Source organism: Microcoleus sp. B13-B6 (assembly GCF_036705405.1).
Lineage (GTDB): Bacteria > Cyanobacteriota > Cyanobacteriia > Cyanobacteriales > Microcoleaceae > Microcoleus.
Window position 1 is genome coordinate 1 of the sequence record NZ_JAUBUJ010000003.1, and the last position, 57,671, is coordinate 57,671.

Below are 57,671 nucleotides of genomic sequence, written 5' to 3' on the forward strand. Positions count from 1 at the left end.
TCCTTTTTGGACGGGCGGGACGCCCATCCCACAATAACAATTAAAATTGTAAGTTATTTAATTCGCGATCCTAACTGACTGCTCGATCGCAATTTCCATGCAAAACTCAGTACGTCGATCGCCAAACCGATCGAACTTGGTTTCTCTACCACATATATTAGCTTTTTGTCAAGAGAGAGAGATCACTTTTGGGATGCTTAACTGAGTGATAGGAAATTTGATAAAGATTTACAAAAGAAACGTGTCAGAATGGAAACAATAAGGTAATGGGTAAAAGACAAGGAGGCACTGATGGTAGCGCTGACTGAACGAGTCCAACGCAGATTGACGGTGGAAAAAGTCGAAATTGCCCCTGATACAACGGCAATTCGATGCCTGGACTGGGAGAGAGACCGCTTTGACATCGAATTCGGACTCAAAAACGGTACAACTTACAACTCATTCATTATTCGCGGTGAAAAAACAGCCCTCGTCGATACGTCGCACGAGAAGTTTCGCCAGCAATACATGGAAACTCTGACGGGCGAAATTGACCCCAAAGAGATTGACTATCTAATTATCAGCCACACGGAACCAGACCACAGCGGTTTAGTCAAAGACGTGCTGGCGCTGGCACCCCAAGCAATTGTCGTGGGGGCGAAAGTAGCAATTCAATTTTTAGAAAACCTTGTACACCAACCATTTGAGCGATTGGTAGTAAAAAACGGGGACAAACTAGATTTAGGAAACGACCACATTATCGAATTCGTATCGGCGCCGAACTTGCACTGGCCCGATACTATTTTCAGCTACGACAGCAAAACTCAAGTGCTGTTTACCTGCGATGCTTTCGGGATGCACTACTGTTCCGACAGTACATTCGATGACGATTTAGCAGCAGTTGAGGAAGATTACCACTTTTATTATGAGTGTTTGATGGCTCCCAATGCTCGATCGGTACTCGCTGCGATGAAGCGGATGGCAGAGTTGGGAGAAATTGGTACAGTAGCAACCGGTCACGGGCCGCTGCTGCGGCACAATGTGGTGGAACTTACCGGACGCTACAAAAAGTGGAGCCAAGCGCAAGCTAAGGCAGAAACCACTGTAGCGGTATTTTACACTTCCGACTACGGATGGAGCGATCGACTCAGCCAAGCGATCGCCCACGGTATCACCAAAACCGGTGTTGCTGTGGAAATGATGGATTTGAGAATCGCCGACTTGCAAGAAGTCCGCGAACTTGTCGGTACCGCCGCCGGTATCGTGATTTGTTCGCCGCCGAGTAGTGGTACTGCTGCTGTGAATGCCGAAGCTGCTATCAACACAATTTTAGTTGCTGCTAACAACAAACAATCTTTCGGTTTGTGCGAATCCGGCGGTGGCGATGACGCATCGATTTACCCGCTGCGAAACAAGTTCAAAGAGTTGGGTTTAAAAGAAGCATTTCCCAACATTTTGATTAAAGAATCACCGACAGAAGCGAGTTATCAACTTTGCGACGAAGCCGGCACCGACTTGGGACAGTGGCTGACGCGGGACAAGGCTGTCAAACAGATGAAGGCCCTCGACAGCGACCTCGATAAAGCTTTGGGACGGATCAGCGGCGGACTGTACATCATCACCGCTCAAAAAGGCGAGGTTAGCGGTGCGATGTTGGCTTCTTGGGTAACGCAAGCCAGCTTTAAACCGCTGGGTTTAACAATAGCAGTTGCCAAGGATCGGGCGATCGAATCGATGATGCACGCGGGAGATAAATTTGTTCTCAACGTGCTCGAAGAAGGCAATTATCAAACCTTGATGAGACACTTTTTAAAGCGTTTTGCTCCTGGTGCCGATCGATTTGCCGGAGTTAAAACTCAACCAGCAACCAACGGTTCTCCGATTTTGACAGATTCCTTGGCTTACATGGAATGCGAAGTAGTGAGCCGGATGGAACTTTCGGATCATCATATCGTATATGCGATCGTCGATAACGGTCGCGTATCCAATCCCGATGCACTGCCTGCTGTTCACCACCGCAAAGTGGGAAATCACTATTAGGATGTCAGTTGACGGTTGACAGTTGACTGTTGTCAGTTGACTGTTGGCTGTTGGCTGTTGTCAGGTGCAAAGGGGAAATTCAACGATATATTGATTGACTGTCTGAATCAACACACCCCAAACGTATTAGTAAGGTGCGTCAGCCGATGTTTTATTCGACTTCATCATCGATTATCTACTGACGCACCCTACAATTACAGTCCAAGACGCAACTGGCTACGCAAAAACTCTCACCTTTGGGTGCTGGTGGCGCACCTTACGGGGTTTCTGGGTGTTGGGTGCGCCACCAGCAGCAAACCGGGCAAACCGTTGTCATTTAGACTCCATTTTAATAGGGGAATTGCCAATGCCTGCCAATCTTTTAGAAGACCGAGATTACACAATTATTATTGCCAGAAGCGATGCCAGCAGAGACCCTCAACATCCTTGGTATCAGGAGTGGGTAGAAGCACAGGCATCTCTGATTGACTTAGCAAAAAAATGTCAGCAATTTGACAGCGACGGCATCACCCTTTATGAAGCTTCTACTCCGATGTGGGAGTATAAAAATTCAAATGTTGCCCGGTTAGCTGAAATTTTGCAGCGACAAAATACGCAACCGGATTCAGCAAACCCCACTGAAATTAATTTGGAAGAAGCTCTGAAAGCAACTTTTAACGATTATTTCGCCAGCCAACCAAATGCCAAAGGCAAGAACGGAGCAATAATTGTTGTAGTCCTAGATCAAAAACCCGAAAATACCGCTGCTGTTGCCGAAATTATTGTAAGTGCAGCAAATAAAATAGATAAAGACGAAGAAATTGGAGTGAGCTTTATCCAAATTGGGGATGATTTGAAAACCAGGGAATTTCTGATTGACCTGGATACCAATTTACAGGGTAGAGGCGCAAGGTTTGATATTGTAGATACCAAGTTTTGGCACGAAATCAAAAGAAGTTCTGTAGTTCAGTTTCTCATAGGTGCAATTAATGACTAACACTTTGACTCCTAGACTCGCATCTGATGCCAAACCCCGCGACGTACAGTTTATCCCGATCGCACTCGATACTTTTATTCTGCGATCGCGCACTTGGGATCGACTCAAATTTGAAGTCGAGTATTCGCTGCAAAAGGGTACGACAGCCAATAGCTACATTATTCAAGCTGACAAAACTGCTTTGTTCGACCCGCCTGGGGAATCTTTTACTCAAAATTACCTGGAATTTTTGCAGCAACGGGTGGACTTGACCAAGCTGGATTACATAATTTTGGGGCATTTCAATGCTAACAGGTCAGTAACAATTAAAGGTCTGTTAGATTTAGCTCCTGAAGTAGCTTTGGTTTGCACGAATCCCGCCGCAATTAGTTTGCGCGCCGCTTTTCCCGAACAAGAGTTAAACATTATGATCGTTCGGGGAGAAGAAACTCTCAACTTAGGAAAAGGTCACGCCTTAAAATTCATTGCGACTCCGACTCCTCGCTGGCCCGATCAACTTTGCACCTACGATCCGCAAACTCGAATCGTGTTCACTGACAAACTGTTTGGAGCTCACGTTTGCGGCGACCAAGTATTCGATGAAGGGTGGAGCGTTTACAGCGAAGATCGGCGCTATTATTACGATTCCCTGCACGCATCTCAGGCCAAACAAGTGCTGACTGCAATGGATAAATTCGCCGATTTACCAGCAGCATTTTATGCTCCCGGTCACGGCCCGATCGTCCGTTACGGCCTTAATGAACTGAGCAATTTGTATCGGGAATGGAGCCAGCAACAAAATTCAAAAGACTTGACAGTTGCTTTGATTTATGCTTCTGCTTACGGAAATACGGCTACTTTAGCCCAGGCGATCGCCAAAGGAATTACGAAAGCGGGCGTTGCGGTGGAAAGTATCAACTGCGAATTTGCCGAACCGGGAGAAATTCAAGAGGCGATCGAAAAATGCGCGGGATTTATCATCGGAACCCCGACGCTAGCAGGACACGCTCCGACGCAAATTCAAACTGCTTTGGGAATTGTTTTATCTACCGCAACTAAGAGCAAATTAGCAGGGGTTTTCGGTTCTTTTGGCTGGAGTGGAGAGGCGATCGACTTAGTGGAAAACAAGCTGAAAGATGCTGGCTATCGAATTGGATTTGAGCCGATTCGAGCCAAATTTACGCCGACGGCGGCGACGATTCACGAGTGCAAAGAAGCGGGAACGGATTTTGCTCAAGCTTTGATTCGATCGCAAAAATTGCGGGCACCGAAACCGCAGTTAGCAGCCGGTAGCGATCGTACTGAACAAGCAGTAGGGAGATTGGTTGGTTCGCTGTGCGTACTCTCGGCGAAGCGGGGGGAAGTCGCCAGTGCGATGCTGGCTTCCTGGGTGTCGCAAGCAACGTTTAATCCGCCCGGTGTGACGATTGCGGTGGCGAAAGATCGATCGATCGAAGCTTTGATGTATGCCGGAGATAAATTTGTGCTGAATATCTTAGCCGAAGGGCGACAGTTGCGGAAGTATTTCATGAAAAACTTTGCTCCGGGAGAAGACAGATTTGCCGGAGTCGAAACAATGGAAGCTAGCAACGGCTGTCCGGTTTTGACTGAGGCTCTAGCTTATCTGGAATGCGAAGTGATAAGTCGGATGGAATGCGGCGATCACTGGGTAGTTTATGCAGCGGTTGAAAACGGTCATTTGCTGAAAAATGACGGCGTGACAGCGGTGCACTATCGGAAATCTGGGAGCCATTATTAAAGTGAAGTAATCTTGATAAATCCTCGCTTTTCCACAAGTCCGCCGGGGGTTTAAACCCCCGGCTAATAGCTAAAGTCCTCTAAAGAGGACTGATGATTTTAACAGTCCTCTTTAGAGGACTTTCGCTTTGAGGCAGGGGTTTCAACCCCTGCCGGACTGGGGGAAAGCGCGTGTTTAATGATATAAAACTCCCTTACTTTTCTTTTATTTCCTGTTCCGGCCACAGATAAATAGCGCCAGAAATCAAAGTTAAAGCCACAGAAACCCAAAAAGCAATTAATGCGGGAAAATTCCACGCTTCAGACAAAGGAGCAATTAAAAGTGCGATCGCCACAATCTGACTCACCGTCTTCAATTTGCCCCAAATATTAGCTCCCGAAATCGTAGTTTTATTAACACGCCACCCCGCAATGGTCAACTCCCGACCAAAAATCAAAAACACTCCCCAAGCCGGGATTTTCCCCAACTCAATCAATACCAAAAGCGGCGCGAGCACCAACAATTTATCCACCAAAGGATCGAGAAACTTACCCAAATCGGTAATTTGATTCAGCTTCCTAGCCAAATAGCCGTCCAGCCAATCAGTAGCCGCAGCTACCACAAAAATTGCGGTGCAAATCCAGCGGCTTTGCGCGCTTGGGTCGTACAAACCGTAGAGCAGAAAAGGCACTCCCAGTAAGCGAGAAAAAGTAATCAAATTAGGCAAATTCATAAATCAAAAATTAAGGGCTACTCTACGAAGGCTTTCCTTAATTTAACATTTACACGACTTATAATCAGGTGGATTTACTTAATTAAAAAACCTTCTGACTATAGTTGTCACAAGATTGGATAATTTATCGGCTCAATTTGTTGTGTCGCCTCGCGCGATCGAATTCGATTTTACTGCCGATTGGCGATCGTAACTGGCTAGAAACATTCGGAAACAGAGTTCACTAGCTCAGGGTAATCTTTGGCGATCGTGGCTACCGAGAAGGCCAAACTGGGCAGGGAAATTAGCATGAAGAAAAAGAATCTGCGGATTCCTGCTCAAAGACTAAAATCCTGTTGCCTTTAAAGAGACAGCAGGAGATAAAAACTGTCAAGGGACAGAATATAGATTTGCGCGGTGGTGGCAAGAAAACATGAACTTACTTACCGCGTCTAAAGCCAGTTTGCGCTGGGTTTGGGCTTAAAATTTGTTTAAGTCCCGTTAATTAAATGAGTGGTTCCTCAACGAAATGCGAGGCGTTAAATTGACGCACTCCTTGAACCACAGCTAGGGTTTCCGCTTGAGAAATCGGAATTCCGGCTTGAGGCGTGACGTAGATCCGGGTACTCGGAGTAGCAACCCCGTTAACTGTCAGCGAGATGTTTTGGAACGATAGCTGCTCAAAGGTAATCCCCTCCAGTAAGAAGTAGTCAGTCCCTTTCAAGAAGTCAACGATGTAGTCACCAGCAGGAGGAGTAATAACTGGCTCACCGGGATCGATGGGTTCGGGCACAAAATCGGTGAACAGCAACTGGAAGTAGTCGGTGTCAGCCCCGCCGGTTAGAGTGTCGCGGGCGGTTTGAGTTTCCGCATCTTCGCCGCCAAAAAGCAGGTCAATGCCAGCACCACCGATGACACGATCGACTCCTGCACCAGCATCCAAGAAGTCATCGCCTGCAGCACCATTGAGGATGTCATCGCCAGCCAGTGTTTCAGCAACTCCGTAGTCGCCATAGATAGTGTCATTGCCACCCAGACCATTGAGGTTGTCATTCCCCTCTCCGCCATCAATGAAGTCGCCTTCAGCGCCACCCCTGATGGTTTCTAAGCCAGCGCCACCGATCAGAGTGCTGGTGCCAGCACCACCGTCGAGAATGTCATTGCCATCGCCACCATCGAGGAAGTCAATACCATCGCCACCAAACAGGGAGTCACTTCCGGCATAGCCGTAGAGGGCGTCGTCGCCTATGCCACCATCGAGGGTATCGTTGCCGCCGCCTGCTAAGCTGTCGCCTTCTCCGTAGAGGGTGTCGTTGCCGCTGCCGCCAACCAGGGAATCTGCTCCCCCAAAAATTTCGCCTTTTTCATCATCGCCGTAGATTTTGTCATCGGTAAAGCCACCAATAACGGTGTCATCGCCAGCACCACCAAACCCCGTATCCTCGAAACCTACAAAGAGTTGGTCTCTTCCAGCCCCACCATCGAGGAAATCTTTACCATCGTTGGCATCGTTGGCATTTGAGCCTCCGTACAGGATGTCATTGCCATCTTCGCCATACAATGAGTCTTCGCCGGAATCGCCAAAAAGTCGATCGGCTCCGATTCCACCATGCAGGTTGTCCTTCTCCAGCCCACCGTAGAGGAAGTCGTTACCATCATCACCATATAGATCGTCTTCGCCGTTTTCCCCAAATAGTCGATCGGCTCCAGCAGCACCATATAGAGTGTCTTTATCCTCTCCACCGTAGATGCTATCGTTACCGCCTAAGCCATACAACAGATCTTCCTTGCCAAAGCCGCGAATCACATCGGCGTTATTGGTTCCGGTCAGAGTATCGGGCAGTTCTGTTCCATTTCTGATAGCCATAATTTTCTCCTGTTGTTATGTCAGTGTTTCGTAGTGTTATGTGAACTTGCGACAACGCACAAAAGTGATTCATGCGCCTTAGAATTCGGTGCTTCGTTACCGTTGACAATCCTTACCATTCCCCCCTTTCCAACATCGAAAGGGGGGATGCCGAGGCATGGAAAGGAAAAATAAAATGCGAGAAGTCATCACACAAACTCCGGTTGATATTATGTCCGGTCGATCGCCTGAATAAAAATATCGAAAAGCCTTCCTGTCAAAGCATTGTCATGATGACAATTGCTCCGACTAGATAGATCGTGAGTCCCCTCAGATCGGCCGTTGAACTCCCGTTGCTCTGACGTTACGAGAACTGGAAGAGCGGACGATTGGTCGAACTGACATTAGTGCTGATATGAGCTGCCGTAAATGAAGTGTTAGCTAGCGTGATCAACAGCGCGCCTGTGCCAAAACCGGCATCGCCAGCAATGCCATTGCCCGATCGCAATTGAGTGTTCGCGCCAGATGGCACCACATCGATCGCTGCAATGCCACTGAAGGATAGGATGTCTCCGCTGGCTCCGAGGGTGAAACCATTCACGCGATCGGAACCATGACCACTGCGGTAGTGAATGGTATCTCTGCCACCACCGCCTGTGAGGGTGTCATTTCCCGCAGCACCAAACAACGCATCATTGCCCGGGCCACCCGTCAGGATATCAACACCGCTACCGCCATCGAGGTAATCATCCCCATCACCGCCGTTGAGGGCGTCATTGCCGTCGAGCCCGAAGAGATTATCGTCGCCTCCGGTTCCAGTGACGGTATCGGTGCCGCTAGTCCCCATCGTCAGACCCACAACATCGACTGCATTGACCCCGGTCATGTTCGCCCCGACCATAACAGCACCGGTGAAGTTGGCTTTGACCAGGTTGGCATTAGTTAAGTTGGCATTGGTGAAGTCGGCACCGATAAAACTCCCCACTTCCAGGCTGGCACCTGACAGATTGACGTTTCTAAACTTGGTCAGGTTATCTCCAACCGCCTCCTTCAGGTTTGCGCCTGCCAGGTTTGCCCCTGTAAAGTTGGCTCCAGCCACATTGCTCTTCTCAATAAAAGCGTTGTCTAACTGGACTCCACCCGTCAAGTTAGCGCCAACGAGAATTGCTCCACTCAGGTTGGCATTGCTGAGATCGGCACCAACCAGGATTGCATTGCTCAAATCAGCACCGTCCAGGAATATGCCTTCTGCAATCACCTGACTCAGGTTCGCGTTGTTCAACTCAGAATCTGCGAAACTAGCACCACCCATTTGAGTGCGCGTACCATTTGCATGGGCGCTGAAGTTAGCACCAGCCAGATTGACATCTTCGGCACTAAGTTCCCTCAAATTGGCTCCGCGAAAGCTAGAACTTGTCAGTGTCAATCCATCCGGTGCGTTGGTATCGGTCATATTAACCCCACTCAGGTTGGCAAGGTCAAAGATGGCGTTGCTGAGGATAATGTCTGTGAGATTAGTCGATACGTCGAATTGAGCGCCAGTAAAATTCGCATTGATCAACATGGTTCCTTCCATGTCAGCACCCTGGAATTTGGCATTCGTCAAATTGGCACCCGTAAAGTCAGCCGCTTTCAGCTTCGCCTTAAAGAAATCAGCACCCGTAAAGTTTGCTCCCCTTAGGTTCGGTCGCTCCGACTGTTCGCCGCTGAGATTGGCCTCATGGAGAATGGCATTGGTCAGGTTGGCGTTGGACAGGTTGATGAATTTTGTGCTGATCAGCGACAGATTTACTCCAGTTAGGTTTGCCCGACTGAAATTGACGTTTTCTAAGGTCGCTTTATAAAAAGTCGCCGGTTGAAAGTTGGTATTGGCAGCAAAGATGGCATTCGTTGCATCTACATTCAGCAGAAATGCCTCTTCAAAGTTGGTACCTCTGAGTTGAGTGGAAATACCTTGAGCGTTGCGCCTGAACAAGACGTTTTCGAGTCGGGCTTTGAAGAATGTGGAACCATTGAGGTTTTGCCCACTAAAGTTATTGCCGACCAAACTTTGATTACTAAAGTTTTGCGCTACCATTTGTAGTTACCCAAAAGTGAAAACTTAGGTTGTGAAGAGCATGAAAAAATTGGTCTTGACTTTAGACTTTAGACTCAAATATTTTTAATGGCTGAATCTGGTTTACATCCTATGAGAGTCCCAAATTTCCCACAAGTGGCAAATACTCTTCTTTACACAATCTTTAAAAAAAAACACACTTTTATAAAGATGGTGTGTATTTATTCTAAAAAAGCATAACTTTTAGAATAAAATTAAGTATTGTTACGGAAAAAAGCACAAACTAATTCTGGCTCTTCGCTGTTATGGCCTTCGTCAGGGCAACGCTCTTGACTCCTGAATTATGCTGTAAGTGCTGCGGGTTCTGGGTATGCTTTTTTTTTATTCAAAACTTACGCAACTGGCACAATTGGTAGGGTTGCCCTAAACCTTAAATCTTTGATAATCTCCCGATAACCACGAGGTCTGACGCACCATACAAGTTGACATAAGTGTGACAGTTGCGTAAGTCCTACGATCTTTATCTAAGGGCGATGATAAATCTATATACTTACCGATAACTATCGGTGCGAACATCCCAAGTAATTGTGAGTGGCTCTAACAATTTTTGGCATTGCTGCTAGAGGATAGAGAGCCAAACTCCCCAACCTGCAGGCAACTAGACTATTTTTTTTTCTGATAATTTTGTAATTTGAGATACAGAATTTAATGGAGAATTGTGGATTTAAAAAATATCTCGATCGACCTGCAATTCCTGGTCTTGAACCACGATCGCATTCGGCAGCTTCGGCAGCAACCAGCGGCGCAGACCAAGCACCCATAACCCCCGCACAAATCGCCTGATTAATCCCCACCGGCGACATTCCCGCACGGCTGACCAAAGTATTCAATTCGCGGTTAAACTACTGCACCAAAGGCACTCCCAGCCAGCGAGAAAAAGTAATTTAATTAGGCAAATTCATAATAGATAGGACTAAGACCAACTGGAAAATTAAACAAAGGTATGTAGTTGCGCTTTAGCGCTCTTAGCTTAGGAAAGAGCGCCCAAACGCAACTACATACATAAAAATTAACCCTATTTGTGACAGTTGGGCTTAATCCTAATAGAAAGAAGTTCGGCAACGCGCAGTGAATGGGGATTTAACGGATGTCACAGATATCAGGAAGAAGTCAGAAGTCGCTCCTGCAATTCATCAACTGTCGATCCAGTTCTATGATATAATCTCGGCCGTAAAATTTATTTTCTAATCCTTGTACCAGATTTTCTGGCAGGTCTTGGGCAATTTCACTGCTACAGGAACCAGCAGCTAAAGCAATAGTTGCCACTGTATCGACATCTCCCGAAAAGGCAATGCAATCTTGGAGCAGTTGGCTCATACTATCATTTCGGATGACCGCAGTAATAGCTGCTCTAACACAGACCAAACCTTTAACGCTGACTTGTCCTTGCCAAGGTATCGACCACTCACCAGCTACGTGCTTTTCTAGAAAATTTCCCAAATTCTTCTTTAAACCTAGCTGATAAATAAAGTAATGGGACATCAAAGCGGCCGCTATAGCTGCTTTAATACCATCGGGAGTATTGTGAGTAATTGCAGCTTGAACGGTAGCATTTTCGATTACTTTTTCAATAGTAGGAAAAATGCCAATGGGGCCTGCTCGCATCGCAGAGCCACTTTTATCGCTAGCGGAGCGAATTTTTTCTAAAAATTCTTTTCCGTCTTGAACTTGTAGCAAAAAATTGTAAAATTTGCCAGCATAACCCAATCGCCGATCGCGGTGAAAAGCTGCAACAAATTTGCTGGCTAAAAGTTCCGGCGTCCAAGGTTCTCGGCTGACGATAGCTTCTGCGACGGCTAAACTCATCTGCGTATCGTCTGTTTGACACTCCCCGACCTGAAGGCGCGGGGATTCTTGGATCAATCAGTCGATTTGCTCGTTGATGCTGCCACCATTGAGTAGAGATCGGTCTGTCCCCAAGCTTTGATTTCGGTGTGCCCCACCGTATTTAAATTAAAGCCAACTCCTGCCTGCTTCAACCCTTTCGCCAAAATGTTTTTCGCGGCGTTGTGATCGCGATCCAATATCGTACCGCAACCACAAATGTGGGTTCGAGTTGACAGCGTTTTCTTAACAAGATTTCCACAATTTGAACAGGTTTGAGAAGTATACTGAGGAGCCACAGCAATTATTGTTTTGCTGTACACTCTTCCAAAATACTCCAACCACTGAGCCAATTGTGACCACGCTGCATCGCTAATAGATTTAGCAAGCTTGTGATTTTTGACCATATTCCGCACCTGAAGGTCTTCGTAGGCTACAAAATCGTTAGATTTTACCGCGCACAACGCCGTCTTTATGGCGAAGTCTTTACGCTGCCGACTGACCTTCAGATGTTTTCTTCCTAACTTGTTGATCGCTTTCTTCCGATTACCTGAGCCTTTCTTTTTTCGAGAAACTCGCTTCTGCAATCTCTTCAAAGCTTTTTCACTTTTACGGAGATATCGAGGGTTGGCAACTGTTTCGCCATCGCTATCAGTATAGAAATGGTTTAGTCCAACGTCTATTCCAATAATTTCACCAGTAGAAACGAATTCCTCTTTTCTTTCCGCATTGATACAAAATTGTGCGTAGTAGCCATCGGCACGACGCACAATTCTGATTCGCTTTATCTCACTGGGTGCATAAAAATGCAAGTCCCGACTACCGATTAACTTAAACCTTCCAGCAGCAAAACCATCCTTAAGTGTCAAGCATCTTTTGTCGGTAGAAATTTCCCAACCCGAAGTTTTATACTCAACGGATCGAGTATGTTTCTTGAACTGCGGGTATCCCTTTTTCCCTGGTTTCTTGGCTTTGCAATTAGCAAAGAAACGTTGGATAGCAAAAATGGCACGTTCTGCCGAAGCCTGACGTGCCATCGAATTAAGCTTGCCTGCCCATTCAAACTCTTTTGCCATGATGGCGCATTGTTTGTACAGGTCTACTAACTTAACTCCTTGATTTTCTATCCAATACCTAAGAGTTTTGTTTCGGACAAATTGAGCCGTCCGAATCATGTCGTCGATGATCCGATACTGCTCCGTTTTGCCCTTTAACTTAAACTCTAAAACTATCATTGGAATAGCCTACCACTTCTACAAAGACTTTTACTTGCAAATCTGTATGTTTAACAATTATTCACACCTTGTGGGAATTAAAGCCGTCCTAGAAGGACGGGGCTTTAGACCCGATTTTTTGGTAAGCGTTGAGATTGTTATACAATTCGATCGTCTGCTGGTCAACAAATTCAAAACCCGCACCGTAAGCGTCACCAATCGCTAATTCTACTAACATATATTTAATCAGTTCCCAACTATTTCATCCCCTGTTTTTTCCTAAAATTTAAAATCCAAAAACAACCCAAAACAGCAAGTCTATTAACACGCACCGTTTTTACTCAAGACCACCCCAATTGTTTTGCAAATCAGAGTGATGTCGTAGACAACAGACCACTTGCCCTGATAGTCGAGATCCATCTGCACAATATCGTTAAAGTCTTTAACTCCAGACCGTCCGTGGACTTGCCACTCCCCAGTCAGCCCGGGTTTGACATTTAAACGTTGCCAGTGAAAATCGTCATAGGCAGCAACTTCATCAGGAGTGGGCGGTCGAGTTCCCACCAAACTCATGTCGCCGACTAACACATTCCAGAATTGAGGCAACTCGTCCAAACTCGTGCACCGCAAGAAGCGGCCGACGCGGGTAATTCGCGGGTCATTTTCATTCTTAAAAATGTGACCCTTGGCTTGGTTGCTAACTAAATGTTTGAGCTTTTCTGCATCGACAACCATCGATCGAAATTTCCACATTCTGAAATGTCGCCCTTTGAAGCTGCAGCGGACTTGACTGTACAGTAGCGGGCCCCGATCGTCCAACAGCATCGCCACTGCCACCGGCACCGCCACCACTGCAGCAATTGCCAGTCCCAGCAAGGAACCCAAAATATCGATCGACCGTTTTACCTTGCTCGTTACGGATCGGTGATGTTGTTGTTGTGATACACAGACTCTGTAAGTAAATTCTTGAAAAAATAAGGACAGCATTTCTGATAATGAGGATTTCGACGAGGCACCCATCGGAAATTTCATATGATTTGTCTCAACTTTAACGATCTCTTACGTCCATCTTATTAGCCATCCCAAATCTGCAGAACCTGAAATACTCAGCTTTGCACAATCTTTAAAAACCCATAACACTTTTATAAAGTTTCTATGTGTTTTTTCTAAAAACGTATAAAGTTTATGTAAAGTTACGTAAATTTACTGAAAAAAGTTAGTCCTGGATGCAAAAAAACCTGGTTTCGACTAGGACTCTTCCCGGAAGACAGGGAGGGTGCTACTGAGAAACCGGGTTTTTTGCCGTTTAGCGATAAATATCGGTGCGAACATCCCAAGCAAGTGTTAGCGGCTCTAACAATTTTTGCTGGCTGCTAGAGGCGAGTTTGCCTAAATATTCGCGAACAACAGAGGCGTGTTCGAGATTCAAACGATAACCCCGCGAGACATCTTCCAAGAAAAGCGGCTCAGCCAAAATTGCTTCCCAATCAGGATTTTGCCTCGACTCCTCGGCCAGCAGCATGAAATCTTCCTCCGCAGGCACAAGCCCCGCCGGCAAATTTCCTTCCAAAATCCGCAAAATTCGGGGTTCGCAGGTGCGGGTATTCACGCCTTGGCGTTCCAACAACTGCAAAATTTCCTGAAAGCTCAGAGTTTCCTCACCCAAAACCTGCATTAATTCCCACAGCAGAAAAAAGTCGCTGTACTGCTGCTGCGACACATCCAAAATTTGAGGATAGAGAGCCAAACTCGCTAACCCGCAGGCAACTCGACCAATTTTTTGGGGGAAATTTGTACTTTGAGATACAGAATTTAATGCAGAATTGTCAATCTCAAAAATATCTCGATCGCCCTGCAATTCCTGGTCTTGAACCACGATCGCATTCGGCAGCTTCTGCCGCAACCAGCGGGCGATCGCAGGCCAAGCACCCATACCCCCCGCACAAATCGCCTGATTAATCCCCGCCGGCGACATTCCGGCGCGGCTGAGCAAAGCATTCAATTCACGATTCAACTGCTGCACAAAAGGCACTAAAACCAGACTTTCCAAATCTTTGCGCTTCACATCCCAATGCTGCTGGCCAATATCCAAAGCAAAACTTTTTTGATGTTGCAAAATAACTTTTATTTGCCTTGCCGCCTCTAACAATTGCAAACCAAAAGCAGAACCTTGTAACTGCTGCTGCAATTGATAACGACTCGGCAAATCTGGATGACCAGGACGTGGCAAATCGATCGACATTCCCCAAGTTTCATTTTTAGCCAACAACTGACAGATAATATCCTGATCGAAAGCATCGCCAGCCGCATCAAAACTGTGGCAAGTAAAATCAGCACGAGTTAAATCTTGAAGATTGGACGGCAACTCAACTAAAGCTAATTCCACCGTCGCCGCCCCCGCATTCAAAATCAAAGTTCCCCCGCTAAAAGACGAAGCATTCACAGCCAGCGGTGCAGCTTCTTCACCGCCCTTAGCAGAATCCACGGCTGACGACTCGACTTCCATGTTATTTTTCACAGGAGTTACAGCAGCAAGCAAAGTGGCGATCGCATCTTCCACCACAAAAATTTGCGAACATGAAGCCACCAGAGACGCGCCCAAAACAGCCTCCCGCAGATTAAACATATAAACATCCGACCAGCCGGCCGGAGTCCCCAAAATTACACCCTGCAAGTCTAAAAGCGCCGCATCGAGAGTTTCTGGCGTCAATCCCGAAGCCCTACAAATTAAATTAGAAACTGGCAATCCTACAAAATTCGCCCTTGGTGTAGAATCCAAAATTTCCCCCGATTCGGCAAATTTTTGTCCCCGCAAACTCGGATTCAAAGTAGCCAGCAGTGCCCGCACACCTTGCAGCGGCAAGGCGATCGAAAAAGTCTCCAAGGGCGACCACTGCAACAGCGGTTCGTACATCCCAGCAGCCTCCCGCTGATAAGGAATGCCCACCTTTAAAGGCCATTTAAAATTTTCCAGTAAAAATTCTCCAGCAGGCAAAGCCTGGGGTCGGAATCCCACCGACTTGACTGTCACCTCTGACCCTGGGCTCCCTGGGGCTGTTTCCGTCAGCACCGCAGCCGAGGGAATCCGAAAGCTCGCGTCTGCTGCCCAAGCCTCAGCCTGCGATGCTTCCCAGTAAATCGGGTGCAACTGGCCGCTGGTGCGATCGAGCAAAGCCGCAGACAGGCCAGTGGAACCAAAATCAATGCCCAAATACCAGCTAGAATTCCGGTGTTCTCTGGATGGGGCGATCGCACCTGCGGCAGAATGGCCAGTCGAGTCTTGCTGCTGTGTTTCGGCAAACTCGCTAAAATCGGTTTTCCCCTCAACAACTCCTGCTTTACTCTCTGTCGAAATTAGGTTTTTTTTTTACTTTCTGGAGGACTCGATCGCAGTTCGCTAGTTTCGGCAGTTTCTGGAGGGGGAAAATCAGTCAAAGGTCGATCGGTCTCGGTCAAACTAGCCAAAATTTCGTCTAGCGTCAAATTCGAGTCGTCTTCCTCAACAAACAAATCATCCTCAAGTTCGTTTTCCAAAACAAAGGGTTCATCCTCAGAGGAGAGTTCCAACACATCGGAGAACAAATCCTCCAGCGTGCCGAGTTCTTCCTCTGCCGCCTCCGCAAAGGGATTGTTTGCAATGCCTTCGGAGGAACTCGCCGATAAATCCAAGCTGTTAGCGACTGAGAAATTCGATCGCCCGAAGCTAGTATTTTCCAATCCCTCCAGATTGTAGAGGTCTGCCTCCAAAAGTTCCAGAGTATTGTTGTCCAAATTTAGAGCTCGATCGAGGTCATCTTCTAATTCCTCGACTGGCAGCAAATCCTCGTCCGGCGAAGCTTGGATGTACCCATCATCGAGCCCCTGCGAGGATGAGTCGAACTCGCCAGTTTGAACGTCACCGGCACTCGGCACACGGGGCCCGGCACTGGGGCCGTTTGGGCTAATTTCTGCAGGCGTTCTCGACGGCAAAGCTGCTGATTGAGGGACTGTAGCGCCGAACTGCTCGCCTTGGTTTTGAGCCGTTTCTAGATTTTCTCGATCGTCCGCGTCAAGTTGCACCTCGGCGGTTGAGGCTGGTGCTTCTGAAACTTGAGGTACTGTTGCCCCTTGCGGTTCAAATAAATCTGCAGTATCTAAAGTTAGGGCGTCTACAGAATTACCCATTACCAAGTCTGAATCTTCATCTACTAAAATCTCTTCCAGAGATTCGCCTTCATCCAGCAGATTTACAAACAAATCTTCGGTCATTTTGAGCGATTCGGCAGTTTCCTCGTCCGCCGACGCTCGATCTTGTAAACCTTCACTTTGGGGCTCAATTACAGTAGTTTCTACGGGGGTACTTTCGATTTGTAATTCTACTTCAGGAACCGCTTCTCCCGCGAACAAACTTGCATACAAATCCTCAATATTTTCGCCGGTTTCTGTTAAGCTATTCTCCGATTCACCGCCAGAAAACTCAGTTGCATTTCCCGATGTTTCGGGTGCAGAATCGAACAAATTATCTTGCAACTCCGGGAGCAAAATTGGGGCTTGAATGCGATCGCGGTCGCGCCTCAACTGTCTGAATTGCGGAGAAATTTCTGTACCGGCGTAGGGAAATCTGTCTTGTTCTCCGAATTCGCCGGTGCGAATTTCCTGCACCGAGTCTCCAGTCTGAGTCTCTGCGGCTGAGTGCTCCATCGCAGTATTTGAAATGGCGGGAGCGACAGAAGATCGATCGGCTGCGGTTGGGGTGACGGTTTCGAGATTATTTGCTAAATCGATCGGCTGTTGAACGTAGGAAGACGCTTCTCGCCCCAACTGTGAGGCCAAGTGGTTGACCAAAGCCGCGAACATCGCCTCGCTCTGCTGGCTCAAACCGTACATATTTTCGAGTTCTTGTCTCAAGGAAGCTTGATAGCTTTGCAGATTTGCTTGCAAAGCCTCGAACACGATAGCCATCCTAGAATCGAGACTCATCAGCAGACTGTCAGCATGAGATTGGAACAGTTGCATTTGCTCCAACCTCTGAGCCGGCGTCAGCAGCGGGTGTTCTTCTGAGGTTTGTGGGTTAACTGTTACGTCAATAGCCGATTGTTCATCAGGCGCACTGCCCAAAGAGTAAGGTGCTGCGCTGCTTTGCAATAACTGATTTTCTAGGGAACTTAGAATTTGGGAGAAATCGCTAGTCAAGGTTTCTTCCAAGCGGGCAGTCAGTACCTGCAAGAATTCACCAATGATTTGCTGTTGGTTGGCTTGTTGCTGAGCTAGGGATTGTTGCTGCTGCCGTTTTGCTTCTAGCAGTTTGATTTCTTGAATTAGAGCTTGCTGCTCTTGCCGCAGAGCTTCTATGTCTTCTTGGAGTGGCCCTGTCAGGCTGGAACGCAGGTGGCTGATTTCTCCGGTTACGGCAAGCATGATTTGCTCTGCGGCTGAGGGGCCAGGGGCGGGCAGAGGCACTTTGGGTACTGGAACTGGTTGCGGGCGGACATTTGGGCGGGCGGGGGCCTTTGGGGCCGTTAGCTTTGAGTCTGAGGAAACCAGATAAGCGCGAACTCGCTCTAAAAGTTGGCGCTGGTGGACAGTATCAAGAGAACCCGTCCAAGGCAAGCGGGGTGCGGGCTTGCTGAGTACCTCGTCTATCTCAGCAATCAGTGCTTGAATTTTGTACTTCTGAGAATTCAAGGGCGGAACCTCTGGGAATGCGGCTTGGGAGAAACTTTACCGAAAAAAGACTGAAGTCAATCGATTTTAGATTTTAGATTTTAGATTTTAGATTGAAGCATTGACTTGCGCGAGATCAATTCGGGGGCTCCTTTATCGGATACAGGTTTTTTATTTCTGGACGGATGAATCCGGGGGCTTGTATCCTGGATGCTTGATTGTCAGGCGGCAGCGATGCCAATAGATAGAATAATCTGAATGCGAGTCAGTCAATAATTCACTAATATTTTATGACAACAGTTAATTAACCTTTTGTCTTCGGATAGCTTCTATTGCCTATCATAGGTTAACCGGTACTTTCGCACCAAATGCCCGCTTCTATCAATGGCAAGTGCCGTCAAATTCTGGGACTGAGAGGCGAGTTTCCCTACCCGGAGGCTGATTCCTGCTCGGAATAGCTGCGAACCCCACAAACTTTTGCCTTCACACGCTTGAACGGCGGGCCGCACACTGTCACCGCGTGTTTCGTTAGGATGGCGGCGCGCCACTGTCTCTCCATCTTTCACCGACTTGGAAAAAACCTCAAACAATTTGCGATTTGGGATACCGAGATTCGGGATTGTCCCCGTGTACTGGGTTTGAGTAACCTTTGATTATAGCCTTTTATCTGTATTCATGGCTAGATACTAATGGTACAATAATCTTGGGGTAGCAGAAAAGTTTGCTGGGAAGTGGGTGGGTTTCGCTCGCCAAGAGCGCCAGTCTTTAGGCTCGCAAGGGCTGTGGATTTTGCCGATCGTGCTGACATTTACCAGGTTCTAGGCAGTTGCTCGGATTTGGGAGCTGTCTGCCGTGCTTGCACCCCTTGTGCTCGTGGATTTGGCCTTCTCGACTGCTGGGCTGACTGACAACAAATCTCTCAGCAGTGTTAAACTTGTCTTCGCGAAGTGCTTGTCTTCGGTAATTCGATCGGCTCAGTCGTTTGCCACATTGCTAAAATTTTGTTAATAAAATTTGCTCAGTGGTATATATCTAAAAAATTATGGTATATTCTTTAGTTTCTAGCTCGCAATCAGAGCTTGAGGCCATTAATTCCCATATTGGGCCTTTGACCGCAAAACTTTAGAGGTAAAATTGCCGATTTTAGATCCTTGTTTCTCAAATCTTGAATCTCAAATCGAATGACTCGGCTGCAAGCTATTTCTAACTGCCCAGCGCAGATCAAGCGCGTAAATTAAAATGATGGCCTCATGGAAGACCGCTTTAACACCCGAGATCCGAATTCTAATATAAATCAATTGATAGTTTCTACTCCGTTTTTTGCAGGATTACCCGATCCTGTAATCGAGAGAGCAACTCTCCACATCGTTACCCGCAGTCATCCGTCGAATCAAGTGATTTTACTCGAAAATGACTGGGGAACATCAGTGTATTTTATATTGGATGGTTGGGTGAAAATTCGCACCTACAACCTAGACGGAAAAGAAGTAACACTGAATATTTTAGGGAAAGGAGAATTATTCGGGGAAATGGCCGCGATCGAAGAAGCACCGCGATCGACAGATGTCATCACCCTAGCCCCGACACTGATCGGCAATATGCCATCTCAGGATTTTGTGCAGCTTATTCATACCGAGCCGCTAGCAGGCATTCGCCTAGCTCAACTGATGGCGCGTCGCCTGCGACAAGTCAACCGCCGCCTGCGTTTGCGAGAGTCTGACAGTACCTCGCGAGTAGCAGATATTCTATTATTTTTGGCAGAGGGGCAAGGCAAAAAAATCATGGAAACAGGAGGTACAGAAATACCGAACCTGCCACACAGAGAATTGAGCAGCCTCAGCGGGCTGGCTCGCGAAACAGTAACGCGAGTGCTGAGCAAGCTGGAAAAAAAAGGAACTATTCAGCGCGAACGTGACGTTTTGTGCATTCCCGACCTGCACGCCTTAGAGCGTCTGTTAGTCTAGAAGTATCAGAGTTTGCTTTTATTGAATCTAATTCAAAAGCACTCTCTGTTAACTAACTGATATTAATGATTTCCCGCAGGAGGTAAAGCTGTGAGTTTTAAGAAAATTTTCGCTGCCTTAGATGATTCAGAACTGAGCCACCGCGTCTTCAGTCAAGCTTTAGAATTAGCTCTGAGCGATCGGGCCCAAGTGATGCTATTTAACTGCGTTACTGTCAACACGTTGGGCGAGACGGCAGTGCCAATTCCGGTAGATTTGGGCATGAATGTCGAGTTAATGAATCAAGCTTATCAAGCTCAACGTTTGCGGCTGGAAAGCGAGGAAAAACAGGCTTCGGGCTTGCTCAAAAATTACTGCGACGCCGCAGCAAAACAAGGATTGCAGGTAGAATTTGACTGCAAAAAGGAGGGCGATCCGGGGCATTGTATCTGTGAAGCAGCCGAAAATTGGGGCGCAGATTTAATAGTGTTGGGAAGGCGTGGCCGCACGGGCTTCACAGAAGCTTTCCTCGGCAGCGTCAGCAATTATGTCGTTCACCACGCATCTTGTTCGGTTTTTGTAATCCAGGAAGTCAAAATCGAAAAATAATGCTGCTGAAAATTTAGGCTGAGAAAACCCATCTCAAATAAGACTTGCGTTCGTACCTAAACCCGGTTTCTGCGAGCAATATTAAATTTGGCGGCGGGGCATCCAAACAGTGAAACCGGGAATCAGCCGTATGGGGCGCAAGTCCCCTAAAATCTAAAATCTAAACTCTAAAATCGGAAAATCGGGAATCAGCCGTATCGGGTGCCAGCCCCGTAAAATCTAAAATCTAAAATCTAAAATCTAAAATCGGATGAGTGATTTTTTGTCAGCAGATGCTGCGCCTAATTCGGGTAGTTCACCCAGTACAAATAACGAGCCGGAAACCGCCGATATTTCAGCAATGGCTGGCGATCGTACAAATCCAGATCCTGGGAAGCGCCCCTCTGGGGAAGCGCCTTTAAGGCTGGTAGAAACGGCTTTTTTGGCAAGTACCGCTAGCTTAATTTGGCTGGTAAATTATTACTTTCCGCTGGGGCCTTTGCTGCGGGTTTTTTTCCCGATACCCATCGCCCTGGTTTACTTGCGCTGGGGCAACCGAGCAGCTTGGATGGCAGCTTTGGTATCGGGTTTGCTGCTGTCGGTACTGATGGGCCCGACGCGGAGCATTTTATACGTGATGCCTTTTGGAATTATGGGAGTTGCGCTGGGAGGACTTTGGAGGCGCAAAGCGAGTTGGTCACTCTCTATTAGTGTGGGCGCTCTCATTGGTACTGTCGGCTTCTTTTTTCGGTTTTGGCTGCTGTCAGCGTTGGTGGGTCAAGATCTATGGGTTTACGTAACGGCCCAGGTAACAGAGATGGTGGAATGGGTGTTTGTGAAGCTGGGCTGGCTTAATGTACCGAGTTTGGACACAATTGGGGCGATCGCCGCCGGGATGATTTTAGTTAACAATATTGTCTATTTATTTGTAGTGCATTTAGTAGCTTTGCTGCTATTAGATCGTTTGGGAAATCCAATTCCGCGACCGCCAAGCTGGGTGCAAGTTTTGATCGATTATGAAGAGTAGTTATTAGTCCTTATACCAATTAAATGGGTATAACTAATTATTTTAAAAGGAGTCGCCCTCGCACTTAAAATTTTGAAGAACACGTCCTGGGTGATCGTCTTCCACTTTATAAGCGCGCTCCCTATTAACTTACGCGATTTTACTTATACGGTTCTAATTGAATCCTGACCAACTTGTGAGCCAATATCGAGTTGATTAGTAGCAAGCCATTGTATTTGTGCAGGCACACTAAATATAGCGGGTCTGCGTAAGTCCTGGATTTAACGTATAGCCTTTCTCAGAAAGATGAGGTACTCATGGCCTCCGTGGCCTCCGTGGCCTCCGTGGGCATACCTCACCACGCTTGAGAACCGCTATATCATCATTCCAGCGCTGCTTCCTCCTAGATTTTTCGTTTTTACCGTACTTTTTAAGACGGCTTCAATTTTAGCTTTTGTGCATAGATCCCGCGCTCGCCCCTCTCTTCCCGAAAACCCCTTTTTCCCCGAAGCCCTTATTATTACCAAAAGTGCGATCGCACTTCCCTCAATCATAAATTGGGAGCATCTCATATTTGTAAAAATACTTCTTCTGGCTCCTTCCTTCTTCTGGCTCCTTCCTTCTTCTTCTTTCCTTCTGCCTCTTTCCTTCTGCCTCCTGCCTCCTGCCTCCTGCCTCAAAACTCCAATTTCTAGCGGAGGGCTGCAAAGGTGAGATGCTCCCCATAAATTTCTGTCCGGTATCCAATCCGATCAATAGTAATCACCTTTAAATCATCCTTCAGCAACGAACACAAAAAACAGTATATTGACAAAATTCACACAGTCTTCTAAGATGAAAGACGATTCCTAACACACCGCCAAAACTTAACAAATCATCCCTCCACAAGTTAACAATTTAATATAATAGGCTTTGACAGCAATGGTTCCATACCTAATATCATTCTTCTACGGTATTTGCCTGCTTTTATCCCTCATCGGTTGGGGGAAATTCCTCAACCACATTCTGTTTCCCAACCAGCGAACGGACTGGGGACAAAGAGCAGGTTGGGGTCTAGCCTTGAGCCTTATCATTGGCGGTGTATTAAACGCAACTTGGAATATCTCGCCACCCACAATTTTATTTTTTTTAGGTTTGGGACTCATTTATTGTCTAGTAGATTTGATAAATCACAGACAATCAATCGCCAGTAATCTCTCACAGCTATTTCAAGAAAGTCGCAAAGATAAAATAGTCTTAGCAGGCATTGCGACTGTCAGCCTACTGATTTTTATCCAATACGCGGGATGGGTGTATACAGGCAGACTCAACTTTGCCAACATGGTGTATGCTGACGGGTTTAATACCAGCGATGACTACCACGCTTACTTAGTATTTCCCCACAAAATGCTGCAACTCGGTTCTATGGGCCTAGAGCCTTTTAGCGAAAGAAGAATAGTATCTTTGGGGGGACAGTCATTTCTCCATACTTTCATTGTCAGCGTACTTTCTGACACTAATTTAAACATCATAGACCCGGGTTTAGCGCTGATAATTACGATCGGACTAATTATCGGATTTTTCAAAGAACATCCAGCCTCCACTAGACGAGTAATATTTACAATTTTATTTGTCCTATTGATTGCTGTACCCAAGGCAAACACTACAAGTAGTATGCTGCCTGTAGCTTTATTTTTAAGTTTGTTTAGAACCATTGACACCAAAGAAATAGACTGCAACTCTTGGGTTTCCAATGCTTGTATTATTGCTTTAATCTCCGCCGCAATTTGTACGTTAAAATCTTCTCTAATTCCAGCCTCGGCTATTGTATTGGCAGTTAGCTACCTTTGCTATTTTATTAGCTCAAAGACCCAACAAAAAGTTGTTTGGGAATTCGCGCTGGCGACAGTATTAGTAGGAATATTTCTCCTACCTTGGATGATTTCTTTGTATCAATCTTCAGGTACTTTATTGTATCCTCTTTTGGGAAAAGGCTATCACGCCTCCGCCTACGGCATTACTTTCAAATCAGGTTCGACACTCTTGGGAACTGTTAAAACAGCCATCGCAGCATTCAGAGGTATTTACGTTTTTATACTGATATTGCTCGGCTGCTTGAGCTTAAGTATCCGACCTCTGAAATTGGCTAATTTACCAGCAGAATCCTCGTTCTCGAACCGCCAAGCACCTTTATCTATGACAGTTGCAGCGCTAGTGGCAACTGTTGTTGTAGGGGTGCTTACCGAAAATGCCGACCCTTTTCGCTATTCATTCTCTCACCTGTTTCCGGCAATTATCATATTAATTATGATTGCCATGACGGATACAGGAGTGTTAAATACAAACGGGATTCCTAACTTTTTTATTGCCGCTGTATTTTGTGCAGGTCTTACAATCAGCTACGATTGGGAGATCACTAAAAATACTTATTCAGCTTATGTGAAAAATATTAAATTCGGACTAACGAATCCATCTTTAGTTTCAGCTAAGCAAAAGTTGCAGTATGCAGCGCTGCAACAGTCTATTCCCCAGGGAGAAACAGTTTTAACCAGGCTAGATACACCTTTTATCCTCGATTTTAAACGCAATCAAATTCTCCTAGCTGACTGGCCCGGAGGAGCAAGTTTGCCTCCCGGAATGCCTGTCTTCAAAGGCGATGAAGCTTTAGCGAACTATTTAGTTTCAAAATCTATTCGATACATAGCTTATTCGTCTTGGAGTCTCAATCATCCGCCAAATGTAGATACTTCAGCGCCTGGATTGTCATCTTGGTTTAGACTGCAATCACAACTTGCTCACGACTTTCGGGATAACGTGCAACAACTAGCAAAAACGAGAAAGAAGCTTTATGCAGACGGAGAAAATTTTGTGCTGGATTTGGGAGTTCAGCGTAAGTAGCAAATATTTAGATGACATAAAAGAGCAGATTAGATATCAAACCGAAAAGCCGGAAATGTTTGGTAGAAATTCGAGCATCTGCTGGCAGTATCTTTAACACATCTTTCTCAGATAAAAGGTTGAGATTTTCCTCTTGGGCGAAAAAGTGTTGACCGAGCAATTTCAGCAACGCTCGAAACCAAGAGGGGGGCAGCCAATGTATGAGGGGAACAGCAGTGTGGAATTCTACGGGATACCACCGGTTGGGAGTTGTGATGCAGCAAGTTTTGCCGACGCGGCAAAGTTCCCGAACAAAAGCTTGTTGCTGAGTCCGACTCCCGACGTGTTCGATTACGGCAAAACTCACGACTCAATTAAAACTTTTGTCGGGAAATGGCAAGCTTAATCCATCAGAACGGACGTATTTTAAACCTGGATATTCTTCTTCTAAAAACACAGCATCTTCCATACCGACTGCGGTGATTTTGTCCTTATGCGGATAAAGTTTCTCAAAGAAATTGCAGTCTTCGCGGCGGTCGGAAGTTACTCCTACATCCAACACCGTTGTGTCGGCGCTGGGATGGGCTAATCCCATGAGCAAATCGAACATTTTTTGGCGGGCGTACAAAGATAGTTTAGTTGCGAAACCGCCTAGCTTGGGGCCAACATACTCGCTGGAGTTGTTTTCAGTTAGTGTCATATAATTTTAGCTTTGAGATGAACTGACAACCTGGTTGAAGCCCGATTGTTCGCGCTCGATTTAACACAGCATTTGGGCAATTTAAATCATCTTTCGTGAAATTTATAACAAAACTGTACTTTTAAGTGTTTTACCTGCGCTTCAACCCCAGCACGCTGAGAAAAAAGCTCGACAAAACCATCTGCAAACCGACAGTCAGGCAAGTGAGCGAGGGAATAACCAAACGCAGAGTTTTAGAAGGGTCGAGAGAACCAAAAGCAGTTTCACTCCAGATAGTTAATGACAAGAACGAGCCAACTATTCCGATTAATATCAGTGTGACTCCGAAAATCAATCCTGTCTCTAGGGTGACATAGCGAAATATTTTGTTGAGTTTGGGGTCTTCGGGCAGCAGTTTTTCACTGATGGCGAAAACTTTGGTGAAGAAAGCGAAAGTTACTGCTTGAAAACCGATGATAATTGCGATCGCAGCATACAGCAGTGTATGCACGTCAAAGCTGATACTCCCGATATTTTGAGTACCGGGCAACAGCCAAATGCCAACTATTATACCCACAATCATCAGGAAAGCACCCGGATACAAGAACAGCCATCGGGGACTGTAAAGCAACAGAAATCGCAAGTGCCGCCAGCCATCTCGCCAAGTTCGCAGGTGCGGCGGACGGCTGCGGCCATCGGGAGAGAGTACGGTGGGGACTTCTGTGATTCGCAACTTGTACAGAGAGGCTTTGACGACCATTTCGCTGGCAAATTCCATCCCCGTTGTTTGCAAGTCGAGTTTCAAAATTGAGTCTCTCCTGAAACCCCGCAATCCGCAGTGAAAGTCCCCGGCGGGACTGGAGAAGAATAGCTGCCCCACCCAAGTAAGTACCGGATTTCCTAAGTATTTGTGCAGTGGTGGCATTGCCCCCGGTTTGATGCCGCCTTGAAAGCGGTTTCCCATCACTAAATCGCACCCTCCCCGCAATTTTTCGACAAAAGCGCCGAGACTAGAAAAGTCGTAGCTGTCGTCAGCGTCGCCCATGATAATATAGAGTCCGCGCGCTGCGATTATGCCTCCCATCAGGGCGCTGCCGTAGCCTTTGGCTGCTACGGGTACGACTCGCGCCCCCATTCTGGTAGCGATATCTTGAGAACCGTCAGTGCTGCCGTTGTCTGCTATGATGACCTCGCCGGCAATATCAAGTTCGCGCAGGGACTTCTGCGCTTTCTGGATACAGATTTCTAAAGTTTCTGCCTCGTTCAGGCAAGGCATGAGTATCGATAATTCGAGAGTGTATTCCCCGCTGGCGTTGGTCTGTTCTGCCATATGTTTGTTCTACTGTTGCTGGCGATCGACAATACTTGCATTTCCAGTATGTATGTTTAAAATATGGGTAGCGAACAAAACTCAATAAAACTTAATCAAAGCTGTTTAGGAGAGTTTGTTCCGGGCCATTCTCGATCTGTAGTATTATCTTGGTGAACTCATGAATAGAGGCGTTTTTCTGGTTTTGCTTGCTGCCATTTTGTGCAGCGTCCTGGGTCAATTTACTCTGAAGGCTGGAGCAAAAGTTTTAGGGCCCATCGGCGCTGCTAATTTAGTTGAAAAAGTTATAGCAATGGCTACTCAGCCTTTGATAATAGCAGGTCTTTCTCTGTACGCAATTTCTTCGATCGGTTTTATCGTAGTTTTGTCCCGCGCTAACATTAGCATAGTCTCGCCTTTACTGTCAATCAGTTACCTGTTTACTGTTTTGGGCGGCAAAATTGTATTTAACGAGCCGTTGCCACCGCTGCGGTTAGTAGGCGTGGCGCTAATTATGACGGGAGTAATTTTTGTACTCAGAGGTCAAGCAGGGGGTGCGCCAGGGGGCAGTTAGCGAGCCCTTTTAAGATTGACGCTTGAGTGCTGAATTGATAACTTAACTAAAAGGGTGCGTCTGAATGTTCTGTTATTAGATAGAGCCCAGGACTTACAACTTGTGGGCGAATCTTTTGAAAAATATAGAAAATGCAACTCTAGACAGGATTTGTGCAGGTACACTATATTTCTGCCTGCACAAATACGAAGGCTACTAATTGACACAATATGGCCTCACAAGTTGGTGAGGATTTAATTAAAACCGTATAAGTACGATCGCGGAAGTTTACAGAGATCGCGAGCGGCGAGTGAAAGACGATCGCGCCTGCGTCACCCTTAAAAATTTTAAGTACGACGGCGAGGAGAACTAAAATAATTAGTTAACTATCGCGTAAAATATGTAAATATCTCCTTTAACCATGATTATTGCCAATATTTACGCTCCCAGTCAAACCAACTACGGATTAACCGATTTCTACCATTTTTACATGAAGTTGCATACAAGAAAGATTCTGTTGAGAGGGCATCCCGATGGCAGCCAACTTCATAGGGCGATCGCCGTAAGTGCACAGGAGCAACAACTAAAAACCAGTCGAACCTAAGCTTTAAGGATCGGTTGCAAATGTTGTGGGGGCTCATAAACAGGACACATCATATCACGTCCGCTAGTACCGGGCTTGATATAAGGGGTAAGGGGTCAGGGATAATGGGCAAACGAATAACTAAAAACCAACAACTAAGAACTAACAAATAACTAATAATTAATTCCCAATTCCCATGACTAATGACTAATTTATGATTCATATTTATACCGAAATAGAACAGGGGCAGCGGTGGCTCGATCGCTATCGGGGACAAAAACCGATATTTGCCTGCGTGTTAGGATTTACCGCGACAGGCTTAATTCCGGGGATTTCAGCAGCAGGAGCAACCCCGCACGATCGACAATTTACTTGTTTAGCCGATGCAGAATTTTTGTATAACGGCCCCCAACCGTCGCCCCAATATCCTTTGCCGCCCCTAGAAGCGGGTGCCTCGCCGGTACTGATATCTCGCGCTGTAGTCGAAGCTTTGGAACTTCCCCTTTACCTATTTAATGCTGGTTTGCCCCTCCCACCTACCGTACCTGCAATTGATTTGGGCGGCACTCCGGCAAAGTGTCTGATTTCTGGGAATGCTTTAGAACTCGAAACAGTCAAACATTTGCTCGAACAAGGATTAATTTGGGGAGCTAAATTGGCTGCTCAAACTAATGGCAGCTATTTAATTTTAGGGGAGTGCGTAGTTGGGGGAACGACTACTGCTTTGGGCGTGTTAATGGGTTTGGGTATTGCAGCGGCGGGCAAAGTGAATAGTTCTCATCCTCGCTGCAATCACGCTCAAAAATTGGCTGCGGTGACAGCGGGACTCAATAATGCTGAGTGGGAAATTAACGGACAAAACAGCACTCCCCTGGAATTGGTAGCGGCGGTGGGCGATCCGATGCAAATAGCGGTGGCGGCAATGGCGATCGCCGCGAGTCGGACTTGCGGGGTGCTTCTGGCCGGGGGTACGCAAATGCTGGCAGTGTACGCTTTGATGCAAGCCTTAGCCCGTGAATATGCTCTACTATGGCGTCCCGAACAAGTCGCGGTGGGGACTACGCGCTGGGTGGCCGAAGACCCTACAGGAGACACTGTAGGACTTGCTAATGATATCGGCGGTGTGCCTCTGTTGGCCGCGCAGCTAAGTTTTGCTGGATCTCGCTACGGGCAACTGCAAGCTTACGATCGCGGCTATGTTAAAGAAGGGGTCGGTGCGGGAGCCTGTGCGATCGCCAGTGGCTTGGCTGCAAATTGGACTCCCACTCAACTCCTCCACGCTGTTGAAGCTTTAGCCTCGCGCTGTGACATTAAACATTAAGTAGATAGTTATAAGAATCGATGCCAGATTTGTGAACTTCTCTCTTTCTTCTCTTTCTTCTCTCTCTCTGCGTCCTCTGCGCCCTCTGCGGTTTGTAAAAAAATCTTGTCCACCAAAGAAATAGCCTTCCTATTTCTACACAATATCTCCCTTTCATGCAGTATTCCCCTTGCTAATTGGGGGAGATAAAAAACTCTATGCAATGAATCTATAAGTAGACGAGCATAAATCAACGCAATTTGTATTTTTTTTGAATTACTACCCGATCCCCGCTAGCAATATTTAATTAGGCCCGCCTAGATGTTGCGAGTGCATTCTTTTGGAGAGCAACTGTTCTTCCAAGGCGGCAATTCGATTGTAAGCTGCTGTTAGCTGAGCAGTTAAGCGCTGGATTTGAATCTCAGCGCTCAGCTCTTTTTCCAGGCTTTGAGAGTTCTTGTCGAAGTAGCTGTCATCTAACAGTATGTCTTTGTGTTCGAGGAGGCCATCGAGACTGCTGTAGCTTTGATAGGGCGAGGTTTGGTCATTTCCTAGCGTTCCAGAGCGATCGTTTCTCTGTTGCTGGGTCAGCTTCGTCTCCTTGGCCGACTCCAAGAGCTTTTCATTGAGGTTTTCTATGAGTTTGTAGAGGGCCTCGACTTGTTGGCTCAATACTGTAACTTGCTGGCGGAGCGCTTCCATACAATCATCCTTTGGCTCGTAACTTAATATCTTTACATTTTAGGTAAATCTTTACATAACTTGGATTTATCACTAAATTATTTAATTTTTGACTTAATTGTTGTGTTCCCAATCCTGACGGTAGATTTAGGGAGCCAGCTTGAAGATAATCGATCGGCATTCGTGGGTCGATTGTAGATTTTAGATTTTAGGTTTTAGATAGTCTTGGACACAGGAACCGGGTTGGTTAACCCCCATACTTCGTTCAAACCTTCAATCAGGGTTAAAAAATCTGGTTTATGAGAGTCGGATCGCAGAGCGTCCTATTAGATTGACTTCGCTCTCGTCAGTGCTTTCAGGATTCAGATCAACTCACATCTTGCACCATTCTCAAGAACGGGCTCTGGGGCCCGTTCCACAAAACATAAATTTTCTTGTGGAACAGGCCGAAAAGCCTGTTGCTAAAAGGCTAATTGAGAATGGTGCAACATATGAGATGAATGGATTTTGAGTTTTTTTAGTTATTAAGCTGTCGCCGATTTAAAAAGAATTTTTCACTTCGGTTGTGTAAAAAGCGTCATCCAACGGCAGATGGCAGCGCTCTCGTTGTTTCGTTATATTAAAAAATGTAACACAGATGCAGTCGATCGACCCGGCTGGCGAGCACAACTGGCTCAAAGTAACTTTTCGCAGAGAAATTAGGCGTTAAGTTGAGGGAGTTTTCCGCATCGGAAAGCTCGATCGACAAAGTAGAAGGTAAAATCAGGGAAGAGCCAATCAATTTTAGATTTTAGATTTTAGAATTGAAGAATTGAAGCATTGAAGCATTGAGCCCACGGATAAATTCGGGGGCTTGTATCCTGGATGCTTTGGGTCAAACAGACTCACAGCGCAGCAGAACCGAGTACAATGGCTCTGTGTTTGAAAAAGAAATAAGACAAATCGGCGCCAACTACCGGACTCGACAAACAATTATTTCCCCGGCTGTAGAACACACAACGATCGGTCAATATTTAGAAAAGCGGATTGACAGGTGAAACGAAGGTCTTTGCTATTGGGGGCCGCCACCCTAACTTTAAGTCAATTGGCGGCAGGGTGCGACTCGAAGCCCATTCTCAAAATTCGATCGCTCAAAAACGGTATTCCGGCCCAACTGGTAAGCAAATTTAGCCGCGATGTACAACCGTCTCCGCTTTTGCAGGTAACGCAAGAAGGACAATTAAAAGAATTATTCGCCCTGTTGCAGGAGTGGAAACGGGTTCCCGAATCAAAAAATCAAGCTAACTTGGTGATGTTGGGAGATTACTGGCTGACTTTGGCAATTAGGCAAAAATTGATTAAGCCGATCGATCCTGGTAAGTTTGCTAATTGGTCACAATTGCCCGAAAGATGGCAAAAACTCGTCAGGCGCAACGACGAGGGTAAATTAGATCCTCAAGGTAAAGTGTGGGCTGCACCTTACCGCTGGGGAAGTACGGTAATTGCCTATCGAACCGACAAATTTAAGGCTTTGGGGTGGACTCCGACAGATTGGAAAGACTTGTGGCGAGTCGAATTGCGCGATCGAATTTCTCTGCCGGACAGTGCCAGAGAAGTTATCGGTTTAACATTAAAAAAACTAGGGAAATCTTACAATACGCAGCAATTAGATAAAATCCCAAATCTTAAAAAAGAACTCGCAAATCTGCACCAACAAGTTAAATTTTATAGTTCGGACGCTTACCTGCAACCATTAATTTTAGGCGATACTTGGTTGGCAGTAGGTTCCTCTGGGGACTTGCTGCCGCTGCTGCAAACTCAAAAGGATATTGCTTTAGTAGTTCCGGTTTCGGGAACTGCACTTTGGACAGATTTGTGGGTACAACCAGCATCAGGGAATCCAGTTTCTTTAGTGGAAAAATGGATTGATTTTTGCTTACAACCTCGGGTTGCTCCTCAATTATCTTTGCTGGCTAAGGCTAGTTCGCCGATAATTGTCGGCATGAAACCCGAAGATTTGCCGGAAGCTGTTCGCACTAATTCTGTGTTGTTGCCGGATGCTAAGATTCTTGCTGCTAGCGACTTTCTGCTGCCTTTTGGGGATGCGGGGATTGCCCAATATCGATCGCTGTGGCAAGAAATTCGGCAAGTAGTGAAAAGTTAAATTACAGTCATCCCGCGAGCCCGCCAGGGGTTGAAACCCCTGTCTAATAGCTAAAGTCCTCTCAAAGAGGACTGAAGAACTCATCTCATTTCCGGTTACACTCATACATGATGTTGACTGTTGAGAGTTGACTGTTGACGCCGTGAACAGTCAACCGTCAACGCCGTGAACACTGAACTGGAATTTACTATTCCGATGCTAACGGATTTGATATCATTAGTCGTCTTCAGACGACTTTAGCTTTGAGGCAGGGGTTTCAACCCTTGCCGGACTATGGGTTTGACCTGGTTGTTGACACTCCCAAAGGCACGGCGCCGTGTCCTAACTCTTGTAGGGACACTAATCTAAAATCCTTTCACCCTTCCTCGAATACCCGGATTTGAGAGAGATTCTAAATCAATCCGACAGTTAAGCCGATCGCCCTTGCACGAATAAACTGCCAAAGCAGTGCCTTGACGGTTGCAAACTCGCACATTGTAACCATAATCGTTGGCGACAGTGCCAAAGCGGTTGACAAATTGATAGCGTTCCATATAATCGAGCAAACTCCAAAGTTGGCGGTTGACGATGAGAATTACCCAAGTATTGCCGGGATCGACAAACCAGCGATCGAGCAATTTTCCGCCAAACTGTTTTTGAGCTAACCACAGACTCGGCACGCTTTTTTCGGTTTGCGAAAGCGGGGGCGACGGCAAATTAGCAGCGTTGCCAGTCGGGCAAGCCGGCTGCTGGGAAAAAGCCGCAGATTGTCCCCACAGCAAGGCTCCGAGGCACGCAGAACAGGCGATCGGGAACAAAAATAAACTTTTTGTCAAAATGCCATGCCTGCGGGGAGAAACTTGATTTTCGTGGCGCATTTTGGGGTAATTCATCATATTCATCATATTATTAGACAAGATTGCATAAATCATTCATTGATACAGAAACCGCAGATGTAAGGCAGATAAACACGGATAAACGCAGATAATTTTAAATTACTCGTTACTAGGCTCCAGCCTAGTAATGCAGATCCGGAGGCTCTGCCTCCATGTTTCCAACCGAGGCAGAGCCTCTAGATTTATGTTCCCAGGCTGGAGCCTGGAAGTTAATTTTATTATTCTTCAGTCCGCGGCGGCGGACATTGTTTGTATAGTAGCGGTTTCAACCGCCGACTCTTCTCTTATTTCTGCAAAATTATTAAAATTCCGATCGCTTAAACAATGAAGCAGGCAGACACACAGCAAAAGTAGAGCCGCAATCTAACTCGCTAGTAACTTCAATATCGCCGCCCATCATCTGACAAAAACGCTGGCTGATAGCCAGTCCCAAACCCGTACCGCCGTACTTGCGAGTAGTTGAATCGTCAGCTTGAGTAAAAGGTTGGAACAGTCGCTCTTGCTGTTCTTGTGTCATGCCGATGCCCGTGTCCGTCACTCGGAAAATTAAAAAGTCTGAATCCAAAATTAACATTTGAGCAACTTTCGGTTGATATTTATTTTTTAATTCTTGACTGGTAATTCTTTCTAGAGTAAGCACGATCGCCCCATTAGCAGAAAATTTAGCAGCATTGCTGAGCAAATTCAGCATTACCTGCCGCACTTTCATCAAATCGCCGTGCATCGCGCCGATATTGTCAGAACTCAATACTTGCAAAGTATTGCCGTTTTTATCCATTAGCGGTTTGATAGTTGTTACCACCTCCTCGATTAAACCTCCAACATCGAAGCTTTCGAGGTAAATCTCCATCTTGTCAGCTTCAATTTTGGAAATGTCGAGAATGTCCTCTATCAGCCGCAGCAAGTGTTTGCCAGCAGTGCGAATTTTGTCTAAATCCGAGACTAGCTCTAAGTGGCCTAACTCTTCGGCATCTTCCACCAGTATATCGCTGTAGCCGATAATCGCATTCAGGGGAGTGCGTAACTCGTGGCTCATGTTTGCCAGAAAAGCACTCTTGGCGCGGTTGGCGAGTTCTGCGGCTTCTTTGGCCAACTGCCACGCTTCCTCCGCGTCTTTGCGTTCGGTGATATCCCGCAGTGTCGCCACTACGGCTTCGACGCTGCCGTCTGTCGCACAAACCGGGCTGAGAATGTACTCGTAGTCGCGGGTTCCCCAGTTGGCCGTGGGGACAATTACTTCGCCTTTCACGGGCTCGGCTGTGGCAAATATGCCGTGGCATTCTTGGTGAACCCGCTGCATAATTGTTGGCGACCAGCCTAATTCCTGCCAGGTTTTGCCAATCATTTGTCTGGGGTTCATGCCGGCAGCTTGAGCGGCGGTGCGGCTGACATAGGTGTATTTTCCCGATCGATCTACTAGAAAAATTAGGTCAAGAGAAGCGCCGAGAATGCCGTCAACAGTTCTGGCGTGTCGGGCTACTTGAGCCGTCATTTGTCTGACAGTGATGGCGCCGCGGACTCTGGCGGCCAGTTCAAACCGCAAGAGTTCGTTGGCTTGTTTGAGGAATAGGGTGCGCTGTTCGACTTCTATTTCTAGTTCTGCTTTGGCTTTTTCTAGGGTGACTTCGGCAAGTTTGCGATCGCTCACATCTGTAGAAATTGTACCGACTGCATAAGCTTTACCTTCGGAGTTGCAGAGGGGAAATTTCAGAGAAATATAAGTGTGCGGGCCGTCGTCTTGAGGGATGATTTCTTCGAGGGTTAGGGGCGAGGAGGATTCGAGAACTTTCAGGTCATTTTCTCGCAGGGCTGCTGAAGAGTCTTGGGGAAAAATATCGCCGTCGGTTTTCCCTGTTATTTGCTCTTTTGCGATGTCAAACAAATTGTCAAAATGGCGGTTTGTGAGCAGGTATTTTCCGTCAACATCTTTGATGTAAATCACTGCTGTTGAGTTGTCTAAAATCGCTTGCAGCAGTGCTTCGCTCTTTCGCAGGGCTTTTTGAGTGTTTTGGCGATCGAGTATTTCTGGCTGCAATTCCCAGTTGAGGCGATTTAAGTCTTGCCAAGCTTCCTGGACTAGATTTAAGGCGATCGCGCTTTTTTCTAGTTCTGTATTTTCTGTATTTACCTGTCGCGACTGGTTTGAGACGGAGTTTTCGGGCAATTCTAGGGGTTGGAAAGCGAGCGGGATGTGGGGATTTGCGATCGGGCGTTGGCGAAGCCCTCGAAGAGGATCGCCCGCCAATTTTTTATTATATCGAAAATCTACGGCTAATTGACCATCTAAACTCGATTTTTTGGGAAATAAATCGGGGAATTCGCCGAAATTTAAATTGTCATAAATTATATCAAATGTCCGCGATCGCTGCGGCAGTTCGGCGCTGGAGTTAAATGCCCAATTCCCGTCTGATGTTGATAAATCTGAGTTAGCGGGTTTAGCAATCCGGCGAGTGACGGCAACTCCCAAGGCGAAGGGGACAAGGGCAGCCGCAGACATTGCCAGCAGCCAGTTGTTGCCCCACCAAGTTTCGATCGAGGTTGTGGGGATGCCCCGCACTAAAATTACAGCGGGTTTTCCGGCTAGATTATTCAGGGATTTTGCTGCTACTGTATAAGCCTGATTCCCTATTTTTATTTGCTGAGCAACTGCTTTCCCATCGGCGGCGCGTGCAGAGATCAGTAGCGATCTGTCCATCCACTGTAAGTCGGGCAACCGTTGATTTTTCGTAACACTTTGTCCACTTACCAAGACATATTTGCCCTCATTAAGCGGTGCATAAATAGCGTAAAATCCGAGTGAATGGACTATTTCGCTACTGGCAACCATCGGGATTTGGCTCAGATTTGTTCCTAAAAATAAAGCAGCAATAACAGTCTGATTTTTGGGATGTTTTACGGGAATTTCTGAGTAATTCACAAGGACACGTTCGCTCAATCCCGTTTGCAAAGTTGGCAATTGTTTCTGATTTTCCGATTTAGCCAGAATTTTGCTGGGCGTAATTTGCTCTTTTTTTGCTAATACTTGATAGGCTAGGTTGCGAGGATTAAAACTTTGTCCCTCTTGGTTGAGATTAACGCTAACAATTATCTTCCCATCTTTCCCCACTAAAGCTGCATTGTGTATTGCTCCTGTTTTGACTTGATTTTCTAGAATTTGCTTGACAGATTTTTGCAAATATGATAATTTTTTGCCGCTGTTGTAAGCTAAGGCTGTTTGGGCGATGGTTTTGCTGTCAGAGGAGTTTTGCAAACGGTCGGCGGCGCGATCGAGTTTGAGATTATAGTTAATTTCACTAACAACTAATTCTGATTTAGCTTGATTTTGCCCTTGGATCAGTCCCGCTGTCAATATCATCCAAAGCGCCGCTCCTGCAAGTCCCAGTGGCAAGATTATTGGTACAACTAGGAGTCCAATTAGTTGTTTGCGGGTGAGAGACAAATTGTAAGTGCAAGGCATGACAACTGCTGCAAATCTGTCGGAACTTACTGCTGTAGTTGGCTGCGGACAATCTGACTGGAGGTTGTTTAAGTGAGTCTGAGCCATAGGAGTAGATGCTAAATCGGTAGTAGATGCGGGCTGCCCATTCATATAAACGATCAGAATTTTACTGTTTGAATTCTGCTGAGTCAGATTTTGTTATTTAGTTATTAGTATGCTGTCGGATGTTCTTGAAAGCCTGTTGGCAGTATTGATCCCCAAAAACAGAGGTACTTTTTCGCTCAATTTTAGGTTTTCACCCTGGCTCAAAAACCCGGATTTTTGCTTGCAGTATGTAAATTCACTTAAAAACGAGTTTAACCTAATTGTTGCAGGAGTTAAAGAAAAAACTTAGGCAGGGGAAGCCAAAAACCAAGTTTCTGTGCGGTATTTGGTGGCAGGTGCGATCGCCTTTTCCCTTCATCACCTTTTTTTCAATCCCACAACCGCCTGCCTGCTTTGCCGCCCAGTCGCTGGTGAGTATCTTTGAGCAAAGTTGGGATGTCTAACTCTTCGGGACACCGGGGCAAACATTCGCCGCAATCGGTGCAGCGGTTGCCTTTGCTGCCGGGAAACCAGTGTCCGGCATTTTCAAACATGGCGTAGCGGTATTTGCCAAAGTCAGTCATGTCGCACCCGACGGCGAGATTGCGGAGTCGCAATACTTCGGGAATGTTGATGTTTTCCGGGCAAGGCAAACAGGCATAGCACTGGCTGCATTTGTCGGTTTTCAAAGTTGCTGCAATAACCGATTCTAGCCGATCGAACGCAGCGATTTCGGAGTTGGTGAGGGGAAAGTCGCGATCGCAATATTTCAGGGGTTGCTCTAATTCTGTGGCATTTGCAGGGCCCACACTCAAAGTCCCAATCCTAGTATCGCTGAGTAAAAATCGATAGTTCAACTCTAAAGGCGAGAAAGGCGAGCACAATTGTGCGAGAGTTTCCGGGGGCGTGTAGAGTTGCCCTCCTTTATCTGCCGGGGAAATGATGAAAACGCCCATATCTTTGTCTTTGGCGAGTTCAATTGCCGGGGCGTTGCGCTGAAAAAAATAGTAATAATGCAGATTGACAAATTCAAACAAATCTGTATTGATTGCAGCCAAAATCAGATCCAGAGGCCCGTGAGTCGAAAAGCCGACGTGCCTAATGATCCCATCAGCCAGGGCTTTGCGTACAGCTTCCATGCAGCCTGTGGGATCTCGTACAATCGCCAAATGTTCCCAAGTATTCAAACCGTGAATTGCCAGACAATCGATATAGTCTAAATTCAGGCGTTTGAGGGATGCGTCGATGCAGCGTTCCATTGCTGCTGCATCCTCGGTTGGGGAAATTTTTGTAGTGACGTGGAGGCGCGATCGATCGACAGACAAACCCGCCGAAAGGGCCGCGCCAAGATATTCCTCGCTGCAACCGTAACCTGCAGCCGTTTCCAGGTGATTGATTCCCTGAGACACTGCCTGTTGTACAGTCTGACAGGCAGTTTCCTCAGAAGCCAAATAGCGCATGGTTCCCAAGGAAAATACAGACAGGTGCAACTCCGTTTTGCCAAACCGTCGATAGCGCATAAAGTTTAGGAAGTTTCGCCCGGGCCCAAGCCACTTCTCTTAATCAAATCCTCTGGACGGAGGTTTGAGATAAATTCCCGGAAGGCCCGGCGTTCTGCCTCATCAGCATCTCGATCGACCGGTATCGAAGCATCGGCGACGACTTCTTCCATCACCCAGATGGGGCAGTTCGTTCGCAAGGCTAGGGCGATCGCGTCGCTAGGTCGGGCATCGATCTCTTTTTTAACTTCTCCCTGACGGACGATCAGCACGGCATAGAACGTGTTATCTTGCAGCGAGTGAATAACTATGCGCTCCAAGGTAAGACTCCATGCCTCTAAAAAATTGACCATCAGATCGTGAGTTAAGGGCCGAGGAGGCTTGTGGCCTTCGATCGCGCTAATAATAGCCTTTGCTTGCTCCTGACCGATATAAATAGGCAAAGCCCGTCGCTCAGTAGCGTCTCTCAATAGGACAATAGGACTGCGCGTGGCTGCATCTAAGGCAATTCCAGCGACTTTCATTTCAATCATAAAAATGCTCGGTAAGTGGGAAACTCAGAGACTTTAGTCCTGAGAGGGAAACAACATGGGCGGTTTCAACACATTCGACTACGCTCAGTGAGCACCACCTTGAATCCCCTTTCCCCTTTCGGGGGTAGAGGGGTATGGTTGCCCCTCTTTGGAGATATGGTTGTCTCCGGCTCCCTTTCGGGGTAATGTTCGCTTGTCGGTCAATGTTATGAGAGCTTGTTAGACTTGCAACACTGTCTCAGTGACCTTAAGACTGTTTAATTGCAAATGACAGAGCCCAAAACTAGCGTCGCATTCAAGGAGTGTCGTGACTCAAATAACGTAGCCAGTTAAGGCTGAGGCCCGTCAGCACAGCTTGCTTCGATTGCTCTTACAAGCTCAGTCCCTGGTTTTAGGGCTGGGTTACTGACAGAATTAAGAAACTGCAAGGCGGTAGAAAACTCGGACATAAAGATGACCTAAATCCAGTATGACTCGATCTTCGCCTGAATCTGCAACTGATCTGGGACTATCGATTTTAGATTTGAGATTTTAGATTTTCGATTGACTCCGGGGGACAGGGGGACGGAAAAACCTCCTGCGTCTGGTTTGTGCCTGTGGTTTCATGTAAATAAGCGATCGACTAAGGAAAAATACTTATGTTTACAGGACTAATTCAATCTCTCGGAAAACTGAAGTCGCTAGGCAACGATTATTTCCAAATTTCCTGCACATCAAACAACTCCTACCAGATTTTACAAGATTTAGCCATTGGGGACAGCGTAGCCGTGGATGGAGTCTGTTTGACGGTAGTGGAAGTTTTGCCGCAAGGTTTTGTCGCCGTCGCTTCCCCAGAAACTCTCCGGCGCACTACTCTGGGATCATTCCCCGATGCTTTGGTGAACCTAGAAACCTCCCTGCGCGCCGGTAGCAAATTGGGGGGACATTTCGTGACGGGGCACGTAGATGCGATCGGCACTTTAGCGACATCAACCCAAACCGCCAACGCTTGGGAGATGCGGTTTACTGCCCCACCATCCGCCAATTCGGGATGGCAACGTCAAATCGCACCTTACATCGTTTCCAAGGGCAGCATCGCCGTCAACGGCATCAGCTTAACCGTGGCAGATTGCGATGCTGACGGGAATTGGTTTGAAGTTGCTGTCATTCCCCACAGTTTTGGTGAGACAAACCTCAGCTATTTGCAACCAGGAAGTTTAGTAAACTTAGAAGCAGATATTCTGGGCAAATATGTCGCCAAATTTCTCCGCAGCGGCTCAAAATCCCATCCCGAACCGTGGGAAGAAACCCCGGCAATCAACAGTTTGGGAACAATTACACCAGAATTCTTAGCAGAACACGGATTTATTTAATCAATGAAACAATAAAAATCATTGCTGAACGAAGTAGCTGTGGGCCGAGGAGCATCTCTTTATCATTTAGAATATAACTTTTAGTTGTAAGCTGTTGGGAATCTAAATTGTATTTTTTGGGCGGGCTTTCTGGCCCAACCCCTACTCCCCACAAGAATTTTCTTAAATTTGACTATACAATTTAAATGCACTTCAGCTTAGTCTATCACCATTCTCTTGATTTGCAAAACTCATTGATACGTGCTATATACCATTGACGTTGAACAGAGAATGCGGTACAATTTTTATTAGGGGTTTCTTGGCTATCTCTTCCACCGACTGTGTAAGTCCTGACTGCGACGAGTGTAAGGTAGAGAGGCCAATCTACAAAGCAAAAAAAAAATTTGAAAAACCTTGTTAAAAACCAATGCAGCCAGATTCTCAAAAATCTCCCAATTTACCTCTCGTCTCAGTCATTATCCCTGCATACAACGCTGAGCAATTTATTGAAGAAACTCTCAAATCTGTTCTGGCTCAAACTTATCCAGCCATTGAAGTTTTAGTAGTCGATGATGGTTCCCAGGATCGAACCGCTGAAATTGTCGAAAAAATCAGCCAAAAAGATTCTCGCGTCCAGCTTTTGAAACAGCCCAATGCTGGGGTCGCTGCTGCTCGCAACTTAGGAATTCAGAAGTCGAGAGGAGAATACATTGCCCCCCTTGATGCCGATGATATTTGGTATCCTGAAAACATAGAAAAACAAGTTCAATGTATGATGGAGGGAGAGCCATCGTTAGGAGTCGTCTATTCTTGGTCATTAGATATTGATGAAAAGGGATCTTTAACCGGGGGACTCCGCGCTTTTACGATGGAAGGTGAAGTTTATGCAACCTTAATTTGCCACAACTTTTTAGGCAATGCTAGCGCTTCGATGATCCGGCGTTCTGCTTTAGATAAGGTGGGCTTTTACGCCACTAGCTATATAGAGAAGAGTGCTCAAGGCTGTGAAGATTGGGACTTGTACCTGCGACTGGCAGAATACTATCAATTCGGAGTGGTGCCGGAATTTCTAATTGGATACCGCAAAGTTGACAGCAGTATGTCTAGCAATTATATGGTGATGGCGAAGTCTCACGCATTAATGCTGCAAGATGTAAAGCAACGGCATCCGGAAATTCCCGAGTTCCTACACCGATTGTCAGCCAGTAATTTTTTGATGTATTTAGCACACCAAAGTAGTCGGAATGGCCGCGATCGCACCGCGCTATTTTGGTTATTCCAAGCTTTAAAAGCTGAGTGCATCTCACCGTTGTCCCGTTATGGTTTTTACAGAGTATTGGGGAAGAGCCTTTTAAACCTATTATCCCAGTTTTGGAAACCTCAAGCTGCTCTGGAGACACCTCTGAGTTCACAAGAGCCGCAATCCTCTGACTGTAAACTCAGCAGCCGAGAGCTGCTGGTTGAGAGTCGGCGCAAAAATATCGAATCGATGGTAAGGATTGGGAACATTTTTCACCGCTCAATTTCCCGCATTGTCAAGCGAAATCAAGCAGATATTGACATGCTCCCTCAAGTGAACATTAGCGCCACTCCATCGGCACAGGCAGAGTTGTCTTATGAAAAAAGAGATTCAGGCTATTAAAACTCTGCTTCCCCTCCTCAAGATATACCCTTGGGCCATCCCGGCAATGATTTCCTTGGGTATGCTTGCTTCCCTTTCCGACGGCTTTGGCATTAGCTTATTCATTCCCTTTTTGCAAACTTTACAGCAAGAAGAAGCTCAGGCTGTAACTGGCAATTCTTTCATTGATTCTCTGATGAAGATATTCGCTGCTGTCCCTGCTGGCTACCGCGTCTTAATCATCCCATCTTGTATTTTAGTTAGCATCCTCGTCAAAAACCTGATTGTTTATAGTAATTCTCTGCTTTTTGCTTGGTTAAATTCGCGAATTAGCCACCGATTGCGTTGCAAAATTTTCAACCAAACTTTAACCGTTAGCTACTCTTTCTTAGAGCGTAGCGAATCGGGAAAGATTATGAATATTTTGGCGACAGAAAGTTGGCAGACTAGCAAAGCTTTGAGTTTGTTTGTTAACTTGATTACCTATGCTTGTACGATTACTGTCCTGGCAACACTATTGCTACTCATCTCTTGGCAACTCACCTTAATTATCAGTATATCCCTCTTCCTAATTTCGCAGTTCATCCAATTTGTGACGCGCCGAGTCAAACATCTGGCACAGCAAGCTGTAGACGCCAATTCTCAGCTCGCTGTCCGAATGTGGGAGGGATTAGGGGGGATGAGAACCATCCGCTCCTTTGGACGGGAACCTTACGAGCAAGAACGCTTCGATCGCGCTTCCCAGCAGGTGCGAAACACCTTTTTCCAACTCGATATGCTGGGAGGGCTCATCAATCCGCTCTATGAAGTTTTTTCCGCACTCCTCCTGCTAGCAATTTTGGCGATCGCCCTCCTGCAAAACCAGTCAGCTATGCCAACACTGCTGACTTTTTTATTCATACTCTACCGCTTGCAACCCCAGGTACAACAACTAGATGTAGCGAGGCTAGGTTTAATATCTACCGCCAGTTCTGCTGAACTGGTGATGGCTTTTTTAGAGACTTCTGATAAACCTTACATCCGTTCTGGTACCGTTCCCTTTGACAAGTTGAAGCAGGCGATCTATTTTGAGTCAGTTTCCTTAACTTACAATCCTGAAGATCAGCCTGCAATAGAGGATGTCTCCGTCGAGTTTAAACGCGGTCAAACTACTGCTTTAGTGGGTCCATCGGGTGCGGGAAAATCCAGCATTATCAGCCTACTCTGCCGCTTTTACGAGCCAACTTCAGGAGAAATTTATATTGACAACAGCCCCTTACAAGAACTGAATTTAACGGACTGGCGAAAGGGAATTGCGATTGTCAGCCAAGAGGTTCATATCTTTAGCGGGACGGTGAAGGATAATATCGCCTACGGGCGCTTGGAAGCAACGGAGGCAGAAATTTTTGACGCTGCAAAACTTGCCAATGCTCACGATTTCATTAGCCAACTGCCGGAAGGGTATGACACGAAAGTGGGCGATCGCGGCGTTCGCCTTTCTGGCGGACAAAGGCAGCGTATTGCCCTCGCTCGCGCGATTGTCCGCGACCCCGATATTCTAATTTTGGATGAAGCAACGAATGCTCTAGATAGTATTGCTGAAAACTTGATTCAGGAGGCCCTCAACACGCTCAGCCAGAACCGCACCGTCATTGTCATTGCTCATCGCTTATCGACGATTGAAAATGCCGATAAAATTATTGTGATGGAAAATGGCAGGGCGATCGAACAAGGGAACCTCCAGTATTTGCTAAAACTCGATGGCTTGTTTGCCAAGCTTTATCATCTGCAACACCGCAACTTACAAAACTAATAGGAATTTGGTGAATCACTTATGCCTTATCCGATTATTGACATTGAAGTGACACAGCCCCTTCCCACTCTGACAATTTCTGAGGAAGATACAGGAATTGCCTTAGTGGTGCGGCGAAAAGATAAAGCTGTTGGTTTGATCATGCAGCCTCTTCCTCCAAAGAGCGTCCTTTCTCCTGAAGATTTAGCTAAAATGATTGAACGGGAAGTCGGCGCTAAGTTACTTCAGGAAGCGATTAGAGAAGAGTTAAATCCTACCGAAAAAGGCGATACTTTTCCCTCGCTCACAGTGGCAATTTGTACGAAAGATCGGCCGGAAAACCTGGCCCGGTGTCTGCAACATTTACTCAAGTTGCAAACACCTATTTCCGGTGAAAATCTTAACTTTGAAGTGTTAGTAATTGATAATGCACCTTCTAATGAAAAAACACAAGAATTGGTAGACTCCCTACCAGGAGTTCGCTATGCCAGGGAACCAAAACCCGGTTTAGACTTCGCTCGCAATCGCGCCTTGCAGGAAGCAACTGGGGAAATATTAGCTTTTCTAGATGATGATGTCACGCCCGATCGCCAATGGCTGAACGGATTGAGGGAAGCTTGGGCAGAAAATCCCGATGCGGGTGGTTTTACAGGGTTAGTGCTACCTTATGAGTTAGCCACTGAAGCCCAAATTTTATTTGAAAGTCGGGGCGGTTTTCGGCGCGGATTTGAGAAAATTCGTTATGGCAAAATATTGCCTCACAATCCGTTATACCCCTGTGGTGCAGGCATATTTGGAGCTGGCTGCAATATGGCATTTCGCCGCGATGTTTTACTCAAACTAGGGGGATTTGATGATGCACTCGATACAGGTGCGCCCCTCCCCGGCGGTGGCGATTTAGATATTTTTTATCGAGTTGTTCGCGCTGGCTATCCCCTCGTCTATGACCCTCGCTATCTGGTGTTTCACCAACACCGCCGGGAATATGAAAAACTGCGCCGCCAGTATTGGACTTGGGGGTTAGGTTTTATGGCTTTTGTGATAAAATCCTATCAGACCGATCCTGCCAAGAGATCGCAGCTAATCCGGCTGATCGCTTGGTGGATGGGCTATCAGTTAGATGAATTGCAAAAGAGTATTAGGGGCTGTCATCCTTTGCCCCCAACGATGATTTTAGCTGAAATGTGGGGTGGTATCGTAGGGCTTTTTGGCGAGTACCCCCGTTCTTTAAAACGTATCGAGCAGATTCGGCGGCAATTTGCCTAAAAAAAGGAGATTTGCTTCAGAAATCTATTTCTCGTTCAATGCAGGAAACGACAATTAAATATGACTAAGCTTCCGCCCATTGATATCGTCATCTGTACTTATAACAATGCTCATCTTCTCAACAAAGCTCTATCGGCCCTTGCCCAACAGCAAGTGTCGCCTGAGTTAGAGTGGAAGGTGTTAGTGGTCGATAATAACTGCACGGATAACACGCAGGAAGTTGTCGAAAAATATCGAGTGTCGGGAACAATTCCCTACCTTTCTACAGGCTCAGAAACCCAGCAAGGATTAACCTATGCGCGCCACTACGGGGTTCAAAATACAACCGCTGATTGGATTGCTTTCGTCGATGACGATTGCTTCCTGGCAGAAGATTGGGTGGAGCAAGCTGTTAAATTTGCTGCGACTCATCCTGACTGCGGCGCTTTTGGTGGTCGAGTGATTTTAGATTGGGAAACTCCACCGCCTAAATATGTATTGAATTATGGTTACTCCTTCGCACAACAAGAACACGGCACAGAACCCCAAAAAAAATCTTGTCTCGTGGGAGCAGGATTAGTGTTGAATAGAGGAGCTTTGGCACATACTGGTTGGATTGATAAACCGTTACTTCACGATCGCATCGGAACCAAGCTCATATCAGGGGGAGATGTGGAAATCGCTTTGCGGATTTACGGAGCGGGATACGACCTTTGGTACACTCCTGATTGCCAGTTAAAGCACTTTATTCCCACTAGGCGTACTTCTCAAAAATACTTGATAGATATTAACTATGGTCTAGGGACTTCTCAAGTTTTGGGCGATTCTCTTCTCTGGTCGGGTTCTTATCAAGATTGGTTGTTTAAATTTATTTGGGATGGGGTAAAAGCTTCCCAAAATATCGTAATTCAATCTTTAAGAACGGCTTTGGGGCGAATGAATCCGGCGGAAGTGGAGATCAACAAAAGTTTTGTGCGGGGTAAGTGGGCCGGAATTAACCGGATGATCCGCATGAACCGGAGGAACGTCGAGAGTTATTGGGTCGGGCAAAATTAGTCGGTTAGCCACCCGATAAATCTATTGCTACTTTGAGGTAATTTCTGTGAGCAACGCCTGGAAAGTTATTAACGTAGAGCTAAGTAAAGCCATTCCTGACTTGCCTGTAATGCCTGGTTATGGGGGCATTTACACTGTGTTTTGGTGGCATAATATACCCCTTGGTCAACAGGAGATTGTAGCCGCTCAGTTGCCAATGTCAGCAACAGAATTGACTAATTTAGCGGTACAAGCAATTACTCCTACCATCGGTAGTCATTTGCTAGAGCAAGGTTTTAAACCAGCTTTGCCAGTTATTTCCAAAAATCCAGCCCGCGATCGCCCACCTGAGTTCCAAGCTCTCATGGCTTTGGAACAACCCCTTGCGAAACTTGAGCAACACTTTTCGCACTTAAATAGTGAAACTGTTTCTGTTTTGATCTGTACTAGAAATCGACCGGAACAATTAGAGAGATGTTTGCGATCGCTGCAAAATTTATCCCATCCTCCCCACCAAATTATTGTTGTTGACAATGCTCCCAGTTCAGATGCTACGCAGCAATTAGTTGCGAAAATACCAGACGTTAAATATGTCTTAGAACCTCGCCCTGGTTTGAGCTTGGCCCGCAATACTGGCATCCGTCACAGTACAGGCAATATAATTGCTTTTACTGATGATGATGTGATTGTTCATCCTGATTGGATTGCCAGAATTGCCCAAAGTTTCCAGGGCGATCGCGTCATCGCCATGACGGGACTTATTCTACCAGCAGAACTTGAAAATGAAGCCCAATTGATCTTCCAAAAAGGTCATACTGGCTTCGGATGGGGATACCGCCCTACAACCTTTGATACTCAATTTTTTGAGGAAATGAAGCCGTTCGCTGTCCCCGTTTGGCGCATTGGTGCAGGGGCAAATATGGCGTTCCGGCGCGAACTTTTTGATAAAATTGGATACTTTGACGAACGGTTGGGTGCAGGCGCTTCTGGGTGTAGTGAAGACTCTGAAATTTGGTATAGAGTGCTTGCCGAAGGCTGGTTTTGTCGCTATGAACCAACAGCGGTCGTTTACCACTACCACCGCGGCGATCTGGATAGCTTAAAACACCAAATGTATCACTATATGCGCGGACATATCGCAGCGCTTTTTGTGCAGTTTGAAAGGTACAAACACTGGGGCAACTTGCGTCGCGTTTTCATCGCTTTGCCTAGATATTATGTCAAGCGATTCATCATAGGATCGTTGACAGGATTTAGAGGGGTCAATAAAACGCTCTTTTCTGAGGCGTTAGGCTGTTTGGCTGGAGTACAATTTTATATCCAGAATCAGAGTCACAAAAATTAGTAATTTTTGGAGTTTATAGGAAAAAAACAATGGTAGCAATTCATCCGTCAGAGACAAGAGGAAATAAAGAAAATTTGGGTCGTTTTTTATCCCGCAACCCCTTTCCGCATGGTTTGACTCAAGGATTCTTTTATCGGGAAAAGATGCGAGCAATTTACCGCATTGCCCCTGACGTTCCCTGTAAAGAAGTATTAGAAGTCGGAGGCGGTCAAGGCGGCTTGACGGCTTTACTCTATCCGCAAGCACAGATTACCAACATTGACCTCGATCCTAAATATGCAAATGCCCCTTGTAACCAACAAGAAAAAGTCCGCTTCATCTGCGGTGATGCCACGAATTTACCGTTTGAAAATGAATCATTTGATATAGTAACGATGTTTGACGTGATCGAGCACGTTCCCGACCATCAAAAAGCAATCTCAGAAGCGCTGCGAGTGCTCAAACCCAAGGGATTTTTATTAGTGAGCACTCCCAATGAAAATTGGCGGTTTCCCTACTATGGATTTATGAAACCACTTTGCCCACCGGAAGCGGAGGTGATGGCAGAATGGGGTCATGTCCGGCGCGGCTATACGATCGATGAACTGACAGCATTAATTGGTTTTCCTTGCCAAATCTCTGCGACTTTTATTAATCCATTGACGGTACTTTGTCATGATGTTGCTTTCTCCCGTTTATCTTCTCTCAAGCGCCAATTTTTTTGTACTGCACTCACTCCTTTAACCTGGGTGAGCTATTGGCTGCATAAACCTGAATCATTGGGGACGGAAACTGCATACGCTTGGCAAAAGTAGGGAGAAACATCAGGCGGAAGGCAGGAAATGGTGCGTTCGCAGAGGCGCTGTTAAAAACTGATTTACTGGGCAATATTTTTATCGGAATCATTAACCGTATCTTCTCGCATTTGAGCAAAAACTCCTACTCGAGCTTGGTAAAGCATCTGCATATTATCTGCCAATTCCCGATCGCTCCACCAGTGAACCAGAGAATCTCGGTGACGCTTAGCGAGGAGCGATCGAGGAATTCCATTAGCAATATCTTGCTCAACTGAGTCCATGACACCATCATACCAATTGCCAAACATCTGAAACCCAGCTAGGGTATTTAAAGGAAGCAGTAGCAACATCCCTAAAAACAGTCCCCACTGAACAATTTGTTGCCATTTTCGAGAGCCGTACAATTCCCAAATAAAGAAGGTTGTACATAGCATGGGAACTGCAAACATCACGTATCGCATGGGGAATCCTTGAGATGGAATCAGTCCAGCTCTACCATAGCCTACTGCTAAGGAATAAACACCGAAAACACCACATAATAAGAGCATTGTCAAGGCTCGCTGTCTCTCCAAACCTTGATGGCTTACAATGCCTAAAATGACTACTCCCAAAGTAGGCATGAAAATCCCAAAGGCTATCAATACAAAAAAACTCCACGAATAAGCAGCAACGCCTCCGAAACTGTAAGCTAAAAATTTAGCAACTGTCTGGAGTGTGGGCCCTAAACCGGGACTGGGGGGATTCCAAGTGGGACGTTGATAGCCAATAAAATATACACCTATTAAACACAAGGCAATCGCTGCCAAACTGATTGAAATAATACTCGCCGATCGCTGTTTATCTTTGGAATCCGTAGCGTAGAAGTTGATAAAGCCACGATAGATGAACCAAGGTGCGAGCAAAGGAACTAATAACAACCCATTCGCTCCACAAAAGGGAAGTGCAACCAAACTCACCCCACCGATTGCTACTGCTAAAGGCGTTGTCAGAGTGGGTTGAATGACAAAGACAAAGACTATAATGTAGGTGAGGGCAGTAGGCAAGACTTGGGTAAACTGCCAACTCCAAAACAGATTAGGCCAATTGCTGATATTCAATAAAGCAATGGGAAAAAAGGCATCCGCATAGCTGGTTTTTCCCCCTCGCAAAGATCGAGCGACTTGAATGGCAGCCGCAGCAACAAAAGCGAATGTCACGACATTAAGTACCATCCCTGAACGAAAATCACCCTTAGTAAACTTGAGCAAAGTTAACAAAATTAGGCGTGGTAAAGGGATACGATGTTCATTATTCTGCTGCCATAACCAACTAACTAGGTGGGGTTCATGTCCTGTCAAGGGCTTAACCAACAACCAATCTTCGGCCAGGGGAATATTTCTCCCATAGTTCGCTAAACAGATGAAAGCAGCGATTAGCATTGCTAACCAAATACCCCAGACAAATAGCTTGGAGTTGCGATCGCTGGAAACAATAGACATAGAAGTATAGTCCTAATGTACTGTTAATCACGAGATTTTGAACTGGCGAGTGATGATTTTGTTAGCGCCTTTTCTTGAACAGATTTTTTAACCACAATTGCCACAAAACTTGCCCATATCCCCCACCTACTCGGATCAGTCGAAACGATGAAATTCCCATATCTGGGGTACGATTAATCCAAGAAATGGGAACTTCAATGAGTGAATAACCTTTCAAAAGAGGTTGCAGTCCTGTCTCTGCATTGATGGCAAATCCTGGCTGAGTAAGTTCTAGGTTCTCAACTACCTCTCGCCGCATGAGTTTGAGATTATTGGTTAAATCCCGAAAATTTCGCAGGAATAATATCTGTGCCAAGAGATGAAATCCTCGATTGACAATTATTTTAGATAAAGGGTAATTAAGCAATACGCTATGGCGGGAAAATCGACTGCCCACTACTACATCATAGCCCTGATTTGCCTTGTCAAACAAATCGCGAATTTCTGGAAGAAGATGCTGAAAATCACAATCCATTGATAAAATATACTGCCCTGTCGCTACTCGATAGCCATCTGCAAGCGCTCTTCCTACGCCATTGGGTGGAACCCGGAAGACAGGTTTAATCAAGGGATCTGCGTCTGCTAAACGTTGAATTACTTCACGGGTTCTATCTTGACTATTGTCATCGACGGGAATAATTTCGTGGAGATAATCGCCAAAAAAAACCTTGAGTCGAGTAATTAGGGGTTCGATGTTCATCTCCTCATTATGGCAGGGAATGACGACAGAGACTGCTCCCCGTAACTGCTCGTGTTCACACAGAGAGATTTGGGGACTGTTAATAACTCTAGGTGGCTTTTGAGCATGAATGAGAATTGATCCCGCCAGGGTCTTTAACCCAGGAGTATTTTCGAGAATAATCGAAAGATTTCGTAATAGCCAAATCAAGTCTTTGGTGAGGGGAGCATAAACAAAATCGTTGAAAATAGCAAAGATTCTAATAAAGCCAATTTCGGAAATTAGTTCATATAATTCTGGACGATTGAGGAGTTTTCTGGGGTCTTTATTTCCAAAATTTTGAGAAATAAATCGACGTAATCTCAGAACGATATTCCAGGGATTACTGTCATAAAAAATGACTTGACCGCCCGGATTTAGAAGTTCATAAACTTTTTGGAGAAACCAGCCGCTATTTCGCTTATCCAATAAATCCATTGCCACAATCAAATCAAAATGTCGTCCTTCAAGGGTTCCTGGGATAGACATTGCATTGATAAACTCAACTGAAGAAACCAAAGTATCTGGTTTAGGGAGTTCGGTAAAGGTAACTGCTGTGATCGGATTTTCTCCGCGAGATACGGTGAGAAGTTGTTCTGTAAAAAGACCTTCGCCACAGCCAATTTCTAAGATGGTTTGACCCGGAATTAGGTGAACTAGATGACGGAAAGTTTGCGCTCTCCAGAGGAGTCTATCTTGATAAATGGCATCGCGCTTTTTCCAATACTGATCTCGATACTGCTCTCGAATCCCTAAAATTTGACTCTGGAGTAGATCTGGATCGTCTTGGGTAGGTGGTATGTTTGCAGAATTGATTTTAATCATTTGCTATCTCCCGATTGAGCAGAATTTTTATTTTTTGTGAAGACCCATTTTTCACTGATAACATAGTTGATAACAGATCCGAGAATAATCCCCGTTAAGGTATTAATTTGATAATTCACTTTTAACCCCTCTAAAATAGGGAAAACCAAGAAGCTTCGAGTAGCGACAACTAATCCACAAGAGATGTGGTAGCGAGGGATCTGCTGCCCTAAAATCTCTTGCCAACTTGAGTGATGACTTACCAAAACCCACGTTCGATAAACAAAAAAACTAAATAATAAAGAAATTTCAATCGAAATAATATTGGCAACATTGCGGAGAATTTGTGTGTTAAATTTCCAAGTTGCGATAATAAGATAAATTAACACAACATTGAAAATTGCTGTAATAATCCCACAAATTAAATATCTAAAAATTCGTTGTTTAGATTTCACTCTAGCTCGAGTCCTAATTTTTTTATAACTTGCTAGTTTTGTTCGGTCAAGTGACTTTTAAAGTTTTACATCCTTTTTATAAAAAAGTTCCAACGCTCGCTCGCTCAAAGTTGAGCCTCTCGTTCAACGGCTACTCATCCCGTAACATTTCTGTAGATCGGGGATTGCGTATGTATCTATTTGATCCCGTGCCTTATTTAGTTGTTTACTGGATATTATATAATGAGCATTGATAAAAAGTAAATGAAGTTTGATAATAGCCCACCAGAACCAACGATCGCCCTCCTGCACTGGGGCGATTTAATCGAAGATTTTTTAGATACCATCGGGGTTTCCTTTGAAGCTTTTTGCAACGAAATGACGGGGGGTTGGATGTTTGGCTACATTGAGGCGCTGCGACGGGCAGGGGTGCGGACAGTGTTATTCTGCATCTCTGGTAGCGTGGCTGAACCCGTGCGCTACACCCACAAAGACACAGGAGCAACAATCTGCACCCTGCCGGCACCTCAACTTTACCAAGCTGTCCGCCGCCAGATGGTTAACCCTCAAGGGTGGACGGTTCAGGATATGTTTGGAGAGGTTCGAGGCCTGGGCCGTCTGATGTTGGCAGGAGTGAAAAGCGTTACTCCTTACCTGGCTACACCGCTGGGGTTGCTGGCTGCAGAACTGCGACGAGAAAACTGCCAAGCGATTCTCTGCCAAGAATACGAGTACCCGCGCTTCGACGCTTGCACTTGGTTGGGGTGGCGGATGGGGCTGCCTGTTTTTGCCACGTTTCAGGGGGGCGATTTTCAGGTTAGTCCTTGGGAAGGTTTGTCGCGCCCGATCGCCCTCAAAGCGAGCGCGGGTTTAATTATTGCTTCGCAAACCGAGGTACAGCGCGTGCAAAGTCGCTATGGCGTGCCTCCTGCCAAGATTGCCCGCATTTTTAACCCGCTGGATTTGGAACTGTGGCAGCCAATGGATCGCGCTGAAGCTCGGCAACTGCTGGGTTTTCCCGGTGACGCTGAAATTGTCGCCTGTCACGGGCGGATTGACATCCGCCGCAAGGGGTTAGATATTTTGCTGGAAGCTTGGGAAGGGATCTGTCGCGATCGCCCAGGCCGAGATTTGCGGCTGTTGCTGGTGGGGACTGGTAGCGACGCGGAGGAATTGAGCCAGCGAATCGCTCAGATGCAGCTTTCGGGCATTGTTTGGGTGAATGAATATGTGCGCGATCGCGCTTTGATGCGACAGTACCTCTCGGCTGCTGACGTTTATACTTTGCCTTCTCGGCATGAGGGGTTTCCGGTTGCACCGCTGGAGGCGATGGCTTGCGGGTTGCCCGTTGTGGCTGCTGACGCGCCTGGAGTGCCTGATATTTTCGAGGGGGGCGAAGCTGACGGCGGGATCGTTGTGCCCCGTGAGGATGCAACCGCTTTGGCAGGGGGGATCGGTCGGGTTTTAGACGATCGGGCGTGGGGGCGGGAGTTGGGCAAGCGCGCTCGCATTCGGGTGGAAACTCATTTTTCTCTGGAGGCGATCGGTGTGCAACTGCGCCAGTTTTTGTGCGATCGCTCTTTAGGGCACATTCCGCATATCTGACTCGCAGCACTGGGAATGCTGGAAAAATCCCCGCCCGAAAAATTTATCTCCGCCTAATTTTTCGGGTTTTATTGTCACTTTTTGTGCCAATTATCGGAGACTTAATAAATTTTACTTAACGGATTTTTTTAATATATTCATTCTTTCAACTAAGCAATTTATTCTGGGATGGTGACAAAGATGTCTAGGAACTAGAACGACTCAGGGTTTCTCCCTGTATACGCTGTTGATAAAAGCTAATTTTATTACGAGCTAACTTGATTAATTATTGCACAGGTTCAGAAGATTGTTCCAGATAATTTACCCGCTGCCATCCATCTCAACCAAGGCCAAATCTACTCCCTATTCGGTGTTTTTGGCTCGGTTATTTACTGCGAGATACATATCTTTGCACCTGCATTTTATGAATATTAGTTCCTTCAAATCCAGCATTTTGAGAACTGAAAAATGCCGCGCGATCGCCTATAGCATTATAGTAGCTGTAAAGGTAATCGATCAGTTGCTGGCTGCCAGTAGAATAGATATTATCCGGCAGCGCGTTTACCGTTAGACCTCCGATTAAGCAGTGTGGTGTTTCCACAAATCGATTTTCCCGATTTTGCAGCCAATCTGCCGCCACTGAACCGTATTGAATTATAACTGCTATATTTTAATTTTTCAAGCGATACAACACCGACTCAGTATTAAAATCTTTTCCGAAAACTTGTTGCAGCGGGCCCTGGGCACTTGTCAGCCAAGATAGAGCTTTTCTGGTAGCTGCGTCTGTCCCAGTATGGGGCCCGAATCCCACAGTCCTAATTTTATTTCGCCGGAGGTTGTCAATCCATGCCGAAAGTCGATCGGCTCTAAACGGCACAGATAAAACTTGTCTGTCCAAATTTCTCCCATAAAACAGGTAGCTGCGGGAACTTAAAAAGAAGCCTATTCTTTCATCAGGTACTGTATTTTTATCAATATATTCGTAAATACCGCGATACAGTTCGGTGCGTGCAAAATCTCGCTTTTCCCTCCAATGACCAATTACTATCAATCCTATACAGACACAAATTATCACTATGTAAATCGATTTTTTTCGAGTGGGAAATAGATGACTCAGCCCTCTATAGCCAGGATTGATTTTCCACAATATCGCAGCCAGCGTCACTGACACAAGATAAAATATCGGATCTCTTAATATATCTTGCCAACTGGGGCCTAATATTTTCCCGATAGTATTAATAGCTTGTATTGGGTTAGACTTAAAATTGTCAATCAACAAACTTCCCCAAACAATACTATCTCCGGTGAAAGAAGCATTTTTAATATAATCAAAAATTGTGTTGCTAGTAATTCCGAACAAACCACTAACCAAAACCACTGCCAGAACTACTTGATTTGGAGTTTTTATCCGAGTTGCTGTAGCTGCAGCGGCTATGCCCAGCAAGCTTAAAAAGGGAAAACCGTATCTGAGATTAAAACCCAGTAAAGGGCTGATTTGACCGATAGAATCTCCCGCAGTACCTGACGTGTAAGGTGTAATTAAATACAGAATTCCGGTGCTGGCGAGAACTACAATTAAAATGATATTATTTTGATTGATTGTTCTGGTTTTACCTCTGATAAAAGCCAGAGGTGCTGCCAATACCTGAAGTGCGATCGCCAGAAAGGGCAGTTGCAATCTCATGATAATTTGTAAACCTAGAGTTTGCCAGTGGGAAATATTGGTGGGATTAAATTGAGCTGCTAAAGTGCTTTGCCAAGCATTGAAAGACGGCGAAGCGAGCGGCACAAGTAGGATAGGTGCGGGCTGCTGTACGGGAGGTATTGGCGTAGTTACTGGAGACTGTAAGGGAACAGGCTGTAAGGGAACTTTAATATTGCTGGTATCGGCGACAGGATAATTGATGTGCAGCAAGTTTCTCGCATACCAAAAACCTCCTAAAAACAAGCAACAAGCTAGGCCGCACAGCAAGACTGGTTTGATAAAGTGGCGAATTCTAAAATTAGCTGGTGTGGAATTTTTATTAACCGCGAATCTTTTAATTTCTAAGATGGCTAATCCTACTAAAAGTGAGGCTGCATAGACTATCCCCGTGATTTTTATTCCGGCTAGCATTCCTGCGGCTGCCAAAAATAGGGATAGTTCGGATTGCGATCGGCTGCTATGATAGGATAAACCTAGATACAAACCCGCTGTAAATATTGCAGCTAGCGGTAAATCGGGGTGAATAGTGTTAACTTGGTTGAGAACCATCGGTACTGTCAATACTAAAGATGCTGCTGCCATACCGTGAATTCGGGTGGCTCCAAATTTTACGCTCAATAGATAAACGGCAATTCCCTCAAGTACCCACGCAATTAGCAGGGGAAAAGCTGTGAGAAAATCTTCTCGGAAGGGGAGCAAACACAAAGCCGACAAAACGTGCCAATTGTAGGGATATACTCGTGCTTGCTCCTGATCGAAAATCCAATTTCCGGCGGGATCTAATAATGTAAATGAATGGGTTTGATACCATCGGGCGATCGCAGGCAGGTGAAACCACAATGAGTCATAATTGGTGGTGGGTTTGCTTGCTAGAGTGTCCCACAGCACCAATCCTGCAACAGCGGTGGCAACAATAATTAGGCGTTCGGATTTGCCCAGAGGTTGCTTGAGTTTGGGAATCTGCCACTGCGAGAAGGTAAAAGCTCTGTGGTTTTTGGTATAAATCAGGATTACGCCCATCGCACCAATCAGAATTTCTGCTATAATGACCGCAGAAATATTTAGTCGCTCGGCACTTCCTAAAATCAAGCCGATACATACTTGTACAATGCTCCATCCCGTCAGGAGTACGAGGAGAAAATGGGGAAATGAATAGTTCTTGTTTTCGTTCTGATTCTCGAAGGCCAGAGACAAGCTTAAGGGAATCGGGCAGACTACAATAATCAGAAATAAAATTAATTCCCACAAATGCTGCGCTATTAGCATAAGCTGCAAGTTACCCATTTTTATTGGTTTTTCTTGGTTCCGAGGTTTTTTCTGGTAAAGAGAAATCCATCGGATCTGATATCAACACATCTTAAACCATGCTCAGCAACAGGCTAGGAGGGCCCATTCTACAAAACATCAATTTTCTTGCGTGGCGGGCGAATAGCCCGCCCCTAAAAAAATTAATCTATCCCAGCCGGCATTTTTACCTGTTAGCTTGCTTCTGAGTTTTGGGTTTGACTGCTTCGGGCTCTTTGGGCTTAGAAGTGTCAGCTTTTAACAGTTCCGGGAATGGCGGCTGGAGGTTGTGAACTTCGATGTCCATTCCCAGCGGCAGAGGTGGAAGCTGGGGCAGATCGTTTTCCAAATCCTTGAGTCCGCTAGCGGTTTGTATTTCCACCATTTTCGGCATTTGCGGTACTTTGGCGGTTTCCAAACTGCCGATCATTTTTGCCAGAGCGAATTCTAGCTGAGAACCCGGGTCGATCGCCACCCAACCCTGGTCAGTCATTTGCCGAACCTCGAAGTGGAGGTGAGGCCCTGTAGACATTCCCGTACTGCCGACGCGGCCGATAGTCTCTCCCTGTTTCACCCACTCTCCCGGTTTCACAAACAGTTCCGAAAGGTGAGCGTAGAGAGTTTCCTGAGACTTTTTGTTGTGGTTGAGAACCACAGTCAAACCGTAGCCACCCAACCAATCTGCGATCGCCACTTGACCCGCATAGGCTGCCAGTACGGGCGTTCCCATCGGGGCCCCCAAGTCAGTTCCGGTGTGAAACCGGCCGTAGCCCAGAACTGGATGAGTCCGCCACCCAAACGGCGAAGTAATTGCCGAAGCAATAGATAGCGGAAACAGCAAGCTGGTGTTGCCATTTCCGGGCAGGCCTGCGGGACGCGGCGTGAGATTGTAGTAAGCAAAACCGGTATTGCTGCCGCTGCTGACACTAACCGCACCGACTTGAACCGGCCCGAGTCCCATGCTGGGCGCTGGAGCGCCGCCGCCGTAAGATGCAGATCCGGCATAATACCCCGCGTCTGCCGAGTATCCAGCGTCTGCGGAGTAGCCGATGTTAGCCGAGTAGCCGGTGTCTGCCGAGTAGCGTGGGGGTGCGTAAGCAGATTCCGGCGGGTTTGAACTCCCCCAAACCTGGCTGCCTATTTGTTGAACGGCTTGACCGAGTTTACTGACAGGATTCCCGCTACTATTTCCGGCAACAGTTTCCCGAACCTCGCCCGGAAGGTTTTCTTGCCGATTTCGAGGAGGAGGGGCTGCAATATAGCCGCCGTCTGCGATCGGAGTTTCCTGTCTGTAGTTGGGTTCTCCTGCATCTGCAGTCACTGGCTCGGAAACAGCAGGAGGCGCGCACAAACCGCCACCTCCTTCGCAGCCGGTTGATCGTTCTGCAAACTCTATGGTTGTTGGCGCTTGGTACTCGCTGGTAGCGCCAACGCTGTAGTCTGTTTGGTCGATTTCAGCGTGGGCTGGGTTAACTGGCGCTTCAAAAGGCGGCTCTTGGGCCGTCGCTTCTGGCAGGGGAATCAGCGCGGGTTCCGGCAGATAATATTGGGTGGGAGGTGGTTCGGTGGCGTACTCAGGCTCTGACGGCGGTGCGGCATCGAAAGGCTCGGACGGCGGGACTTCTGCCTGCGGTTCAGGGTATGGTTCTGGCGACCCTTGGCTGAATTCGGGTTCAGGGGGCGGGAGAGGAGCTTCAAATAATGGCTGGAGGTCTGCTGCGCCGGGGACGGCTTGTTCTGCTGGCGGAATTTCGGCTTGGGCCCAAACTAAGCCTTTGCTGAGCAGTCCCAGACTGGCAAGACAACCCAGTCCCACCAGCAGTGAGCGATCGGACAAAAGGCGCGATCGACTCCGGGCGCCTGTAGGGTTCTTTTTTTGCTGTTTGGTGTTCAAATGGGCTGTTATTTGCTTGTCTGGAACTGGTTTCACGATTTTTTTTCCCAACTCAACAGGGGGCACAAGGATCTCGAAGTCAGGATCGAATGTATGGCAATCCTTGTCTTTATATACAGGCTTAACTGATTTTACCGGGCTTGAGGCAATTTTTTTGCACATCGAATAAGTCGAATGCCACGGGGTAGAGTCGCGATGGATACCCTGGTTTTTTCGACCCTGATTGCACCCGTAACTCGTCTGTGACGGTCACACCGATGATAGCGCTTTGGCGTTCGTTTATGTTAATTAGTTACTAAAATTTTGCTCTCGGGTGGTGCAAAATTTTGGTGGCGTCCGCCGGAGTTAAGCGCCCAGGAATGGGTATTTTTTGATTAAAGCCGATCGTGCGTTTAAACTCAGATGTTGCACCATTGTCAATAAGCTTTTTATGAACAGGCTTTTCGGCCTGTTCCACAAAGAGTGAATT

Annotated in this window: 48 protein-coding genes; 21 read left to right on the plus strand and 27 right to left on the minus strand. The window is 46.4% G+C overall.

Annotation, left to right across the window (positions count from 1 at the left end; genetic code table 11):
- Positions 1 to 291 precede the first annotated feature (291 nt).
- From QUB35_RS02040 to QUB35_RS02050, 3 genes are all read left to right on the plus strand, one after another.
- A complete protein-coding gene (locus QUB35_RS02040) occupies positions 292 to 2,019 on the plus strand; it encodes a diflavin flavoprotein (RefSeq protein WP_333138890.1) in 1,728 nt (575 codons plus the stop codon).
- 346 nt (positions 2,020 to 2,365) lie between these two features.
- A complete protein-coding gene (locus QUB35_RS02045) occupies positions 2,366 to 2,995 on the plus strand; it encodes a hypothetical protein (protein ID WP_333138892.1) in 630 nt (209 codons plus the stop codon).
- Entirely contained in the window at positions 2,988 to 4,733 is a 1,746-nt protein-coding gene (locus QUB35_RS02050) for a diflavin flavoprotein (protein WP_333138894.1), read from the plus strand. Before QUB35_RS02045 ends, QUB35_RS02050 begins: the two co-directional genes overlap by 8 nt.
- A 193-nt stretch (positions 4,734 to 4,926) precedes the next feature.
- On the opposite strand, the gene pgsA is transcribed toward QUB35_RS02050, so the two are convergent.
- The 3 genes from pgsA to QUB35_RS02065 all read right to left on the minus strand — a co-directional run bounded on the left by pgsA (position 4,927) and on the right by QUB35_RS02065 (position 9,245).
- Entirely contained in the window at positions 4,927 to 5,445 is a 519-nt protein-coding gene (gene pgsA / locus QUB35_RS02055) for a CDP-diacylglycerol--glycerol-3-phosphate 3-phosphatidyltransferase (protein ID WP_333138896.1), read from the minus strand.
- Between the two features lie 484 nt (positions 5,446 to 5,929).
- On the minus strand, positions 5,930 to 7,291 hold the full coding sequence (locus QUB35_RS02060; RefSeq protein ID WP_333138898.1) for a calcium-binding protein: 1,362 nt from the start codon (positions 7,289 to 7,291) through the stop codon (positions 5,930 to 5,932).
- 343 nt (positions 7,292 to 7,634) lie between these two features.
- Entirely contained in the window at positions 7,635 to 9,245 is a 1,611-nt protein-coding gene (locus QUB35_RS02065; protein ID WP_333138900.1) for a pentapeptide repeat-containing protein, read from the minus strand.
- Between QUB35_RS02065 and QUB35_RS02070 the strand changes: the two genes are divergently transcribed.
- Positions 9,225 to 9,353: a hypothetical protein gene (locus tag QUB35_RS02070; RefSeq protein WP_333138902.1), complete on the plus strand. Its 129-nt coding sequence runs from the start codon at positions 9,225 to 9,227 to the stop codon at positions 9,351 to 9,353. The genes QUB35_RS02065 and QUB35_RS02070 overlap by 21 nt on opposite strands.
- A 1,143-nt stretch (positions 9,354 to 10,496) precedes the next feature.
- Here QUB35_RS02070 and QUB35_RS02075 read toward each other — a convergent pair.
- The 7 genes from QUB35_RS02075 to QUB35_RS02105 form a co-directional block, all read right to left on the minus strand.
- Positions 10,497 to 11,249: an ADP-ribosylglycohydrolase family protein gene (locus QUB35_RS02075; protein WP_333138904.1), complete on the minus strand. Its 753-nt coding sequence runs from the start codon at positions 11,247 to 11,249 to the stop codon at positions 10,497 to 10,499.
- Positions 11,246 to 12,445 carry a transposase gene (locus tag QUB35_RS02080; RefSeq protein ID WP_333138906.1) on the minus strand — a complete coding sequence of 400 codons (1,200 nt, stop codon included), beginning with the start codon at positions 12,443 to 12,445 and terminating at the stop codon, positions 11,246 to 11,248. Before QUB35_RS02080 ends, QUB35_RS02075 begins: the two co-directional genes overlap by 4 nt.
- 88 nt (positions 12,446 to 12,533) lie before the next feature.
- Positions 12,534 to 12,662 (minus strand): hypothetical protein, encoded by a 129-nt coding sequence (locus QUB35_RS02085; RefSeq protein WP_333138908.1) that lies wholly within the window; start codon positions 12,660 to 12,662, stop codon positions 12,534 to 12,536.
- A gap of 83 nt (positions 12,663 to 12,745) precedes the next feature.
- Positions 12,746 to 13,456 carry a sugar transferase gene (locus QUB35_RS02090; RefSeq protein WP_333138910.1) on the minus strand — a complete coding sequence of 237 codons (711 nt, stop codon included), beginning with the start codon at positions 13,454 to 13,456 and terminating at the stop codon, positions 12,746 to 12,748.
- A 274-nt stretch (positions 13,457 to 13,730) separates the two neighbouring features.
- Positions 13,731 to 15,635, minus strand: a complete 1,905-nt coding sequence (locus tag QUB35_RS02095; protein ID WP_333138912.1) for a hypothetical protein — start codon at positions 15,633 to 15,635, stop codon at positions 13,731 to 13,733.
- 143 nt (positions 15,636 to 15,778) lie between these two features.
- Positions 15,779 to 18,088, minus strand: a complete 2,310-nt coding sequence (locus QUB35_RS02100) for a hypothetical protein (protein WP_333138913.1) — start codon at positions 18,086 to 18,088, stop codon at positions 15,779 to 15,781.
- A 308-nt stretch (positions 18,089 to 18,396) separates the two neighbouring features.
- Positions 18,397 to 18,657, minus strand: a complete 261-nt coding sequence (locus tag QUB35_RS02105) for a hypothetical protein (RefSeq protein ID WP_333138915.1) — start codon at positions 18,655 to 18,657, stop codon at positions 18,397 to 18,399.
- 660 nt (positions 18,658 to 19,317) lie between these two features.
- On the opposite strand from QUB35_RS02105, the gene QUB35_RS02110 reads away from it, so the two are divergent.
- The 3 genes from QUB35_RS02110 (at position 19,318) to QUB35_RS02120 (ending at position 21,625) form a co-directional block, all read left to right on the plus strand.
- Complete coding sequence (locus QUB35_RS02110) at positions 19,318 to 20,031, plus strand: Crp/Fnr family transcriptional regulator (protein ID WP_333138917.1); 714 nt, start codon at positions 19,318 to 19,320, stop codon at positions 20,029 to 20,031.
- 90 nt (positions 20,032 to 20,121) lie between these two features.
- Positions 20,122 to 20,619 carry a universal stress protein gene (locus tag QUB35_RS02115; protein ID WP_333138919.1) on the plus strand — a complete coding sequence of 166 codons (498 nt, stop codon included), beginning with the start codon at positions 20,122 to 20,124 and terminating at the stop codon, positions 20,617 to 20,619.
- A gap of 250 nt (positions 20,620 to 20,869) precedes the next feature.
- Positions 20,870 to 21,625 carry a DUF2232 domain-containing protein gene (locus QUB35_RS02120; RefSeq protein WP_333138921.1) on the plus strand — a complete coding sequence of 252 codons (756 nt, stop codon included), beginning with the start codon at positions 20,870 to 20,872 and terminating at the stop codon, positions 21,623 to 21,625.
- Positions 21,626 to 22,150: 525 nt separating this feature from the next.
- On the opposite strand, the gene QUB35_RS02125 is transcribed toward QUB35_RS02120, so the two are convergent.
- The gene (locus QUB35_RS02125) at positions 22,151 to 22,330 is read right to left on the minus strand and encodes a hypothetical protein (protein WP_333138923.1); all 180 of its coding nucleotides are present in this window, start codon (positions 22,328 to 22,330) and stop codon (positions 22,151 to 22,153) included.
- 195 nt (positions 22,331 to 22,525) lie between these two features.
- Between QUB35_RS02125 and QUB35_RS02130 the strand changes: the two genes are divergently transcribed.
- Positions 22,526 to 24,481, plus strand: coding sequence for a hypothetical protein (locus tag QUB35_RS02130; protein WP_333138925.1), 1,956 nt, complete (start codon positions 22,526 to 22,528; stop codon positions 24,479 to 24,481).
- Positions 24,482 to 24,488: 7 nt separating this feature from the next.
- Here the strand turns inward: QUB35_RS02130 and QUB35_RS02135 are convergent, their stop codons facing one another.
- The 3 genes from QUB35_RS02135 to QUB35_RS02145 form a co-directional block, all read right to left on the minus strand.
- Positions 24,489 to 24,827 (minus strand): hypothetical protein, encoded by a 339-nt coding sequence (locus tag QUB35_RS02135; protein ID WP_333138927.1) that lies wholly within the window; start codon positions 24,825 to 24,827, stop codon positions 24,489 to 24,491.
- Between the two features lie 3 nt (positions 24,828 to 24,830).
- Positions 24,831 to 25,160, minus strand: coding sequence for a hypothetical protein (locus QUB35_RS02140; protein WP_333138929.1), 330 nt, complete (start codon positions 25,158 to 25,160; stop codon positions 24,831 to 24,833).
- A gap of 130 nt (positions 25,161 to 25,290) precedes the next feature.
- A complete protein-coding gene (locus QUB35_RS02145; protein ID WP_333138931.1) occupies positions 25,291 to 26,469 on the minus strand; it encodes a glycosyltransferase family 2 protein in 1,179 nt (392 codons plus the stop codon).
- A gap of 160 nt (positions 26,470 to 26,629) precedes the next feature.
- Between QUB35_RS02145 and QUB35_RS02150 the strand changes: the two genes are divergently transcribed.
- The 3 genes from QUB35_RS02150 (at position 26,630) to cobT (ending at position 28,905) form a co-directional block, all read left to right on the plus strand.
- Positions 26,630 to 27,022: a transporter gene (locus QUB35_RS02150; RefSeq protein WP_190737183.1), complete on the plus strand. Its 393-nt coding sequence runs from the start codon at positions 26,630 to 26,632 to the stop codon at positions 27,020 to 27,022.
- A gap of 400 nt (positions 27,023 to 27,422) precedes the next feature.
- The gene (locus QUB35_RS02155; RefSeq protein WP_333138934.1) at positions 27,423 to 27,605 is read left to right on the plus strand and encodes a hypothetical protein; all 183 of its coding nucleotides are present in this window, start codon (positions 27,423 to 27,425) and stop codon (positions 27,603 to 27,605) included.
- Positions 27,606 to 27,798: 193 nt separating this feature from the next.
- On the plus strand, positions 27,799 to 28,905 hold the full coding sequence (gene cobT / locus QUB35_RS02160) for a nicotinate mononucleotide-dependent phosphoribosyltransferase CobT (protein WP_333138936.1): 1,107 nt from the start codon (positions 27,799 to 27,801) through the stop codon (positions 28,903 to 28,905).
- Positions 28,906 to 29,187: 282 nt separating this feature from the next.
- Here cobT and QUB35_RS02165 read toward each other — a convergent pair whose 3' ends face one another.
- Positions 29,188 to 29,586, minus strand: a complete 399-nt coding sequence (locus QUB35_RS02165; protein WP_242715966.1) for a hypothetical protein — start codon at positions 29,584 to 29,586, stop codon at positions 29,188 to 29,190.
- A gap of 598 nt (positions 29,587 to 30,184) precedes the next feature.
- Positions 30,185 to 30,346, minus strand: a complete 162-nt coding sequence (locus QUB35_RS02170) for a hypothetical protein (protein WP_333138938.1) — start codon at positions 30,344 to 30,346, stop codon at positions 30,185 to 30,187.
- A 46-nt stretch (positions 30,347 to 30,392) separates the two neighbouring features.
- On the opposite strand from QUB35_RS02170, the gene QUB35_RS02175 reads away from it, so the two are divergent.
- Both QUB35_RS02175 and QUB35_RS02180 read left to right on the plus strand, forming a co-directional pair.
- Positions 30,393 to 30,602, plus strand: coding sequence for a hypothetical protein (locus tag QUB35_RS02175; RefSeq protein WP_333138940.1), 210 nt, complete (start codon positions 30,393 to 30,395; stop codon positions 30,600 to 30,602).
- On the plus strand, positions 30,599 to 31,708 hold the full coding sequence (locus tag QUB35_RS02180; protein ID WP_333138942.1) for an extracellular solute-binding protein: 1,110 nt from the start codon (positions 30,599 to 30,601) through the stop codon (positions 31,706 to 31,708). Before QUB35_RS02175 ends, QUB35_RS02180 begins: the two co-directional genes overlap by 4 nt.
- A 344-nt stretch (positions 31,709 to 32,052) precedes the next feature.
- Here the strand turns inward: QUB35_RS02180 and QUB35_RS02185 are convergent, their stop codons facing one another.
- From QUB35_RS02185 to QUB35_RS02200, 4 genes are all read right to left on the minus strand, one after another.
- Positions 32,053 to 32,583 carry a hypothetical protein gene (locus QUB35_RS02185; RefSeq protein WP_333138944.1) on the minus strand — a complete coding sequence of 177 codons (531 nt, stop codon included), beginning with the start codon at positions 32,581 to 32,583 and terminating at the stop codon, positions 32,053 to 32,055.
- Positions 32,584 to 32,884: 301 nt separating this feature from the next.
- The gene (locus QUB35_RS02190; RefSeq protein ID WP_333138946.1) at positions 32,885 to 36,172 is read right to left on the minus strand and encodes a PAS domain-containing protein; all 3,288 of its coding nucleotides are present in this window, start codon (positions 36,170 to 36,172) and stop codon (positions 32,885 to 32,887) included.
- A gap of 323 nt (positions 36,173 to 36,495) precedes the next feature.
- A complete protein-coding gene (locus QUB35_RS02195; protein ID WP_333138948.1) occupies positions 36,496 to 37,626 on the minus strand; it encodes an aldo/keto reductase in 1,131 nt (376 codons plus the stop codon).
- 5 nt (positions 37,627 to 37,631) lie between these two features.
- Positions 37,632 to 38,138 (minus strand): bifunctional nuclease family protein, encoded by a 507-nt coding sequence (locus tag QUB35_RS02200; protein WP_015176672.1) that lies wholly within the window; start codon positions 38,136 to 38,138, stop codon positions 37,632 to 37,634.
- Between the two features lie 638 nt (positions 38,139 to 38,776).
- Here QUB35_RS02200 and ribE point away from each other — a divergent pair.
- The 7 genes from ribE to QUB35_RS02235 all read left to right on the plus strand — a co-directional run bounded on the left by ribE (position 38,777) and on the right by QUB35_RS02235 (position 47,280).
- Positions 38,777 to 39,490 (plus strand): riboflavin synthase, encoded by a 714-nt coding sequence (gene ribE / locus QUB35_RS02205; protein ID WP_333138950.1) that lies wholly within the window; start codon positions 38,777 to 38,779, stop codon positions 39,488 to 39,490.
- Between the two features lie 406 nt (positions 39,491 to 39,896).
- Positions 39,897 to 41,111, plus strand: coding sequence for a glycosyltransferase family A protein (locus tag QUB35_RS02210; RefSeq protein WP_333138952.1), 1,215 nt, complete (start codon positions 39,897 to 39,899; stop codon positions 41,109 to 41,111).
- A complete protein-coding gene (locus QUB35_RS02215; RefSeq protein ID WP_333138954.1) occupies positions 41,086 to 42,882 on the plus strand; it encodes an ABC transporter ATP-binding protein in 1,797 nt (598 codons plus the stop codon). The genes QUB35_RS02210 and QUB35_RS02215 overlap by 26 nt, the downstream gene beginning before the upstream one ends.
- A gap of 21 nt (positions 42,883 to 42,903) precedes the next feature.
- On the plus strand, positions 42,904 to 44,127 hold the full coding sequence (locus QUB35_RS02220) for a glycosyltransferase (protein WP_333138956.1): 1,224 nt from the start codon (positions 42,904 to 42,906) through the stop codon (positions 44,125 to 44,127).
- Positions 44,128 to 44,187: 60 nt separating this feature from the next.
- A complete protein-coding gene (locus QUB35_RS02225) occupies positions 44,188 to 45,162 on the plus strand; it encodes a glycosyltransferase (RefSeq protein ID WP_333138958.1) in 975 nt (324 codons plus the stop codon).
- Between the two features lie 46 nt (positions 45,163 to 45,208).
- Positions 45,209 to 46,486 carry a glycosyltransferase gene (locus QUB35_RS02230; RefSeq protein WP_333138960.1) on the plus strand — a complete coding sequence of 426 codons (1,278 nt, stop codon included), beginning with the start codon at positions 45,209 to 45,211 and terminating at the stop codon, positions 46,484 to 46,486.
- Positions 46,487 to 46,515: 29 nt separating this feature from the next.
- Positions 46,516 to 47,280, plus strand: coding sequence for a class I SAM-dependent methyltransferase (locus tag QUB35_RS02235; RefSeq protein WP_333138961.1), 765 nt, complete (start codon positions 46,516 to 46,518; stop codon positions 47,278 to 47,280).
- Between the two features lie 62 nt (positions 47,281 to 47,342).
- Here QUB35_RS02235 and QUB35_RS02240 read toward each other — a convergent pair whose 3' ends face one another.
- The 3 genes from QUB35_RS02240 to QUB35_RS02250 all read right to left on the minus strand — a co-directional run bounded on the left by QUB35_RS02240 (position 47,343) and on the right by QUB35_RS02250 (position 50,756).
- Entirely contained in the window at positions 47,343 to 48,740 is a 1,398-nt protein-coding gene (locus QUB35_RS02240) for a hypothetical protein (protein ID WP_333138963.1), read from the minus strand.
- 61 nt (positions 48,741 to 48,801) lie between these two features.
- The gene (locus QUB35_RS02245) at positions 48,802 to 50,322 is read right to left on the minus strand and encodes a glycosyltransferase (RefSeq protein WP_333138965.1); all 1,521 of its coding nucleotides are present in this window, start codon (positions 50,320 to 50,322) and stop codon (positions 48,802 to 48,804) included.
- A complete protein-coding gene (locus tag QUB35_RS02250; RefSeq protein WP_333138968.1) occupies positions 50,319 to 50,756 on the minus strand; it encodes a GtrA family protein in 438 nt (145 codons plus the stop codon). The genes QUB35_RS02245 and QUB35_RS02250 overlap by 4 nt, the downstream gene beginning before the upstream one ends.
- A gap of 243 nt (positions 50,757 to 50,999) precedes the next feature.
- On the opposite strand from QUB35_RS02250, the gene QUB35_RS02255 reads away from it, so the two are divergent.
- Positions 51,000 to 52,340, plus strand: a complete 1,341-nt coding sequence (locus QUB35_RS02255) for a glycosyltransferase family 4 protein (protein WP_333138969.1) — start codon at positions 51,000 to 51,002, stop codon at positions 52,338 to 52,340.
- Positions 52,341 to 52,704: 364 nt separating this feature from the next.
- Here the strand turns inward: QUB35_RS02255 and QUB35_RS02260 are convergent, their stop codons facing one another.
- The 4 genes from QUB35_RS02260 to QUB35_RS02275 all read right to left on the minus strand — a co-directional run bounded on the left by QUB35_RS02260 (position 52,705) and on the right by QUB35_RS02275 (position 57,659).
- The gene (locus tag QUB35_RS02260; protein ID WP_333138971.1) at positions 52,705 to 52,959 is read right to left on the minus strand and encodes a hypothetical protein; all 255 of its coding nucleotides are present in this window, start codon (positions 52,957 to 52,959) and stop codon (positions 52,705 to 52,707) included.
- A gap of 30 nt (positions 52,960 to 52,989) precedes the next feature.
- Positions 52,990 to 55,308, minus strand: a complete 2,319-nt coding sequence (locus QUB35_RS02265) for a hypothetical protein (RefSeq protein WP_333138973.1) — start codon at positions 55,306 to 55,308, stop codon at positions 52,990 to 52,992.
- A 187-nt stretch (positions 55,309 to 55,495) separates the two neighbouring features.
- The gene (locus QUB35_RS02270; protein WP_333138975.1) at positions 55,496 to 57,238 is read right to left on the minus strand and encodes a peptidoglycan DD-metalloendopeptidase family protein; all 1,743 of its coding nucleotides are present in this window, start codon (positions 57,236 to 57,238) and stop codon (positions 55,496 to 55,498) included.
- Between the two features lie 259 nt (positions 57,239 to 57,497).
- Positions 57,498 to 57,659 carry a hypothetical protein gene (locus QUB35_RS02275; RefSeq protein ID WP_333138977.1) on the minus strand — a complete coding sequence of 54 codons (162 nt, stop codon included), beginning with the start codon at positions 57,657 to 57,659 and terminating at the stop codon, positions 57,498 to 57,500.
- Between the last annotated feature and the right edge of the window lie 12 nt (positions 57,660 to 57,671).

Coding starts and splice junctions, on each gene's coding strand:
- QUB35_RS02040 (WP_333138890.1), top strand. CDS start 292: ATGGTAGCGCTGACTGAACGAGTCCAACGCAGATTGACGGTGGAAAAA.
- QUB35_RS02045 (WP_333138892.1), top strand. CDS start 2,366: ATGCCTGCCAATCTTTTAGAAGACCGAGATTACACAATTATTATTGCC.
- QUB35_RS02050 (WP_333138894.1), top strand. CDS start 2,988: ATGACTAACACTTTGACTCCTAGACTCGCATCTGATGCCAAACCCCGC.
- pgsA (WP_333138896.1), bottom strand. CDS start 5,445: ATGAATTTGCCTAATTTGATTACTTTTTCTCGCTTACTGGGAGTGCCT.
- QUB35_RS02060 (WP_333138898.1), bottom strand. CDS start 7,291: ATGGCTATCAGAAATGGAACAGAACTGCCCGATACTCTGACCGGAACC.
- QUB35_RS02080 (WP_333138906.1), bottom strand. CDS start 12,445: ATGATAGTTTTAGAGTTTAAGTTAAAGGGCAAAACGGAGCAGTATCGG.
- QUB35_RS02085 (WP_333138908.1), bottom strand. CDS start 12,662: ATGTTAGTAGAATTAGCGATTGGTGACGCTTACGGTGCGGGTTTTGAA.
- QUB35_RS02090 (WP_333138910.1), bottom strand. CDS start 13,456: ATGAAATTTCCGATGGGTGCCTCGTCGAAATCCTCATTATCAGAAATG.
- QUB35_RS02110 (WP_333138917.1), top strand. CDS start 19,318: ATGGAAGACCGCTTTAACACCCGAGATCCGAATTCTAATATAAATCAA.
- QUB35_RS02120 (WP_333138921.1), top strand. CDS start 20,870: ATGAGTGATTTTTTGTCAGCAGATGCTGCGCCTAATTCGGGTAGTTCA.
- QUB35_RS02125 (WP_333138923.1), bottom strand. CDS start 22,330: ATGGGGAGCATCTCACCTTTGCAGCCCTCCGCTAGAAATTGGAGTTTT.
- QUB35_RS02130 (WP_333138925.1), top strand. CDS start 22,526: ATGGTTCCATACCTAATATCATTCTTCTACGGTATTTGCCTGCTTTTA.
- QUB35_RS02140 (WP_333138929.1), bottom strand. CDS start 25,160: ATGACACTAACTGAAAACAACTCCAGCGAGTATGTTGGCCCCAAGCTA.
- QUB35_RS02145 (WP_333138931.1), bottom strand. CDS start 26,469: ATGGCAGAACAGACCAACGCCAGCGGGGAATACACTCTCGAATTATCG.
- QUB35_RS02150 (WP_190737183.1), top strand. CDS start 26,630: ATGAATAGAGGCGTTTTTCTGGTTTTGCTTGCTGCCATTTTGTGCAGC.
- QUB35_RS02155 (WP_333138934.1), top strand. CDS start 27,423: ATGATTATTGCCAATATTTACGCTCCCAGTCAAACCAACTACGGATTA.
- cobT (WP_333138936.1), top strand. CDS start 27,799: ATGATTCATATTTATACCGAAATAGAACAGGGGCAGCGGTGGCTCGAT.
- QUB35_RS02165 (WP_242715966.1), bottom strand. CDS start 29,586: ATGGAAGCGCTCCGCCAGCAAGTTACAGTATTGAGCCAACAAGTCGAG.
- QUB35_RS02185 (WP_333138944.1), bottom strand. CDS start 32,583: ATGATGAATTACCCCAAAATGCGCCACGAAAATCAAGTTTCTCCCCGC.
- QUB35_RS02190 (WP_333138946.1), bottom strand. CDS start 36,172: ATGAATGGGCAGCCCGCATCTACTACCGATTTAGCATCTACTCCTATG.
- QUB35_RS02195 (WP_333138948.1), bottom strand. CDS start 37,626: ATGCGCTATCGACGGTTTGGCAAAACGGAGTTGCACCTGTCTGTATTT.
- QUB35_RS02200 (WP_015176672.1), bottom strand. CDS start 38,138: ATGATTGAAATGAAAGTCGCTGGAATTGCCTTAGATGCAGCCACGCGC.
- ribE (WP_333138950.1), top strand. CDS start 38,777: ATGTTTACAGGACTAATTCAATCTCTCGGAAAACTGAAGTCGCTAGGC.
- QUB35_RS02210 (WP_333138952.1), top strand. CDS start 39,897: ATGCAGCCAGATTCTCAAAAATCTCCCAATTTACCTCTCGTCTCAGTC.
- QUB35_RS02215 (WP_333138954.1), top strand. CDS start 41,086: ATGAAAAAAGAGATTCAGGCTATTAAAACTCTGCTTCCCCTCCTCAAG.
- QUB35_RS02220 (WP_333138956.1), top strand. CDS start 42,904: ATGCCTTATCCGATTATTGACATTGAAGTGACACAGCCCCTTCCCACT.
- QUB35_RS02225 (WP_333138958.1), top strand. CDS start 44,188: ATGACTAAGCTTCCGCCCATTGATATCGTCATCTGTACTTATAACAAT.
- QUB35_RS02235 (WP_333138961.1), top strand. CDS start 46,516: ATGGTAGCAATTCATCCGTCAGAGACAAGAGGAAATAAAGAAAATTTG.
- QUB35_RS02240 (WP_333138963.1), bottom strand. CDS start 48,740: ATGTCTATTGTTTCCAGCGATCGCAACTCCAAGCTATTTGTCTGGGGT.
- QUB35_RS02245 (WP_333138965.1), bottom strand. CDS start 50,322: ATGATTAAAATCAATTCTGCAAACATACCACCTACCCAAGACGATCCA.
- QUB35_RS02255 (WP_333138969.1), top strand. CDS start 51,000: ATGAAGTTTGATAATAGCCCACCAGAACCAACGATCGCCCTCCTGCAC.
- QUB35_RS02265 (WP_333138973.1), bottom strand. CDS start 55,308: ATGGGTAACTTGCAGCTTATGCTAATAGCGCAGCATTTGTGGGAATTA.